The sequence below is a fragment of the Streptomyces sp. CNH287 genome, assembly GCF_000424825.1.
This window is the reverse complement of the sequence record NZ_AUKQ01000005.1, coordinates 109,270-164,848: the sequence shown is the minus strand read 5'-3', so window position 1 is coordinate 164,848 and position 55,579 is coordinate 109,270. Positions and strand designations below refer to the sequence as shown.

55 protein-coding genes and 2 pseudogenes (2 of these 57 running past the window's edge) are annotated in these 55,579 nt (G+C 72.5%); 15 read left to right on the top strand and 42 right to left on the bottom strand.

All coding sequences use genetic code 11. The features are described from left to right. Positions 1-68, top strand: the end of a protein-coding gene (locus H299_RS0107100) for a WYL domain-containing protein (RefSeq protein WP_027747851.1). It extends 970 nt beyond the left edge of the window; 68 of the gene's 1,038 nt are visible here — the last part of the coding sequence; its start codon lies beyond the left edge, outside the window; its stop codon occupies positions 66-68. A gap of 8 nt (positions 69-76) precedes the next feature. On the opposite strand, the gene H299_RS0107095 is transcribed toward H299_RS0107100, so the two are convergent. Beyond that, complete coding sequence (locus H299_RS0107095) at positions 77-1,090, bottom strand: helix-turn-helix domain-containing protein (protein ID WP_027747850.1); 1,014 nt, start codon at positions 1,088-1,090, stop codon at positions 77-79. Positions 1,091-1,141: 51 nt separating this feature from the next. Between H299_RS0107095 and H299_RS0107090 the strand changes: the two genes are divergently transcribed. Continuing rightward, positions 1,142-1,591 (top strand): cupin domain-containing protein, encoded by a 450-nt coding sequence (locus H299_RS0107090; RefSeq protein ID WP_027747849.1) that lies wholly within the window; start codon positions 1,142-1,144, stop codon positions 1,589-1,591. A 101-nt stretch (positions 1,592-1,692) separates the two neighbouring features. Here H299_RS0107090 and H299_RS0107085 read toward each other — a convergent pair whose 3' ends face one another. The 13 genes from H299_RS0107085 to H299_RS32610 form a co-directional block, all read right to left on the bottom strand. Next, a complete protein-coding gene (locus H299_RS0107085; RefSeq protein WP_051262200.1) occupies positions 1,693-2,430 on the bottom strand; it encodes an OmpA family protein in 738 nt (245 codons plus the stop codon). A gap of 9 nt (positions 2,431-2,439) precedes the next feature. Next, positions 2,440-3,042: a hypothetical protein gene (locus H299_RS0107080; protein ID WP_027747847.1), complete on the bottom strand. Its 603-nt coding sequence runs from the start codon at positions 3,040-3,042 to the stop codon at positions 2,440-2,442. 32 nt (positions 3,043-3,074) lie between these two features. Beyond that, positions 3,075-3,608 carry a hypothetical protein gene (locus H299_RS0107075; protein ID WP_027747846.1) on the bottom strand — a complete coding sequence of 178 codons (534 nt, stop codon included), beginning with the start codon at positions 3,606-3,608 and terminating at the stop codon, positions 3,075-3,077. Positions 3,609-3,658: 50 nt separating this feature from the next. Next, complete coding sequence (locus tag H299_RS0107070; RefSeq protein ID WP_027747845.1) at positions 3,659-3,859, bottom strand: hypothetical protein; 201 nt, start codon at positions 3,857-3,859, stop codon at positions 3,659-3,661. 162 nt (positions 3,860-4,021) lie between these two features. After that, a complete protein-coding gene (locus H299_RS32625; RefSeq protein WP_078512528.1) occupies positions 4,022-4,867 on the bottom strand; it encodes a response regulator transcription factor in 846 nt (281 codons plus the stop codon). Positions 4,868-4,937: 70 nt separating this feature from the next. Further along, the gene (locus tag H299_RS32620; protein WP_051262199.1) at positions 4,938-6,485 is read right to left on the bottom strand and encodes a sensor histidine kinase; all 1,548 of its coding nucleotides are present in this window, start codon (positions 6,483-6,485) and stop codon (positions 4,938-4,940) included. A 10-nt stretch (positions 6,486-6,495) separates the two neighbouring features. Then, positions 6,496-7,386, bottom strand: a complete 891-nt coding sequence (locus tag H299_RS0107055; RefSeq protein ID WP_027747844.1) for a type II secretion system F family protein — start codon at positions 7,384-7,386, stop codon at positions 6,496-6,498. 11 nt (positions 7,387-7,397) lie between these two features. Further along, positions 7,398-8,342: a type II secretion system F family protein gene (locus H299_RS0107050; protein WP_027747843.1), complete on the bottom strand. Its 945-nt coding sequence runs from the start codon at positions 8,340-8,342 to the stop codon at positions 7,398-7,400. A gap of 75 nt (positions 8,343-8,417) precedes the next feature. Then, the gene (locus H299_RS32615) at positions 8,418-9,797 is read right to left on the bottom strand and encodes a TadA family conjugal transfer-associated ATPase (RefSeq protein WP_037758096.1); all 1,380 of its coding nucleotides are present in this window, start codon (positions 9,795-9,797) and stop codon (positions 8,418-8,420) included. 53 nt (positions 9,798-9,850) lie between these two features. Next, positions 9,851-10,252 carry a TadE family protein gene (locus tag H299_RS0107040; RefSeq protein ID WP_027747842.1) on the bottom strand — a complete coding sequence of 134 codons (402 nt, stop codon included), beginning with the start codon at positions 10,250-10,252 and terminating at the stop codon, positions 9,851-9,853. Positions 10,253-10,254: 2 nt separating this feature from the next. Beyond that, positions 10,255-12,288, bottom strand: coding sequence for a division plane positioning ATPase MipZ (locus tag H299_RS0107035; RefSeq protein WP_078512527.1), 2,034 nt, complete (start codon positions 12,286-12,288; stop codon positions 10,255-10,257). A gap of 8 nt (positions 12,289-12,296) precedes the next feature. Beyond that, positions 12,297-13,019, bottom strand: a complete 723-nt coding sequence (cpaB, locus tag H299_RS0107030) for a Flp pilus assembly protein CpaB (RefSeq protein ID WP_027747840.1) — start codon at positions 13,017-13,019, stop codon at positions 12,297-12,299. Then, on the bottom strand, positions 13,016-14,218 hold the full coding sequence (locus tag H299_RS32610) for a hypothetical protein (protein WP_199782403.1): 1,203 nt from the start codon (positions 14,216-14,218) through the stop codon (positions 13,016-13,018). The genes cpaB and H299_RS32610 overlap by 4 nt, the downstream gene beginning before the upstream one ends. A 511-nt stretch (positions 14,219-14,729) precedes the next feature. Between H299_RS32610 and H299_RS0107020 the strand changes: the two genes are divergently transcribed. After that, positions 14,730-16,520, top strand: a complete 1,791-nt coding sequence (locus H299_RS0107020; protein WP_027747839.1) for a glycoside hydrolase family 18 protein — start codon at positions 14,730-14,732, stop codon at positions 16,518-16,520. A 186-nt stretch (positions 16,521-16,706) separates the two neighbouring features. On the opposite strand, the gene H299_RS0107015 is transcribed toward H299_RS0107020, so the two are convergent. The 6 genes from H299_RS0107015 to H299_RS0106990 all read right to left on the bottom strand — a co-directional run bounded on the left by H299_RS0107015 (position 16,707) and on the right by H299_RS0106990 (position 23,173). Beyond that, a complete protein-coding gene (locus H299_RS0107015; RefSeq protein ID WP_027747838.1) occupies positions 16,707-18,062 on the bottom strand; it encodes an Nramp family divalent metal transporter in 1,356 nt (451 codons plus the stop codon). Between the two features lie 147 nt (positions 18,063-18,209). Beyond that, the gene (locus H299_RS0107010; protein ID WP_027747837.1) at positions 18,210-19,079 is read right to left on the bottom strand and encodes a S1 family peptidase; all 870 of its coding nucleotides are present in this window, start codon (positions 19,077-19,079) and stop codon (positions 18,210-18,212) included. A 99-nt stretch (positions 19,080-19,178) separates the two neighbouring features. Then, positions 19,179-20,648, bottom strand: coding sequence for a GntT/GntP/DsdX family permease (locus tag H299_RS0107005; RefSeq protein ID WP_027747836.1), 1,470 nt, complete (start codon positions 20,646-20,648; stop codon positions 19,179-19,181). Positions 20,649-20,828: 180 nt separating this feature from the next. Further along, positions 20,829-21,239: a RidA family protein gene (locus H299_RS0107000; RefSeq protein ID WP_027747835.1), complete on the bottom strand. Its 411-nt coding sequence runs from the start codon at positions 21,237-21,239 to the stop codon at positions 20,829-20,831. 117 nt (positions 21,240-21,356) lie between these two features. Further along, complete coding sequence (locus tag H299_RS0106995) at positions 21,357-22,103, bottom strand: IclR family transcriptional regulator (RefSeq protein WP_027747834.1); 747 nt, start codon at positions 22,101-22,103, stop codon at positions 21,357-21,359. Next, positions 22,100-23,173, bottom strand: coding sequence for a sugar kinase (locus H299_RS0106990; RefSeq protein WP_486587205.1), 1,074 nt, complete (start codon positions 23,171-23,173; stop codon positions 22,100-22,102). The genes H299_RS0106995 and H299_RS0106990 overlap by 4 nt, the downstream gene beginning before the upstream one ends. A 184-nt stretch (positions 23,174-23,357) precedes the next feature. Between H299_RS0106990 and H299_RS0106985 the strand changes: the two genes are divergently transcribed. Both H299_RS0106985 and H299_RS0106980 read left to right on the top strand, forming a co-directional pair. Next, a complete protein-coding gene (locus H299_RS0106985) occupies positions 23,358-24,665 on the top strand; it encodes an alanine racemase (protein WP_027747832.1) in 1,308 nt (435 codons plus the stop codon). 91 nt (positions 24,666-24,756) lie between these two features. Further along, positions 24,757-26,382, top strand: coding sequence for a D-aminoacylase (locus tag H299_RS0106980; RefSeq protein ID WP_027747831.1), 1,626 nt, complete (start codon positions 24,757-24,759; stop codon positions 26,380-26,382). Here H299_RS0106980 and H299_RS37425 read toward each other — a convergent pair whose 3' ends face one another. Both H299_RS37425 and trhA read right to left on the bottom strand, forming a co-directional pair. Next, positions 26,383-26,922 carry a Uma2 family endonuclease gene (locus H299_RS37425; protein ID WP_051262198.1) on the bottom strand — a complete coding sequence of 180 codons (540 nt, stop codon included), beginning with the start codon at positions 26,920-26,922 and terminating at the stop codon, positions 26,383-26,385. Between the two features lie 29 nt (positions 26,923-26,951). Beyond that, complete coding sequence (gene trhA / locus H299_RS0106970) at positions 26,952-27,665, bottom strand: PAQR family membrane homeostasis protein TrhA (protein WP_027747829.1); 714 nt, start codon at positions 27,663-27,665, stop codon at positions 26,952-26,954. 314 nt (positions 27,666-27,979) lie between these two features. On the opposite strand from trhA, the gene H299_RS0106965 reads away from it, so the two are divergent. After that, the gene (locus tag H299_RS0106965) at positions 27,980-29,812 is read left to right on the top strand and encodes a phosphoenolpyruvate carboxykinase (GTP) (RefSeq protein WP_027747828.1); all 1,833 of its coding nucleotides are present in this window, start codon (positions 27,980-27,982) and stop codon (positions 29,810-29,812) included. A 111-nt stretch (positions 29,813-29,923) separates the two neighbouring features. Here H299_RS0106965 and H299_RS0106960 read toward each other — a convergent pair whose 3' ends face one another. Both H299_RS0106960 and H299_RS0106955 read right to left on the bottom strand, forming a co-directional pair. Further along, positions 29,924-30,334, bottom strand: a complete 411-nt coding sequence (locus tag H299_RS0106960) for an SCO4983 family protein (RefSeq protein ID WP_027747827.1) — start codon at positions 30,332-30,334, stop codon at positions 29,924-29,926. A 117-nt stretch (positions 30,335-30,451) separates the two neighbouring features. Further along, positions 30,452-31,663, bottom strand: a complete 1,212-nt coding sequence (locus H299_RS0106955; protein WP_027747826.1) for a pyridoxal phosphate-dependent aminotransferase — start codon at positions 31,661-31,663, stop codon at positions 30,452-30,454. 148 nt (positions 31,664-31,811) lie between these two features. Here H299_RS0106955 and H299_RS0106950 point away from each other — a divergent pair, with 148 nt between their 5' ends. Further along, positions 31,812-32,459 carry an acyl-CoA-like ligand-binding transcription factor gene (locus tag H299_RS0106950; protein ID WP_027747825.1) on the top strand — a complete coding sequence of 216 codons (648 nt, stop codon included), beginning with the start codon at positions 31,812-31,814 and terminating at the stop codon, positions 32,457-32,459. An 82-nt stretch (positions 32,460-32,541) separates the two neighbouring features. Here the strand turns inward: H299_RS0106950 and H299_RS0106945 are convergent, their stop codons facing one another. The 3 genes and pseudogenes from H299_RS0106945 to H299_RS40275 all read right to left on the bottom strand — a co-directional run. Further along, positions 32,542-34,674, bottom strand: a complete 2,133-nt coding sequence (locus H299_RS0106945; protein WP_027747824.1) for a thioredoxin domain-containing protein — start codon at positions 34,672-34,674, stop codon at positions 32,542-32,544. A 62-nt stretch (positions 34,675-34,736) separates the two neighbouring features. After that, the gene (locus tag H299_RS38100) at positions 34,737-34,970 is read right to left on the bottom strand and encodes a type I-E CRISPR-associated protein Cas6/Cse3/CasE (RefSeq protein WP_078512524.1); all 234 of its coding nucleotides are present in this window, start codon (positions 34,968-34,970) and stop codon (positions 34,737-34,739) included. After that, positions 34,927-35,040: pseudogene (locus tag H299_RS40275) on the bottom strand (HD domain-containing protein); the annotation flags it as partial. The pseudogene H299_RS40275 and the gene H299_RS38100, both read right to left, overlap by 44 nt. A gap of 239 nt (positions 35,041-35,279) precedes the next feature. Here H299_RS40275 and H299_RS0106940 point away from each other — a divergent pair. Next, complete coding sequence (locus H299_RS0106940; RefSeq protein ID WP_027747823.1) at positions 35,280-35,552, top strand: hypothetical protein; 273 nt, start codon at positions 35,280-35,282, stop codon at positions 35,550-35,552. After that, positions 35,549-35,956, top strand: a complete 408-nt coding sequence (locus tag H299_RS0106935) for a PIN domain-containing protein (RefSeq protein WP_027747822.1) — start codon at positions 35,549-35,551, stop codon at positions 35,954-35,956. Before H299_RS0106940 ends, H299_RS0106935 begins: the two co-directional genes overlap by 4 nt. 33 nt (positions 35,957-35,989) lie before the next feature. Here the strand turns inward: H299_RS0106935 and H299_RS40270 are convergent. The 3 genes and pseudogenes from H299_RS40270 to H299_RS0106925 all read right to left on the bottom strand — a co-directional run. After that, a pseudogene (locus tag H299_RS40270) lies at positions 35,990-36,130 on the bottom strand (DUF255 domain-containing protein); the annotation flags it as partial. Positions 36,131-36,338: 208 nt separating this feature from the next. Then, the gene (locus tag H299_RS0106930; RefSeq protein WP_051262196.1) at positions 36,339-37,889 is read right to left on the bottom strand and encodes a hypothetical protein; all 1,551 of its coding nucleotides are present in this window, start codon (positions 37,887-37,889) and stop codon (positions 36,339-36,341) included. After that, positions 37,886-38,518 carry an ATP-binding cassette domain-containing protein gene (locus tag H299_RS0106925; protein WP_037758092.1) on the bottom strand — a complete coding sequence of 211 codons (633 nt, stop codon included), beginning with the start codon at positions 38,516-38,518 and terminating at the stop codon, positions 37,886-37,888. The genes H299_RS0106930 and H299_RS0106925 overlap by 4 nt, the downstream gene beginning before the upstream one ends. 330 nt (positions 38,519-38,848) lie before the next feature. On the opposite strand from H299_RS0106925, the gene H299_RS0106920 reads away from it, so the two are divergent. Both H299_RS0106920 and H299_RS0106915 read left to right on the top strand, forming a co-directional pair. Next, positions 38,849-39,454, top strand: a complete 606-nt coding sequence (locus H299_RS0106920) for a hypothetical protein (RefSeq protein ID WP_027747819.1) — start codon at positions 38,849-38,851, stop codon at positions 39,452-39,454. Between the two features lie 91 nt (positions 39,455-39,545). After that, entirely contained in the window at positions 39,546-40,187 is a 642-nt protein-coding gene (locus tag H299_RS0106915; protein ID WP_027747818.1) for a hypothetical protein, read from the top strand. Between the two features lie 112 nt (positions 40,188-40,299). Here the strand turns inward: H299_RS0106915 and H299_RS0106910 are convergent, their stop codons facing one another. The 8 genes from H299_RS0106910 to H299_RS38970 all read right to left on the bottom strand — a co-directional run bounded on the left by H299_RS0106910 (position 40,300) and on the right by H299_RS38970 (position 49,137). Then, positions 40,300-40,947, bottom strand: coding sequence for a DUF5825 family protein (locus H299_RS0106910; protein ID WP_027747817.1), 648 nt, complete (start codon positions 40,945-40,947; stop codon positions 40,300-40,302). A gap of 100 nt (positions 40,948-41,047) precedes the next feature. Beyond that, a complete protein-coding gene (locus H299_RS0106905; RefSeq protein WP_027747816.1) occupies positions 41,048-43,045 on the bottom strand; it encodes a RiPP maturation radical SAM C-methyltransferase in 1,998 nt (665 codons plus the stop codon). Positions 43,046-43,160: 115 nt separating this feature from the next. Beyond that, positions 43,161-43,286, bottom strand: a complete 126-nt coding sequence (locus tag H299_RS40265) for a hypothetical protein (RefSeq protein ID WP_486587175.1) — start codon at positions 43,284-43,286, stop codon at positions 43,161-43,163. Then, positions 43,283-45,226: an alpha/beta fold hydrolase gene (locus H299_RS0106895; protein WP_027747815.1), complete on the bottom strand. Its 1,944-nt coding sequence runs from the start codon at positions 45,224-45,226 to the stop codon at positions 43,283-43,285. The genes H299_RS40265 and H299_RS0106895 overlap by 4 nt, the downstream gene beginning before the upstream one ends. Continuing rightward, a complete protein-coding gene (locus H299_RS0106890) occupies positions 45,223-46,461 on the bottom strand; it encodes an MFS transporter (protein WP_051262195.1) in 1,239 nt (412 codons plus the stop codon). The genes H299_RS0106895 and H299_RS0106890 overlap by 4 nt, the downstream gene beginning before the upstream one ends. Positions 46,462-47,189: 728 nt before the next feature. After that, on the bottom strand, positions 47,190-47,507 hold the full coding sequence (locus tag H299_RS0106880) for a helix-turn-helix domain-containing protein (protein WP_027747813.1): 318 nt from the start codon (positions 47,505-47,507) through the stop codon (positions 47,190-47,192). Continuing rightward, positions 47,504-47,869 carry a type II toxin-antitoxin system RelE/ParE family toxin gene (locus tag H299_RS0106875; RefSeq protein WP_027747812.1) on the bottom strand — a complete coding sequence of 122 codons (366 nt, stop codon included), beginning with the start codon at positions 47,867-47,869 and terminating at the stop codon, positions 47,504-47,506. Before H299_RS0106875 ends, H299_RS0106880 begins: the two co-directional genes overlap by 4 nt. Positions 47,870-47,886: 17 nt before the next feature. Next, complete coding sequence (locus H299_RS38970) at positions 47,887-49,137, bottom strand: hypothetical protein (protein ID WP_027747811.1); 1,251 nt, start codon at positions 49,135-49,137, stop codon at positions 47,887-47,889. Positions 49,138-49,304: 167 nt separating this feature from the next. Here H299_RS38970 and H299_RS0106865 point away from each other — a divergent pair, with 167 nt between their 5' ends. Further along, positions 49,305-50,447, top strand: a complete 1,143-nt coding sequence (locus H299_RS0106865) for a cystathionine gamma-synthase (RefSeq protein ID WP_027747810.1) — start codon at positions 49,305-49,307, stop codon at positions 50,445-50,447. A 58-nt stretch (positions 50,448-50,505) separates the two neighbouring features. Here the strand turns inward: H299_RS0106865 and H299_RS40260 are convergent, their stop codons facing one another. From H299_RS40260 to H299_RS0106850, 3 genes are read right to left on the bottom strand one after another with little or no spacing between them, the layout of a single operon-like run. Beyond that, positions 50,506-50,757, bottom strand: coding sequence for a hypothetical protein (locus tag H299_RS40260; RefSeq protein ID WP_027747809.1), 252 nt, complete (start codon positions 50,755-50,757; stop codon positions 50,506-50,508). Beyond that, entirely contained in the window at positions 50,754-51,272 is a 519-nt protein-coding gene (locus H299_RS0106855) for a sigma factor-like helix-turn-helix DNA-binding protein (RefSeq protein ID WP_027747808.1), read from the bottom strand. The genes H299_RS40260 and H299_RS0106855 overlap by 4 nt, the downstream gene beginning before the upstream one ends. A gap of 46 nt (positions 51,273-51,318) precedes the next feature. Continuing rightward, positions 51,319-51,855, bottom strand: a complete 537-nt coding sequence (locus H299_RS0106850; protein WP_027747807.1) for a MarR family transcriptional regulator — start codon at positions 51,853-51,855, stop codon at positions 51,319-51,321. 171 nt (positions 51,856-52,026) lie between these two features. On the opposite strand from H299_RS0106850, the gene ilvA reads away from it, so the two are divergent. The 3 genes from ilvA to H299_RS0106835 all read left to right on the top strand — a co-directional run bounded on the left by ilvA (position 52,027) and on the right by H299_RS0106835 (position 55,443). Further along, positions 52,027-53,265, top strand: a complete 1,239-nt coding sequence (ilvA, locus tag H299_RS0106845) for a threonine ammonia-lyase (protein WP_027747806.1) — start codon at positions 52,027-52,029, stop codon at positions 53,263-53,265. Between the two features lie 292 nt (positions 53,266-53,557). Next, the gene (locus H299_RS0106840; protein WP_027747805.1) at positions 53,558-54,577 is read left to right on the top strand and encodes a daunorubicin resistance protein DrrA family ABC transporter ATP-binding protein; all 1,020 of its coding nucleotides are present in this window, start codon (positions 53,558-53,560) and stop codon (positions 54,575-54,577) included. Continuing rightward, entirely contained in the window at positions 54,574-55,443 is an 870-nt protein-coding gene (locus tag H299_RS0106835; RefSeq protein ID WP_027747804.1) for an ABC transporter permease, read from the top strand. Before H299_RS0106840 ends, H299_RS0106835 begins: the two co-directional genes overlap by 4 nt. Positions 55,444-55,519: 76 nt before the next feature. On the opposite strand, the gene H299_RS0106830 is transcribed toward H299_RS0106835, so the two are convergent. Next, a protein-coding gene (locus tag H299_RS0106830) for a protein kinase domain-containing protein (RefSeq protein ID WP_027747803.1) crosses the window boundary here: on the bottom strand, positions 55,520-55,579 show its final stretch. Its footprint extends 2,499 nt past the window's final position; only the last 60 of its 2,559 coding nucleotides appear in the window; its start codon lies beyond the right edge, outside the window; it ends in the stop codon at positions 55,520-55,522.

The following is a 55,579-nucleotide window of genomic DNA, read 5'->3' as shown; positions in this document are numbered from 1 at the left end:
ACGCGGGACGTCAGATCACCGCGTTGTACGCAACGCGCCCACCCTCGCCACCTCACCCGTCGTCCTGACCCCGCCCTCAGACGGACTGACGCCCGGGCCCGAACTGGCGGCGGTAGGCAGACGGCGTCAGCCCCGTGCGTCGCCGCAGCTGTGCGCGCAGGTTGGACGCGGAGCCGAGGCCGCTCAGCCGGGCAACCACCTCCAGCCGCCGCTCACCGCGTTCGATCAGCCGACGGGCCAGCGCCACCCGCTCGTTGGTGAGCCAGGCCAGCGGAGTGGTACCCAGTTCCGCCTGGAAGCGACGGTGCAGGGTGGAAGGGCTGACCGCCAGCCGCGCCGCCAGGTCCTCGACCGTCAGCGGCCCGTCCAGCCGCTCCCGGGCCCAGGCGGCGAGCGGGGCGAGCGAGGTGTCCGGCACGGCGGGCAGCGGGCGCGCCACGAACTGACGCTGTCCGCCCTCACGGTGCCCGGCGAACACGAGGCGTCGGCTCACCAGGTTCGCCACGTGAACACCGTGGTCGCGACCGATCAGGTGAAGCCCGAGATCCAGCGCCGCGGCGCTGCCCGCCGCCGTGAGCACCACCGGCGCGCGGTGGCCGTCCCCGCCCAGGCCCCCGTCCCCGGTGTCCTCCACGAACAGCACGTCCGGTTCCAGCCGCACGGCGGGGTACAGGTCCTCGAACAGCTCCGCCCATCGCCAGTGTGTGGTGGCCCGGCGGCCGTCGAGCACACCGGCGGCGGCCAGCGTGAAGGCCCCGGTGCAGAAGCTGACCAGCCGTGCACCACGGGCTGCCGCCGCCCGGATCGTGCGCAGCACTGCGGGCGACGGCGGCACCTCCGGGTCCGGGCGGTTCGGCACGATCACCGTGTCAGCGGTGTCCACAGTGTCGAGCCCGGCCAGCCCGGTCATGGCGAAGAAGCCCTCGTGCATCCGTACGGACGACACAGCGGCGCACAGCGTGAAGGTGTACCACTCACGGTCCAGCTCAGGGCGTCGCAGACCGAAAAGCTCAGTGGCGACACCCAGTTCGAACGGGTTGGAGCCCTCATCCACGATGAGGGCCACGCGGTGCGAGAATCCAGGCGGCATATGCGATTCCTAGCACTCGTGTGACGGGAGCACCAGCGCGACGATGCACGGGTGAACAGTGACCCGATCGACCTCGCCAGCGCACTCGACCGCTTCGACCAGCTGTGGAGCCCCCGCATCGTCGCCGGGGTGAACGACTACGACGTCCGCATCGCCAAAGTCGCCGGAGAGCACGTCTGGCACAGCCACGCCGATACCGACGAGTTCTTCCTCGTCCTCGACGGCGAACTGCGCATCGCCCTGCGCGACGCCGGGAACAGCACCGGAAACAGCGCCGGGACCGACACCGGGACCGGCACCAAGGGCACCGCCGAACGGACCGTGGTGCTCCCCCGGGGGTCGATCTACGTCGTGCCGCGCGGAGTCGAGCACAAACCGTCCTCGGCCGACGGCGCGGCGATCCTGATGTTCGAGCCCACGGGCACCTCCACCGTCGGCGACCTGCGCGGCGACGTGCCCGCCCACGTGGACGCCGGCACGGGACACGTACTGGAACACTGACCGGCGCCCCTTGAGGCGCCCCGCAGCGTCACCGCCGCGCCACGGGTGCGCGCCTCGCCCGCGGAGACGATGGCCCGGAGCGAGCGTCAGGCGCAGCGCGGCTACTCGCCGCGCGGGAAGGACACCTCGACGCGGCGGTTCTTCTTGCGGCCTTCCTCCGTGCCGTTGTCGGCGATGGGGTAGTCCTCGCTGTAGCCGCGCACCTGGAAGGTGACGCCGGGGTCCAGCTTCGAGGACAGCTCCTTCTGCACCGCCGTGGCGCGCTTCTTGGACAGCTCCTTGCCATGCTCGTAGGAGCCGAGGTCGTCGGTGAAGCCGAAGACGTTCACCTCGGTGGCCGACTGCTTGTCCGCCTCGGTGGCGATCTCCGCGATGCGGTCCTTGGCCGTGCCGTTCAGCTTCGAGCTGTCCCGCGGGAAGAGGACCTCGGCCTGAAGGGTGAACTTCGTCTTCTTGTTGCTGTCCTCCCGGCGTTCCTCACCGCCCATGTCCTCGGTGACGAACTTGATGTCCAGCACCTTCGACGGCGCCAGGTCGGCCCCGTCCGCGAGTTTCAGCCCGGACGCCTCGGCGTCCACCTCGGTCGGCGGCTTGGAGTCCCCGATGCTGTCGGGCGCCTCGCTGTACTCGGGCTTCGGCCCACCCTCACCGGGGAGGGAGGGGGCGCCTGTCGGGATGGTCGTCGGGTCGCCGTCGCCGGGGAGGGAGGGCCCCGGAGGGGGCGAGGGAAGCGGCGAGGGGTCAGCGTGGGCGGCGGTGGCGGCGAGCCCGGTCAGGACTACGGCGGACGTCGTCGTACACGCGGCGAACCGCAGGGCGCGCGTTCTTTTCCGGATCATGGAGGGCGCTCACCCTTCGGAGATGGTGATACTGGCGGGGGGCATGTCGGCGATCTGGAAGTCGACCTTGTTGTTCCCTTCGGGCGGGGCCGGAAACTGAGTGAACCAGGTAACCGTCTTGCCTGCCTGGACACCACCCCGGAACACGGTGCAGAGACAGCGGCCATCGGTATCACGGAGAATGAAGTACCGCTTCCGCCCTTCCTTGTCGATCAAGTTCGCCCCCGCCATGGAAGCCGAGTTCTTCGCCCTCAACTCCGATTCCTCGCCGGACCAGCCGAACTTCATCCAGAGTTTTCCACTCCCGTTCTCGACCTTGCCAGAGATGGTGACGAACCCGCCCTCGTCCCTGGTGGCGGACGTGATGGTCAGGGTGATGTTCTCGCCCCCCTTCACCTCCGCGAGCACCTGGCCGTCCTTCGATTCGCCGGAGCCCCCGCCCTCGTCGTCGTTCTTGCCGCCGTCCTGCTCCGACTGGCCCGAGGAGGACTCACTCTTCGGCTCGTCGTCGTCGCTGCCTCCGCTACAGCCGACCGCCGCGAGGGCCAAGCCCGTCGTGATCGCCACAGCGGTCACCGCCCTACGGGCCTTCATGGTGCGCCGAATGCTCATGACTTGCGCTTCCTTCACTCGTCTCTCGCTCATCAGTCGACCAGCACCACGGAAAAGAGGTCGGCTGGCTCCAGGTCGATCTCGTCATCGGGGTCGATCTCGAACTCTTCGCCGTCACAGTCGATTTCGATCTTCTTCGCATCAGCGTCGGAGTCGACATCGCAGAGCGGCTGGACGACTGCCGTCGCTGTCGCCGTCGCACGGCGGTTCTCCGCACCGGGAATGATAGAACTGCCGGTGTCGAACCGGGTCTTAATGCGGACGGAGTAGCCAGGGTCGGAATCCCGGACAACGGCACCGCAGTCCAGCACATCGGAATCGTTCTTTCCGGCGAATTCCGCCGCCGCACCGCAGCCGTCTCCGTTCAGGGGGGCCGTGAGGTCGAGCCAGTCCTGCCAACCGTCCTTGTCCCCCGCAGATGCCATGAAGCCGTCGAAGAACGCGTCCCGGTCATCCCGAGCAGCCGCGAGGGCCGCCGCGTCTGCTGCGGACTGTCCCCCGTTCCGGACCGTAGCGGCCTGTGCGACGGCGAAGAACGCCAAGGCGAGAAAGAGAAGACCCGACATCACCACGCCGTACAGGATGACGGTCTGCCCGCTGTCACCTCGGGCGTGCCTCAGCCACCGATGACGGCGTCGACCCACCCCGAGATGGCCCCGGAGATCCTCCCGTCCAACCCCAGCCCGCGAATCGCCAGGATGATGCCCGCTACCAGGATCACGATGCCCGCGTACTCGATGGAGGACGCGCCTCGGTCGGATGCGCGGGCGCGCAGGCGGGTGATGGTCGTGGTGGTCCAGTTGCGGATGGGCTTCATCTCGGGCTCCTCTGGTGTCGGCCGACCCTGTATCCGCCGACGTGCTCGTCCACATGCCAGTGGCACACTCCGGAACGTACTGTCCCACGCACTCTCCGCGCATGGGCCCGTGGGCCCAAACCCTGGACCAACGGCCCTCGTGGCAGCAGCGTTTCAGGTCGTTCACCGCGCACCGCCGGGGCCGCCGGGGCGGGAGGTGCCCAGCCAGTGTGCGATGGCCTCGCTGCGGGTGGTCACGCGCAGCTTGGTGAAGATGCGGTTGATGTGGTTCTTCACGGTCTTCTCGCTGATGAAGCACGTGGCGGCGATCTGGGTGTTGTTCATGCCGGATGCGATCAACTCCATGATCTCCTCCTCGCGTTCGCTCAGCACCCGCGCCCCGCGGTGTGCGTGGCGGGCGCCCGTCGCCCACCGTCGCGGCTCAACTCCTGACTTTTTCATGCCCGTTGGAGGCAGCCCAGAGTTTCGGTGCTCCTGCGACGCTTTCGATACCGGGCGTGCTGCGCCGGAGCCTGTGGCGGGGGTGAGGGCGAGGAGGGCGGCGGAGGCGGTGGCGCTGAAGGGAGTGCGGCCCTCGGTGAGGTCCCTTACGGAGGCCACCAGCTGGTCGGCGGTGAACTCGCCGTGCACGAGGTAGCCGCGCGCCCCGAGCCGTAACGACTCGTGGACGATGGCGCTCTCCCCGCTGTACGTCAGCATCATCACCGGTGCCAGCCGGGCCAGGTGCGGGAGCGCGGAGATGCCGTCCATGCCGGGCATCCGCACGTCCAGCAGGACGGCGTCCGGCCGGGTCCGCCGGGCGGCCTCGCACGCCTGCCTGCCGTCCGCGGCCTCGGCCACCACCTGGATGTCCGTACGGCTCGCCAGCAGGGCGTGCACCCCGGCCCTCACCACCGGGTTGTCGTCGGCGACCAGGACCCGGACGGCGGCCAGCGGCGCGCGGCTGCTCGGGGTGGTCTCCACCGAGTGCAGGTCGGCGGAGTGGGCCGAGGTGTGCTGGGACGGCATGGGCGGGGTCTCCTCTCGGTACGCGGACGGGCGGGCGCCGGGGCGGGCGGGTACGGGCAGGGCGGCGGGGTCAGTCGGGCGGCGGATGTGGCAGCCGGGGAGGCGGCAGCGGCGGGGGTGCACCGCTGTACGGGGCATCCCCCGGTGGCGAGCGGGTAATCGCCGTCGGGGGGAGTTCGAGCCGTACCTCGGTACCCACGGCCGTGTCCCCCCGTCCGATGCGGAGGCGGGCGCCGATCTGGGCGGCCCGCTCCGCCATGCCGAGCAGCCCGAAGTGGCCCGCCCTGCTGAGGTCTCCGAGCACGGTGTGCGGAGGCAGGCCACGGCCGTCGTCCTGGACGCTCAGCAGGTAGCCGGTGCCGGTCGGGCCCGCCGAGACGGTGAGGCGGGTGGCGTGGGCGTGCCGGTGGGCGTTCTCCAGGGCCTCGGCGGCGATGGTCAGCGCCTGTCGCGCCGTCTGGCGGGATACGGCGGCGCGCGGCCCGTCGGCGGCGCGCCCTGCCGCGCCCGGTTCGCGCAGGGCGCGCAGCGGCCGGAACTCCGCCGGGAGGCCGGTGCGTTCGCCGAACTCCGCCGCGTACCGGGCGACTTCGGCGGTGAGAGCGGCCAGAGGCACGAGGCCGTGGGGCTGCCCCGGGCCCCCCGGGCCCCCCAGTCCGTCGAGGCCGTCGAGGCCACGCAGGCGGGCCGGAGCCCTCTCAGTCACGTCCCCCACCGGTGCCCCCGCGCCCCGCAGCCCCGTCAGCAGTTCGCGCGACTCGGCCGCCGCCCGCCGCGCCGAGCGCGCGACGAGTTCGGCCTGCCGCCGCAGCGACCCCGCTTCCGCGTCGGTGCCCTCAACGGAGGCGGACGCGGCCAGGCCGTCGGCGGCCAGCGCCAGGCCGTACAGGGTCTTGGCCACCGAGTCGTGCATCTCCCGGGCCAGCCGGGCGCGTTCGGACTCGACGGCCTCGCCGACCGCTATCCGGGCCCGTGCCTGGGTGAGCGCCTCGCTGGCGGTGCCGAAGTGGAACATCAGGTTGCGCAGGGTCACGCCCACCACGCCCACGGCCACGCAGAATCCGGCGAGCAGCAACGTGGTGGCCGGTGAGCCCAGCCGTTCGCTCCACGCGCTGTAGGCGGCGGCGAGGACGAGCAGCTGGAGCCCGGTGAACAGGCCCGCGCCGCGCCAGCCGTACAGCAGGCCCGCGAGCATCGGCGTGCTCACGACCGCGTATCCGACGGGTGAGTTGGGGGTGGCGGTCAGCAGCGGCAGGGCGAGCAGGAGGACGTCCAGGGCCAGCAGCGCGGGGTGCCGCAGCAGCAGGGGGCCGAAGCGCTCCCAGTCCCGCAGCAGGGCGTACGAGACGAGCACGGTGACGAGGATGGCCGTGCCGACCAGCCAGCCCGCCGGGCCGTCGGCGGCGCGGGCGAGGGCGAACGGCGTGCCTAACGCGATCATGGCGAGGCGGAAGCCGATGACCTGGCGGCAGAGCGCCTGGAGGGCGCTGCGCTGGACCTGGATGCTGGGCGCGGGGGCGTCGTCCGCGATCAGCCCGGGGGGCGCGTCGGGCCAGGACGGCGGCGCGGCGGACGGCCCGGCGGGCGATTCGGCGGACGCCCCGCTCCGGAGGCTCATGTGCGGAGCCTCATCCGTCGAGGATCGAGCCGAAGTCCGTGTCCGAGCCCAGTATGAAGGTCGCGACGATCAGGATCAGCGTGCCCGGAAGCAGGAAGGCGATGGTGGCGATGGTGGCCTTGGGCACCGTCTTGGCAGCCTTGCGGCGTGCGTTCTGCGCGTCGGTACGGCGCATGTCGGTGGCGATCTGCACCAGCGTGTCGGCGATCGGCGCGCCCAGTTCCTCGCCCTGCTGGAGCGCGGTGACGAACTGGTCCACCTGGTCGGAGGCGTTGCGCTTGCGCAGCTGGGTGAACGCCTCGCGGCGGCTGACGCCCATGTCCATCTGGCGCAGGGTGATGCGCAGTTCGTCGGCCCACGGGCCCTCGTACCGTTCGGCGACGCGGTCGAGCGCCTGGCGGAAGCTGAGTCCGGCGGAGACGACGACGGCCAGTACGTCGAGGAAGTCGGGCAGGGTCCGTTCGATGACGCGCTTGCGGTCCTTGATGGCCTGGGCGAGGGAGAGGTCGGCGGCGATCCAGCCGAAGGCGAGGGTGAGCCCCGCGAACAGCAGGCTGTCGGCGGCCAGTCCGACCAGTGCCATCAGCGCGCCGAAGATGCCGTAGACGGCGCGGCGTGCGGCGTAGCGGTCCAGGGTGAGGCCGCCCGGGTTGCCCGCCTGGTCGATCTTGCGGCGCTTCTTGTCGATCAGCTTGGGCCCCATGAGCCGCAGGACGGCCGGGGCGAACCGCATGCCGAGCCGGTCGACGGCCTGGTCCCTGGCCGTGGCGCGGCTCGCGCCGACCTCCAGGGCGAGCGCGAGGTCGCGCGGCAGTTCCGCCTCGTGGCGGTAGAGGCGGACGCCGGTGATCAGGCCGAGCGCCGAGACGGCGGCGAGGAGGCCGAGGAGGAGCGGAACCATCGTGTGTCTCCTCAGACTTCGATCTTGCCCAGGCGGCGGATGACGGCGAAGCCGAGGGCGAAGAGGCCCACCGCCAGCAGCATCGCGATCTGCCCGAGCGGGGAGCCGGTGACCTTGTCGAGCGCGCCCGGTGACATGGAGTTCATCATCAGCATCGCGCCGAGGCCCAGTACGGGGATGGTGTACGCGGTGGCGTTGACCTCGGCCAGCATCGTACGGACCTCGCGGCGGGTCTCCTTGCGCTCCTCCAGGGTGGTGGTGAGGTTGCGCAGGGAGCTGACGATCGTGCCGCCCGCCCGGTTGGAGAGGACCAGCGTGGTGACCAGGACGACCAGTTCGCGCGAGGGGAGGCGTTCGGCCAGCTCGTTGAGCGCGTCCTCGATGGAGCGGCCGACGGCCAGCTGGTTGGTGACCACCGTCAGTTCGTCCCCGGCGGGCGCCTCCAGCTCCTCGGCGGCGATGCCCAGAGCGGTGCGCAGGGCGAGGCCCGCCGAAGTGGCGTTGGCCAGGATGCGGGACAGCTCGGGCAGTTGGTTGATGAACGCCTCGATGCGTTTCTGGCGCTGCCAGTTGAGGAAGGCGTTTCCGGCGACCAGGCTGGTGATCGCGGCGATGGGGCCGAAGAAGGGCGCGAGCAGCGAGGCCGCGACGAACCACAGCCCGGCGCACGCGGCGGTGACGTAGACGAAGAACTCGCCGGGGGTCAGGTCCAGTCCGGTCGCCGCCAGCTTCCGCTGGATGCGGCGGCCCAGTCCGGTGCCGCGCAGCCGCCGGTCCACGGCGGCGAAGTTGCGGCGCCGCCCGTCGGGCAGGGCGATCTCACCGGTGGTGCTGGAGAGCCGGTCCAGCAGCTCCTGGCGCTGTGCGCGGCCGGAGGCGAACGTGTGCACGCCCGCGACGGCCAGCACGCCGGCGAGGAGCGTGGCGCCGAGCGTGATCTGGGCGAGTCTGTCCATGAGGGTCGGTCCTCGGTTCGGTGGGCGCGGGGAGGGGCTCAGGGCTGCGGGGCCTTGGCGCTGCGGGGCTCGGGGCTACGGGGCGGTGCGGGCGGTGAACTGCGCGTCCCCTCTCGCCACCCCGAACGCGGGCGGCACCGGCTCACCGGCCATCGCCAGCCGCGCGCCCGTACGCCGGGGCAGCGGCAGGTGGACGAAGGCCCCGTGCACCCGCCCGTCCGAGGACATCGGCCGGGCGTCGAAGCGGCACACCGGCGCCAGTGAGAACGACTCGCGGCCGTGCGAAGCCAGCAGCGAGATCTCCACGATCCGCCGGGAGCCGTCGGCGAGCCGGGCGAGCTGGACGAGGACGTCGACGGCGGAGTTGATCTGGTCCTGGAGCGCGGCGAAGGGCACCTCGACCTCCGACATGGACGCCAGCGTCTGGAGCCGCATCAGCGCGTCCTCCGCGCTGTTGGCGTGCACGGTGGCGAGGGAGCCGTCGTGGCCGGTGGACATGGCCTGGAGCATGTCGAGGGTCTCGCCGCCGCGCACCTCGCCGACGATGATCCGGTCCGGCCGCATCCGCAGCGAGTTGCGTACGAGGTCGCGTACGGTGATCCGCCCCTTGCCCTCGACGTTCGGCGGGCGGGTCTCCAGGCGGATGACGTGACGCTGCTGGAGCTGGAGTTCGGCGGCGTCCTCGACGGTGATGATGCGCTCCCGCTCCGGGATGAGCCCGGAGAGGGCGTTGAGCAGGGTGGTCTTGCCGGAGCCGGTGCCGCCGGAGACGATCAGGTTGAACCGGGCGCGGATGAAGGACGACAGGAGCAGCAGCATCTGGTCGTCCAGGGTGCGCAGCCCGATCAGCTCGTCCAGCTTGTAGGCGCGGGGAAAGCGGCGGATGGTGAGGGTCGCGCCGGTCAGCGAGAGCGGCGGGATGATGACGTTGACGCGCTCGCCGGAGGGGAGGCGGGCGTCCACCATCGGGTTGGACTCGTCCACCCGGCGGTTCACGGTCGAGACGATGCGCTCGATCGTCTGCATCAGCTGCTCGTGCGAGGCGAACCGGACGGGCACCTGCTCCACGCGCCCCGCCCGCTCCACGAACACCTGGTCGGGCCCGTTCACCATGATCTCGGTGATGGAGGGGTCCTCGAGCAGCGGTTCCAGCACGCCGAGGCCGAGCGCCTCGTCCACGACGCGGCGGATCAGCAGCTCGCGGTCGTGCGTCGCCAGCACCGGGCCCTCGCGGCTGATGATGTGCCCGAGCACCCGCTCCAGCCGGGCGCGGCGCTCGGCGGGCGCGAGGGCCGACATCTCGGCGAGGTCGATCTCCTCCAGCAGCTTGGTGCGGTACGCGGGCACCAGGTGGCCGGTGGTGTCGGGGGCGAGGCCCCCGGCGTGGGTGCCGCCGGCGGCCCCGTTGCCTCGGGGGTCACCGTCGGGGGTGGTCATGCGGGAGCGCAGACTCACGGGTCGGTCCCTTCCGGGTCGGGGGCGGGCAGCTGGTCGGGTCGGGGTCGGGGCTAGTCGCTGGGCATGGTGACGGTGCGGGTGGCGGAGCCGAAGCCGCCGATGCCGGGGATGATCGACGGTATCGAGACCGAGGTGGTCACGGTCACCTCCTCGTCGGAACGGGCGCAGCTGAACGAGGAGCGGTTCGCCGTCCAGCCGCTCATCGCCGCCTGCCCGGCACCGGCGCACTGCCCGGCCAGCTCCTCGTGGCTGGCCGTACGGGCCGCCGCGCGGGCGCCCGTACCTGCCTGCTGTACGGCGTAGCCCGCCACGCCGAGCTGGATCGCGCCGAGCGCCACGATCAGCAGCAGCGGCAGCATCCCGGCGAACTCGATGCTGGACGCCCCCCGCTGGAGGTCGCGGCGCAGCGCGCGGCGCCGGAGTGCCTGGCACGTACGCCGTACGGGACGCATGGTCACCCACCTTCCGATTCCAGCGCCGCACCGGCGCTGCCGTGCACCGTGAACGGGAGGTTGGCGGCGCCCGGGAAGAGGACAGGGGTGGCGAGGTCCACGTCCGCCTTCCACACGTGCCCCGAGACGTAGCAGTTGATGCTGGCCTCCGCTCCCCAGGCGGACGGGAGGTGCTCGCGCGCGGCCGACTCGCAGGCGCCGGCCGGGTCGCCGTACGCGGCGGCGGAGGCGGCGGCCCGGGCGCCCTCGTCGGCGGCGTTGCCCGCGAGGGTGAAGGTGTAGCCGATCAGGACGCACTGCCACAGCAGGGCCAGCACCACCGCGACGATCGGCACCATGCCCGCGAACTCGACGGTCAGCGCGCCCCGTTCGTCCCGCAGGTTGCGCCGGGGCGGGTCACCGGGGCCGTCGCGCCCGGCCGGGGCAGGACCTGGGGCAGGCGTGCCGGGGACAGCCGCTAAGGCACCGGTGCTGTCGCGCCCGGGCCCCCGCGCACCGAGGACGGCGGTCTCGCCGCCCCTACCCGCGGCACGCCGCCGCCGTGTGCGGGCCGTACGGGCGAAGGGGGCGGGCAGCGCGGGCAGGTGTACGGACCCCCGGTCGTCCCACTGGCGGTCGCCGCCCGTGGCGGGGCTGCCCGGTGGCAGTGCGGGGGGCCGGGTGCCGCCGCCGACCGCCCCCTTGGCGCCGTTCGGCTGCCGGCCCGAGCCGGAGGGCTTGGCCTGCCGGGCGGTCCTGCCCGGCTTCGACGGCTTGGACGCCTTCGCGGACTTGCCCGTCCGGGAGTGCTTGGACCCCTTCCCCTGCCTGCCCCCCTTGGGCGCCTCCAGCGGTGCGGCGGCGCCGAGTTCGGCCGCGAGCGACCACAGGGCCTGCTTGACCGTGCTGCGGTGGTCGAGGTCGTGGATGCGGCCGGCGTCCAGCGCGGTGTGGAGTTCCTTGAAGTTGGCCGGGACGGTGGCCTGCGCCACCGGTGTGCCGACGATGCGGGAGATCAGCGCGGGCTGTATCTCGGTGTGCCGCGAGGCCCGGTTGACCGTGGTGACGGTCTCCTCCGCCTTGCGGATCTGGAGCCGCTCCCAGAGCCGGACCATGCGTTTGGCCGCGCGTACGGAGAGCACGTCCGGGGTGGTCAGGAGGACGGCGCGGTCGGCCAGTTCGACGGCGGCGGCGTTCGCGGCGTGCATCTGGGTGCCGCAGTCGATGACGACGACCTCGTAGCGCGCGCGCATGGCGGCGACGATCTGGCGGGCCGCCCGGTCGTCGACCTCCTCGCCGCGCTCGCCCTCGCCGGGGGCGAGCAGCAGCGCGAGCCCCGTCTCATGGGTGTAGACGGCGTCCTCCAGGACGCGCGGCGTCAGGTCACTGATCCCGGCGAGGTCCACGGCCGACCGGCGGAACTGGACGTCCAGGAAGGCGGCGACGTCACCGGACTGGAGGTTCATGTCGATCAGCGCCGCGTGCCGCCCGGAGGCGCGGGCGGCCAGCGCCACCTGGACGGCGGTCAGGGTGCAGCCGACCCCGCCCTTGGCCCCGGTGACCGCCAGCACCATGCCGCCGGGGGTCCCGGGCCCGCCGGGGGCCTCCGGTACGGCGCCGAGGTGGCGCCGTACGCCCGCCGCCCAGCTGGCCGCGGCGCCGATCCGGGCGGCGAGTTCGTCGTACCCCAGCGGAAGGCCGACGACGCCGCGGGCGCCCGCGTCCATGGCGGCGGAGTAGAGCGCGGGCGAGGTGTCGCGGGTGACGAGGATGACGCCCACCGCCGGGAAGCGGAGCGCGACGTCCCGGATCAGTTCGAGCGCGGGCACCGGCCCGATCAGCTCGTGGACCAGGACCGCCTCGGGCAGGTCGGCGACGGAGCCCGCGGCGGCATGCGCGAGGGTGTCGAGCAGCTGCGTCGAGTCCGCCGCGGGCGGCAGCGGCTCGCACTCCGGCAGCTGGCCGAGCAGCGTGACCAGTGCGCGGGCCGCGTCCTGGTCGCTGACGGCGGGCAGGACGCGGGTGATTCCGGGCTGCGGGGGCGGTAGGGGCTGCATCGGGTGCCTCACTTGTCCCGGGCGAGGGTGTAGGTGCGCTCGTCCTCCGGTACCGCCTCGCTGCCGGGGGCGACGAGCGCGAGCCGTACGTGCTCGGCGAAGGACTCGGCGTACGCGACGCGCTGGGCGTCGGCGGTGGAGAGGGCGAAGGTGATGGGCACGCCCTCGCGTTCGCGCTCGCGGGTGCGCGCGTCGTCGTCGCCGCCCTCCTTGAACGGGGTCAGCTCGCCGACGTCGATGACCTTCGCGTTGTTGACGATCAGCTTGGACTGCGAGGGCTCGGCCTTCTCGCCCGAACGGTCGCCCTCGAAGGTGGCGTAGATGTTGACCTTGTTGCCCGGGTTGATCTTTCCCGCGACACCCGTGGCCGAGTCGATCATGATGGCGATCTCCTGCTGGCCCGGCTCCAGGGCGGGGCGCTCGGCCATCATGTCGCGTTGCAGCAGCGAGCCCTTGCGCAGCGGGTTGACCGCGATCTTGCCGCGCAGCGCGCCGAGGTCGGTGACGGCCGTGTCGGGGAGCCAGCGCTCGGGCATGGAGACCTTCTTGAACTGCCCGGCGTCCAGCGGCTCGTAGGCCGGTATGTCGCCCTTCAGCTCGTACGCCGTCGTCTCGGGGCCGACCTTGGACTCCACGTCCCGGACCACCACGACGACGCCCGTGAGGGCCCCCAGGGCGCACAGGGCGGAGATCACGATCAGGATGACGCCGCGGCGCTGGCGTGAGTTCATGGACAAGAGTCCCCTTGGTGGACGGCGACTGCGGTGCTCGGCGGGTGCTGCGGGTACGTCGGGTGCTGCGGCTGGTGGACGGGCGGGGGCTGCTGCTGCGGCAGCGGCTGAGACCGTACGGCCCGGGGCGGGGCCGCGGCGGACGGGGGCGCGGACGGCGGCTGCGACTCGGCGGACGGGACGGGCGGCTCGGCGGACGGGACGGGCGGCTCGGCGGACGGCCGCGGCATCGACGCCGGTACGGGCGCGACCGGGGGCGCCGCCATCGGCGCGGCCCGCTGCCCGGACCGGCGCGACGCGCCGCGCGCAGGCCCGGCCCGCCCGGCGCGCGGTCCCGGCACACCGGCCGGCACGGAGGCGGAGCAGAACGCGCAGCGGTCGCCGATGAGTTCGAGCCCGCACCAGTGGCACTCGTCCCGCCGCACCGACGCGACCAGCTGGTAGAGGACGGACAGGTCGGGGATCGCGGCGGCGAACTCCGTCAGCTTGGCCGTGCCCCACCAGCGGGCCGAGTCCTCCGGAAGGTACGCCTCCTGCACCTCGGAGGCCCCCCACTGCGGGGCGAGGGTCTGGGTGACCCAGTCGGCGCCGACGGCGCCCGGGGCGACGGTGAGGCGGGTGCCGTACTCGGGCGCGGGCAGCCCCCCGCCGCTCGTACCGCCACCGCCACCGCCACCGCCGGCGCCACCGCTGCCGAGCCGGATCAGCCGGGGCACTGGGGCGGCCAGCACCGCGAACTGCGCGCCCGGCATCCAGGACTTGGCGTGCGCGGTGAGCGAGACCGGCACCCGGTCCAGCTTGGTGACCGAGTTGAGCACCGCCCCCGCGTGGATGTAGTGCGCCAGCAGCCGGGCCGCCGCCGCCAGGACGCCGGGGCTGAAGTCGCACAGGGAGAGCTGCCGAAGCTGTCGCACCAGCACGCCCGTGGCCAGCGGCGGCAGACCGGTGGGCAGCAGCGCGATGCGGTCGCTCTCCAGCAGGGCGCGCAGCGTGTGCAGCCGGTGCAGGAAGGGGGTCGGGAGCGGCTCGGGGTAGAGCGCGACGAGGTGGCCGTGCTGCTCCAGCAGAGTCTGGACCTCGTCGAGCGCGGCGTCCAGGGGCTGTTCGCCGGGGGGCTTGAGGAGGTGCGCGCGGGGCGTGTGGCGGTCGGGGGGCGACAGCATGTGCCCATGGCTGGTGACCGCTAGGGCGGTAGTCACGTCCCGCTCCCCCCGTCCTCAACGGTGTGTGGACACAGCCTTCGCCGGCGCCGGAGCCCGCGGGCTCCGCACCCCGCCCGACTGCTCCGCATCCGCTTCAACTGCTGTGTCCCAGTGTGCTGGTGGTCGGCCGCCGCGTCCCGGATTCCGCTGGTCCGGGGAACTGACTGCGACATAACACCTTATCGGCGCGGCTCCTGACAGAGAACCAGTTCCCACACAGCGGCTCCGGACACCACCCGCGCCGGATCTGCCGCCCGCGCCTGTGCCCTACCCCGCTGCCACCTGCGGTCAAGCACGGGCAGGAGGCGGGAGTCGGACGAGAACGCGCGCGAAGTCTTGACACAGCTATTGGTCTGGACCAGTCTTCCGGCTCAGTACCACGGTGGCCACCGTGTCGGAAACACCCGCAAGAACCGCATGCGCCCTCAACACCGCATACCCCGCACCGCACCGCACCGCACACCGCAGAGCGTTTCCTCCCCCAACCCCCCGACGCCGGAGGCAGCCAGTGGAACGCAGCACACGTACGAGACGGAAACGGACGACCGGCCCCACGAGAGGCCGCGCCCACGGCGCCCGGCTCGGCGGGGTGGTGCTGGCCACGGTGGCCGCGCTGCTCACCGCCGGGCTCAGCAGCGCCTCGGCCGGCGCCGCCGAGAGCGGCGACCGGGCCGCCGCCAGGAGCGGCACCAGTGCCACCGCCCAGACCAGCGCCGCGGCGGCGAACCTCGTGAAGAACCCCGGCTTCGAGGCCGGGCTCAGCAGCTGGACCTGTTCGGGCGGCAACGGCACCGCGGACACCACCACCGTGCACAGCGGCACGAGCGCGCTGAAGTCGGCCCCCGCCGGGCAGGACAACGGCCGGTGCGCCCAGGTGGTCTCCGTACTGCCCAACTCCGACTACGAGCTGTCGTCCTGGGTGAAGGGCAGCTACGTCTACCTGGGCGCCAGCGGCACCGGCACCACGGACGCCACGGCGTGGACCGGCTCCGCCCCCGACTGGAAGCAGCTCAAGACCACCTTCTCCACCGGCCCCAACACCACCTCCGTGACGGTCTACACGCACGGCTGGTACGGCCAGCCCGCCTACTTCGCGGACGACGTGAACCTGGCCGGACCGGGCAGCGGCCCGGGCGAGCCCCAGATCCCGGCCAAGCCTGCGGGCCTGGCGGTCGGCACGGTCACCGCCAACTCCGTCGAGCTGTCCTGGACGGCGGTCGCCGACGCGGAGGCGTACAACGTCTACCAGAACGGCCAGAAGGTGCAGTCCGCTCCGGGCGCGAGCGCGCGCCTGACCGGGCTCACCCCCTCCACCTCGTACGACTACCAGGTGACTGCCGTCAACGGCGCCGGTGAGTCGCCGAAGTCGGCGACCGTGAACGCGCGTACCTCGGCGGACAACGGCGGCGGCGGCAACAAGGTGCCCAAGCACGCGGTCACCGGCTACGTGCAGAACTTCAACAACGGCGCCAAGACGCAGCGGATCAGCGAAGTGCAGAACGCCTACGACATCATCGCCGTGGCGTTCGCGGACTCGACGGCCAGCCCCGGCGAGATCGTCTTCAACCTGGACCCGGCGCTCGCTCCCTCGGAGGCCGATTTCAAGGCGGACATCGCCGCGAAGCAGGCGGCGGGCAAGTCGGTGATCATCTCGGTCGGCGGTGAGCTGGGCAACGTCTCGGTGGCCGACGACGCCTCCGCGACGCGGTTCGCCAACAGCACCTACGCGCTGATGCAGAAGTACGGGTTCGACGGCGTCGACATCGACCTCGAGCACGGCATCAACTCCGTTTACATGAGCAAGGCACTGCGGCAGCTGTCGGCCAAGGCCGGGTCCGACCTGGTGATCACCATGGCGCCGCAGACGCTGGACATGCAGTCCACGGGCACCCAGTACTTCCAGCTCGCGCTGAACATCAAGGACATCCTGACCGTCGTCAACACGCAGTACTACAACAGTGGTGCGATGCTCGGCTGCGACCAGAAGGTCTACAGCCAGGGCACGGTCGACTTCCTGACCGGCCTGGCCTGCATCCAGCTCCAGGGCGGCCTGGACGCCTCCCAGGTGGGCCTGGGCACCCCGGCCTCACCGCGCGGCGCCGGCGGCGGCTACGTCAGCCCGTCGGTCGTCAACGCGGCGCTCGACTGCCTGGCCAAGGGTACGAACTGCGGGCAGTTCACCCCCGCGAAGACCTACCCGGCACTGCGCGGCGCGATGACCTGGTCGACGAACTGGGACGCGCTGAACGGCAACGCCTGGTCCAACGCGGTCGGACCGCACGTGCACGGCCTGCCGTAACCGCACACCGATCCGGGTGACGGGCTCCGGCCCCCGCCCGGCACGAGCCGGTGCCCACGGGCCGGACGGGCTGCACCCCCGTCCGGCCGGTGGCACCCGCCGGGCCCGTCCCAGGTCCGGCGCCCCGGCCCCGCCTCCTGCTGGACGCCTCCTGCTGGACGGGGCCGGGGCTCAGCTCTGTCCGCGTCACCACGGCAGGTCGCGCACCTGCTCGACGCACAGCACCAGGAACAGCACCCCCGAGGCCGCCAGCACCGAGTTGCTCAGCAGGCCGCTGCGCCAAGGACCGGGTGTGCGGGAGGTGTTGAGCAGCCACAGCAGGGTGACGGCGAGGAAGGGCATGAAGAACGCGCCGAGCACCCCGTAGGCGATGACCAGCCCGAACGGCTGGTCGAGCCAGAGCAGCGCCATCGGCGGGAAGGTCAGCCACAGGACGTAGCCCCGGAAGGGCAGCGAACGCTCCTGGCCGCCGCGCGCGACGGCGCGCACCCCCTCGCCGCCCGCAGCCGCGCGCCCGCTCCGGATGCGGGCCACGAAGTCCGCGAAGAGCAGGCTCACGCCGTGCCACACGCCGACCAGCGAGGAGAACGAGGCGGCGAAGAAGCCGACGAGGAAGAGCTTGGCGGTGAAGCCGCCGAAGCGGTCCTCCAGGACGTCTCCGAGGTCGAGCAGCCCCCGGTCCCCCTCGGTGAGCGAGATGCGGCTCGCGTGCAGCAGCTCCGCGCCCACGATCAGCATCGCCACCACGAAGATCCCGGTCGTCACGTACGCGACCCGGTTGTCGAAGCGCATCATGCGCATCCAGCCGGGGCCCGTCCACCCCTTGGCGTTGATCCAGTAGCCGTACGCGGCCATGGTGATCGTGCCACCGACGCCGCCGACCAGGCCGAGGGTGTAGATGAGCGAGCCGTCCGGGAGGACCGGGAGCAGTCCGGCGAAGGAGTCGCCGAGCTGGGGCGAGACCCGGATCGCGACGAAGACGACGACCACGAACATCACGCCGACGAAGGCCATCATGACCTTCTCGACGACCGCGTACCGGTTGAACCACACGAAGGCCAGCCCGAGCAGCCCGGTGGCGATCGCCCAGTACTTGAGGTCGGGGCCGCCGGGGAAGAGGGCCTGGAGGGGCAGCGCGCTGGAGGTCATGGCGGCGGCGCCGTAGACGAACCCCCAGACGGTGACGTACACGGCGAAGTAGCCGGTGGTCCAGGAGCCGAGGCTGCGCCAGCCGTCCAGCAGGGTGCGGCCGGTGGCCAGGTGCCAGCGGCCCACCGCCTCGGCCAGCGCGATCTTGACGACGCAGCCCAGCACGGCCGCCCACAGCAGCGTGTAGCCGAACTTGCTGCCCGCCAGCAGGGTGGAGACGAGGTCGCCCGCGCCCACGCCGGTCGCCGCGACGACCATGCCCGGTCCCAGGTGGCGCCAGCTCGGCTTCGGGCCGGTCCCCGCCTGCCCGGTGTCCGCCGAGCCGGTGTCCGCCTGCCCGGAGGCGCCGCCTTCGGCGCCCGCAGGGGTGCTGTGCTCGGGCTCTGCCGCCATGTCCGGCCTCCGCGCTCGTCGCCACAGGATGCCCGGCGTATGAAACAGGCGGGCGGCGGCGTGCACAAGGGGGCCTGCGGAGACGGGGCGTGCCCGGACCCCGTGGTCCGGGTACGCCCCGCCCCGCTCAGGAAGCGCCGACCACCGTCACGGCTTGGGCAGTTGACACCCGGGCAGGTTCAGGTCGACCTTGTTGCCGGTGCCTATGCAGTCCGTGAGGAGATACGTCTGCTGGGCGTACCCGATGCCCGGATGGACGGTGACGTTGCCGCTCTCGTCCACCTCGCAGGGGTTGTTGAGGGTGCAGCGCTGGCCGCTCTCGTTCATGGTGTTGTTCACCCCGACGACCTGGCCGGTGGCGTCGTCCACCAGCGGCGACCCGGAGGTGCCGCCGATGATGCGGCACGGGGAGGTGTAGCGGATGGAGTCCTCCATGGTCCATCCGGCCTCCTTCAGCTGGTGCGCGAAGCCGTCGATCTGGCAGCTGTAGGTCCGCTTCCAGTAGCCGGAGACGACGGTGACGTCGGTGCCCGCCGTGGGGTGCTCGGGCGCGATGTCGAGCGGCTGGATGCCGTACTGGGACTCGATCTCCTGGTAGGTGGTGTTCAGTTCGTACACGGACATGTCCGTCTTGGTCATCGTCCCGTACGCCACCTTGGTGGCCCGCAGGGTGCCGAGGTCGTTCGCCTGGGCGCCGAGCAGGGTGAAGGTGCGGCTGGAGGGCTGGTCGGTGATGACCGTGCCCGGCCCGGGCATGCCGCTCTCCAGGCAGTGTCCGTTGGAGAGCACCAGGGCGGGATCGGTGGGCTCGGACTGGGGTACGCGGACGACGGAGCCCGAACAGTTACTCAGTGCCACCGTCCCCGCGAAGTCCGGGGCCGCCTGCGACTGCTGCGCGGTGTCCGCGCCTTTCCCCGCCTGGGGGCTTGTGGCCGCGGCGGGGGTCGCGGCGATGCCCGTGAGGGCGGCGGCTCCGAAGAGCGCCGCCGACAGGGCACCGACGAGAGGTCTTTTCATGGGGGGAGTTCCTCTCTGAACCGAAGGTCCTTTCGGTTTGACGCACCGCATTGTTCGGTTCGGAGAGCGGCCTGGCAAGAGGGCGTGGCGGGCCTGCGGCTACACGGCCAGGCTGACCAGCGCGGCGACCGCGAAGCCCGCGACGGAGAGCACCGATTCCAGCACCGTCCACGACTTGAGGGTGTCGCGCTCGGAGATCCCGAAGTACTTGGCCACGATCCAGAAGCCGCCGTCGTTGACGTGCGAGGCGAAGATCGAGCCCGCCGAGATCGCCATGATGACCAGCGCGGTGGACGCCTGCGAGTAGTCGCCCTCCAGGAGCAGCGGGGCGACGATGCCCGCCGTCGTCACGATCGCGACGGTGGCCGAACCCTGCGCGACCCGCAGGACCAGCGAGATCAGGTAGGCGAGCACGATGACCGGCAGGCCCATGTCGTTGAACGTGTCGGCCAGCGCCTCCGCGATGCCGCTGCCCTTGAGGACGGCGCCGAACACGCCGCCCGCGCCGACCACGAGCAGGATGTTGCCGACGGGCTTGAGGGAGGCGGTGCAGACCGTCTCCAGCGAGTTGCGGGACCAGCCGCGCCGGATGCCCAGCACGTAGAAGGCCACGAACAAGGTGATCGTCAGCGCGACGAAGGGGTGGCCCAGGAACTCCACCACCGAGCGGAAGGTGGAGGGGTCCAGTGCGATGGAGGAGAAGGTCGCGGCGAGGATCAGCACCAGCGGCGTACCGATGATGGCGAGGACGGTGCCCACCGCCACCGGCTCCTCGGTCGGCTTGACGCCCGAGGCGCGCTGCTCGTCGGCGATGGCCTTCTTGGACTCCTCGACCGCCTCGACCATGTCCTGCGGCACCGCGACGAAGATGCGCTCGCCGATCCACGCCGAGTACGCCCACGCGGCCAGCACGGCGGGGATGCCGCAGACCACGCCCATCAGGATGACCCAGCCCAGGTCCACGTCCAGCAGTCCGGCGGCGGCCACCGGGCCGGGGTGCGGCGGCAGGAAGGCGTGCGTCATCGACAGGCCCGCCAGCAGCGGCATGGCGTAGAGGAGGACGGACTTGCCGGAGCGCTTGGCCGCCGCGTACACGATCGGCGCCAGCACGAAGATGCCGACGTCGAAGAAGACGGGGATGCCGAAGATGAGTCCGGTCAGACCCATCGCCAGCGGTGCGCGCTTCTCGCCGAACATGCCCAGCAGCCGGACGGAGAGGGCCTCGGCGCCGCCGGAGACCTCCAGGATCGCGCCGAGCATGGTGCCCAGTCCGATGATGATCGCGACATGGCCCAGGATGCCGCCCATCCCGGACTCGATGAGCGAGACGGCCTCGGACTTCTGGACGGTGCCGAAGAGTTCGGTGACCGAGAGGCCCGCGCCGAGGCCGACGGCTATGGAGACCGCGAGCAGCGCGACGAAGGGCTGAAGGCGGACCTTGATGATGAGGTAGAGGAGCAGCGCGATACCGAGCGCGGCGACGGTCAGCAGGCCGCCGGTGCCGTCGATCAGCATCAGCAGGCCACCGGTGTGGGGTTGTTCGTCGGGGGGCGTGGCGGCTGTCAGCATGCGAAAAACTCCGTTGTTTCCGTGCGTTGCCGTGTGGGTCGGGGGGTGCGCCGGAGGTGCGTGGAGGTGCGTGCGGGAGGGGGGCGTGCCGGGAGTGTGCGGGCAGCACGGAGCACGGCACGGCGCCCCGGGGCGAGGCGGGCGTCGTGCCGGGCGGGTGCGGCGGAGGTCGGGCCGGGGTCAGCCGAGGACGGCGAGCGCGTCGATCTCGATGAGCAGGCCGGCGGGCAGTCCGACGTAGACCGTCGTGCGCGCCGCCGGGGGCGCCTGGAGCCCCTGCTCCTCGAAGTAGGCGTTGTAGATCTCGTTCATCTCGGCGAAGTGCGCGGTGTCGGTGAGGTAGACGCGCAGCATCAGCACGTCGTCCCAGCTCGCGCCGCCCTCCTGGAGGATCGCCGCGACGTTGGCGAAGGTCTGGAGGGTCTGCTCGCGCAGGGTCGGCCCGGCGACGGTGGGCGCCTGGCCCTCGACGGCAGGCAGGAAGCCGACCTGTCCGGCGACCTGGAGGACGTTGCCCTTGCGGACGCCGTGCGAGAACTTCGCGGGGGGCGTGGTGTGGGTGCTCGGGGTGAGGGCGGTCTTCTCGGTCATCTCGTGGTCCCTGGTCTCTCTCGTGCGGGTGCGGGTGCGGATCGGTCGGTCAGGTCGGTCAGGTCGGGTCGGGGCGGTCAGATCGGGGGCGGGTGCCGCGCCGCGGGGCGGCCCGGGTCACTTGGGCTTTCCGGCGTACTCGGCGCTGATGGCCTCGGCCGTACGGCGCACGAGCGGCAGCAGGGTGAGGAGTTCGTCGGCGGTGACCACCACGTTGGGCGCGGACACCGACATCGCGGCGATGACCCGTCCGTTGGCGCCCCGGATGGGCGCGCCGATGCAGTTGATGGACTCCTCGTGTCCACCGAGGTCGGTGGCCCAGCCCTGCTCGCGCACCTTCGCCAGCTCGACGAGGAACGCCGCGGCGTTCGGGGTCGAGCGCGCGGTGTACATGGGGAAGTCGAGGCCCTCGGCGACCGCGCGCCGCTGCGCCTCCGGGAGGTCGGCCAGCAGCAGCTTGGCGACGGCGGCGACGGTGATCGCGACGGGCTTGCCGATGCGGGAGTACATCCGCACCGGGTAGCGGCTCTCGACCTTGTCGATGTAGAGGACCTCGTTCTCCTCGTACACGGCGAGGTGCACGGTGTGGCCGGTCTTCTCGTTGATCCGGACCAGATACGGGTGGGCGATCTCCCGGATGTCGAGGTTCTCGATCGCCTCCTGTGCGAGCGCGAAGAGGCGGGCCCCCAGCCGGTAGCGCTGGTCCTGCTGCCGGTAGACGATGCCGTGCTCGTGGAGCGTACGCAGCAGGCGCAGCGCTGTGGACTTGTGGACGCCGAGCCGCTGGGAGACCTGCTCCAGGTTGGCGGGTCCCTCCGCCAGGAGGGGCAGGATGTTCAGTGCTCGATCGACGGTCTGACTCATGGGGCGGTTGCCTTCTCTGTGGTCCAGCCGGGGCCGAGTCGCAGTGTGCCCCACTCCTCGGACCCGAGAGCGGCAAGGCGGTCCGCGTGCGCGCGGGCGGGAGGTTCCGCCAGGTCACCGGGTGCGGTGAGGGCCGCCGCGGCCAGCAGGTGGCCGTGCCGCAGGCGCTGGCGCAGCGGCAGTGCGCGCAGGCTCGCCGAGAGGAACCCGGCGGCGAAGGCGTCTCCGGCTCCGACGTGCGCCACCACCTCGACCCGCAGGCCGGGCGCGTACGCGGCCTCGTCCGCGGCACCGTCCGCCCCCCGTACGAAGGCGCACGCCCCGGCGGCGCCCTGCTTGACCACCAGGGTGTCCGGTTCCGGGAGCGCGGCCCGGATCGCTTCCGGGCCGCCGGTGACGCCCCAGGCGGCCTCCGCCTCGTCCTCGCCGACGAAGACCAGGTCGCAGCCGCGTGCGAGGTCGAGGAGTACGGCGGGGTCGGCCGGCTCGCGCCACAGTGCGACCCGGTAGTTGACGTCGAAGGAGACCAGCGGACGGGTGCGTTCGGGGTGCCGCGCGGTGAGCGTGCGCACCAGGCCGAGGCAGTCGTCGGAGAGTGCGGGGGTGATGCCGGTGAGGTGCAGGACGCGCCCGGCGAGCACGGCGTCCAGGTCGACGCTGTCGGCGGACATCGCGGAGGCGGCCGAACCGGCCCGGTAGTAGGCCACCTCGGCCACGGATCTGGACGCCTCGGCGGACGCCCCCTCGGCGGACCCTCCCCCGGCGCCGCCGTCCCCGCCGCCGTCGCCGTCGCCCGGCGAAGTCGTCGCCCGTTCCCCGTCGGTGCGGAAGTACACCCCTGTCGGCCGGTGCGGGTCCTGCCGCACAGCCGAGGTGTCCACCCCGGCCGCGGCGATCGTACGGACCAGGTGGTCGCCGAAGCCGTCCGCCCCGACCCGGCTGACCCACCGCGTGGGGTGCCCGGCGCGCGCGAGGGTGCAGGCGACATTGGACTCGGCGCCGCCGATGGCCCGTTCGAAGGACGGCACGTCGGCGAGGCGCCCCGGTCGGGAGGGGAGGAACGTGACCATGGACTCGCCCAGGCAGACGACGTCGATGTGCGGGGTACTGGTCACGATCTGAGTCGCTCCTCAACCTGGGGGTGTACCGGCGAGCTTTCCATTGACCGGGCGTTCGCCGGGATGCTAGACAGCAGTAAGCGTTATGCGCAATGACTGTTGCACCATGCGCAACAAGAACTTTTCTGGAGCCGCCATGCCGCCCACCGCAGACCTCGCCCCGGCCGGGCTCGCCGCCCTCGCGGCCCTCGCCGACGAAGTGGTCGACCACCGCTTCAAGGGCCTGCCCCCGGACGCCGCCGGACGTACGGTCGGCGCGCTGGCGGCCGAGCGCCGCGACCTGTTCACCGGCGGCTTCACCACCCCCGTGCTGGCGCTCTCCGCCGACGCGCTGGAGCACAACCTCCGCCTGCTGGAGACCTACACCGAGCGGCACGGGCTCCGCTTCGCCCCGCACGGCAAGACCTCCATGGCCCCGCAGCTCTTCGCCCGCCAGCTGGCACACGGCGCCTGGGGCGTCACCGTGGCCGTACCGCACCAGGCGCGCGTGTGCCGGGCGTTCGGGGTGCGGCGGATCTTCCTCGCCAACGAACTGGTCGACGCCGCCGCGCTGCGCTGGCTCGCCGCCGAACTCTCCGCCGACGAGGACTTCACCTTCCTGTGCTACGTCGACTCGGTGCCCGGCGTCCAGCTGATGGACGAGGTGCTGCGCGCGGCGGGCGCGTCCCGCCGGGTGGATGTGGTCGTCGAACTGGCGGCGGGCGAGGGCGCGCGCACCGGGGCCCGTACGGAGGCGGACTGCGCGGCGGTCGCCGACGCGGTGGCGGCCACCGGCACGCTGCGGCTGGTCGGCGTCGCGGGCTACGAGGGCGAGGTGCCGGACGCCGACAGCGAGCGGGTCGCCGCCTGGCTGCACCGGCTCGCCGCGCTGACCGCCGCCTTCGACGCGGCGGGCCGCTTCGGCGCGGACGTCGCGGAGATCGTGCTGAGCGCGGGCGGCAGCGCCTGGTTCGACGTGGTCGCGGAGGTCTTCGCCCAGGTGCCCGAGCTGTCCCGGCCGGTGCTGAAGCTGCTGCGCTCGGGCGCGTACGTCTCGCACGACGACGGGCACTACAAGAAGCTCACCCCCTTCAACCGGGTGCCCCAGGAGGGCGCGCTGCGGCCCGCGTTCACGCTGTGGGCCCAGGTCGTCTCCCGCCCCGATCCGGCCCAGGCGTTCCTGAACGCGGGCAAGCGGGACGCCGCGTACGACCTGCACCTGCCGCAGGCGCAGCGCGTGCGTCCCGCCCGCGGCGGCGCCGAGCGGGACGCGGCGGGCATCACCCTGACCGCCCTCTCCGACCAGCACTCCTGGGTGCGCACCGAGCCCGGCGCCCAGCTGGAGGTCGGCGACTGGGTGGGGCTGGGCATGTCGCACCCGTGCACGATCTTCGACAAGTGGCAGCTGATCCCGCTGGCGGAGGCGGACGGCACGGTCACCGACTACGTCCGCACGTTCTTCTGAGCCACGGCACCGGCCCGTCCCGGCAGCCCGCACCCTCCCCTCCCACCCGTCGGCGGCCCCGCACCGGCAGCCCGGAAAGGCAGCGCACACCATGGACAGCGTGATCCGCGGCGCCCGCGTCATCGACGGCTCGGGCGCACCCGCCCAGCGCGCCGACGTCGGCCTCACCGACGGCCGTATCACCGAGATACACCGGGAGGACGGCGGCACCGGGCCGCGGCTCACCGCCCCGCACACGCTCGACGCCGACGGGCTCGCCCTCGCCCCCGGCTTCATCGACATGCACGCCCACAGCGACCTCGCGCTGCTCCGCGACCCCGACCACTCGGCCAAGGCCGCCCAGGGCGTCACCCTGGAGGTCATCGGGCAGGACGGGCTCTCCTACGCCCCGGTCGACGACCGCACCCTGGCCGAGGTGCGCCGCGCCATCACCGGCTGGAACGGCGCGGGCGACGACATCGACTTCGACTGGCGCACCGTCGGCGGCTACCTCGACCGGCTCGACCGGCAGGGCACCGCCGTCAACGCCGCCTACCTCATCCCGCAGGGCACCGTACGGGCCCTCGCCGTCGGCTGGGACGACCGCCCCGCGACCGATGCCGAGCTGGACCGGATGCGGCAGCTGGTCGCCCAGGGCATGGCCGAGGGCGCCGTCGGCATGTCCTCCGGGCTCACCTACACCCCCGGCATGTACGCGCCGACGGCCGAGCTGACCGAGCTGTGCCGGGTCGTCGCGGCGCACGGCGGCTACTACTGCCCGCACCACCGCTCCTACGGGGCGGGCGCGCTGGAGGCGTACGAGGAGATGGTCGGCCTCACCCGCGAGGCGGGCTGCGCGCTGCACCTGGCCCACGCCACCATGAACTTCGGCGTCAACAAGGGCCGCGCGCCCGAACTGCTGGCCCTGCTGGACCAGGCCCTCGCTGAGGGCGCCGACATCTCCCTGGACACCTACCCCTACACCCCCGGCTGCACCACGCTGGTCGCGATGCTGCCCAGCTGGGCGAGCGAGGGCGGCCCCGAGGCGATCCTGGAGCGGCTGGCGGACCCGGCGGCCCGCGGACGCATCCGGCACGCGCTGGAGGTCGAGGGCTCGGACGGCTGCCACGGCGTGCCCATCGAGTGGGACACCATCGAGATCTCCGGCGTCTCCGACCCGGCGCTGCGCGAGTATGTGGGGCACACGGTGGCGGCCTCGGCGCAGGCGCGCGGCGAGGAGCCGTTCGTCACCGCGCACCGGCTGCTGACCGGGGACCGGCTGGGCACCACGATCCTCCAGCACGTCGGCCACGAGGAGAACGTCCGCGCGATCATGCGGCACCCGGTGCACACCGGCGGCAGCGACGGCATCCTCCAGGGCGACAAGCCGCACCCCCGCGCGTACGGCACGTTCCCGCAGTACCTGGGCCGGTACGTGCGGGAGCTGGGTGTGCTGTCCCTGGAGGAGTGCGTGGCCCACCTCACCTCCCGCCCGGCCGCCCGGCTGCGGCTGGCCGACCGGGGCCTGGTGCGCGAGGGCTACCGCGCGGACCTGGTCCTCTTCGACCCGGACACGGTGGCGGCGGGCTCCACCTTCGAGACACCGCGCACCCTGGCGACGGGCATCCCGCACGTGCTGATCGACGGAAAGCCGGTCATCCGCGACGGGCACCGCACGGACGTACTGGCCGGCCGCTCCGTCCGCGGCACCGGCGCCGGCGGCGGGCCGCGCGTCTGATCAAGGTCGCCGGTAAGGGTGCCAGCCCGCCGTCCGCACCGGGAAGCCGAGCGGCTCGGGCAGCGGGATCTCCTGCCCGAAGACCCCCTTGCCGGTTTCCACGTACTGGCTGCCGTCCAGTTCCAGCACGTGCCAGGTGGCGTCGTTCGGGTCGATGACCAGGTAGACCGGGATACCGGCGGCGGCGTAGCGCAGTCGTTTGTCCTCCCAGTCGCGCTTGATCGCGGTCCGGGTGGTGGAGACCGTCTCCACCACGGCGAGCACGATCCCGGCGGGCCAGTCGGCGTCGGCGTCATCGCCGGGGACGTCCTCGGAGCGGATGATGACGGCGTCGGCACGCGGCCGGTAGTCGTCGGCGAGGAACAGCCCGCGTTCGTACCACGTCTCGAACGGCGGCGGCGTGTGCCGCACCAGGCTTCGGACGGGGAGGTCATGCAGGTGGCCGGGATTGGCCTGCGCGACCAGCTCACCGTCCAGCAGTTCGACCTTCAGCCCGTCCGGCACGTCCATCTCGTGCCACGCCTTGATGAGCGCGTTCATTCTGGTCACGGCAGCCTCCCGAGGTCGCGTCAGTTCTGACCGTACGCCACCAGGGAGATGCCCACGTAGTGCACGACGAAGGCGGCCAGTGTGAAGGAGTGGAACACCTCGTGAAAGCCGAACCAGCGCGGTGACGGGTTCGGGCGCTTGATGCCGTAGACGACGCCGCCCGCGCTGTACAGCACGCCGCCGACGACCACGCAGACGAGCACCGCGATGCCGCCGTTGCGCAGGAAGTCGGGCAGGAAGAAGACCGCGGCCCAGCCCATCGCGATGTAGCACGGGGTGTAGAGCCAGCGCGGGGCGCCGACCCAGAAGACCCGGAAGGCGATCCCCAGCAGGGCGGCGGCCCAGATGCCCCACAGCAGCAGGTCACCGCGGCCGTCCGGCAGCAGCAGGATGGTCAGCGGGGTGTAGGTGCCCGCGATGATCAGGAAGATGTTCGCGTGGTCGAGCCGCCGCAGCACGGCCATGGCCCGCGGGCTCCAGTCGCCGCGGTGGTAGAGCGCGCTGACGCCGAAGAGCAGGCAGGCGGTCAGCGTGTAGACGGCGCAGGCGATCCGGCCGCTGGTGCTGCCCGCCAGTGCGGTCAGGAAGACCCCGGAGACCAGCACGGCCGGGAACATGCCCGCGTGCAGCCAGCCCCGCAGTCTCGGCTTGACCGGGGGCACGGCCACCCGGGACGGCGCCTCCGCCGCGGGCACGCCCGCGGGGCCGTCGGATTCGGACACGGCAGCAGTCATGCCTCTCAGGCTACCCAGGCCACCCCGCCGCTCGGCCGTCCGGCACCACGGACTACGTCACTCCCCCGACGCCGTGGCGTCACGTGTCCGACGACCCCAGAACCCCCGTACGTGGCGATGCTCACCCGAGCGCCCCTCTGGACACAGGAGAATCAGCGCGCAATGATCAGATGAGCGAACACGGCACCGGATGAGCGTAGCCACGATTGCATCCGGGTCGTTGCCCCCAAGGGGCGAGCTGAGAGACACGGCAGCAGCGGATATATGTGCCTGTATCCGTACAACCCACACCCTCAAACCTGTCTGGAGCGATCGTGGCGCGCAGCATTGCGGCTCCCACCACCCCACCGACCCGTCACCAGGAGCTGATCGCCTGGGTCGACGAGATCGCCGCCCTCACCGAGCCGGACCGGATCGTCTGGTGTGACGGTTCGGAGGCGGAGTACGAGCGCCTGAGCGAGCAGCTCGTCGAGAAGGGCACCTTCACGAAACTCGACCCCATCAAACGCCCGAACTCCTACTACGCCGCCTCGGACCCGACCGACGTGGCGCGGGTCGAGGACCGTACGTTCATCTGCTCCGAGAAGGAGGAGGACGCGGGCCCGACCAACCACTGGAAGGCCCCCGCCGAGATGCGCGAGGTCTTCCAGGGCAAGAACGGCGTCTTCCGGGGCGCGATGCGCGGCCGGACGATGTACGTGGTGCCGTTCTGCATGGGCCCCCTCGGCTCGCCGCTGTCCGCGCTGGGCGTGGAGATCACCGACTCCGCCTACGTCGCCGTCTCCATGCGCACCATGACCCGGATGGGCCAGCCCGTCCTGGAGGAGCTGGGCAGCGACGGCTTCTTCGTCAAGGCCGTGCACAGCGTCGGCGCCCCGCTCGCGCCCGGCGAGCGCGACGTGCCGTGGCCGTGCAACAGCACGAAGTACATCTCGCACTTCCCCGAGGCGCGCGAGATCTGGTCGTACGGATCGGGCTACGGCGGCAACGCGCTGCTCGGCAAGAAGTGCTACGCCCTGCGGATCGCCTCCGTCATGGCGCGGGACGAGGGCTGGCTCGCCGAGCACATGCTGATCCTCAAGCTGACGCCGCCGCGCGGGGGCACGGAGGCCATCAAGTACATTGCCGCCGCGTTCCCGAGCGCCTGCGGCAAGACGAACCTGGCCATGCTGGAGCCGACCGTGCCGGGCTGGACGGTCGAGACCATCGGCGACGACATCGCGTGGATGCGCTTCGGCGAGGACGGCCGGCTGTACGCCATCAACCCGGAGGCCGGGTTCTTCGGCGTCGCGCCGGGCACCGGCGAGCACACCAACGCCAACGCGATGAAGACCCTCTGGGGCAACTCCGTCTTCACCAACGTCGCGCTCACCGACGACGGCGACGTGTGGTGGGAGGGCATGACGGAGGAGACCCCGAAGCGCCTCACGGACTGGAAGGGCAACGAGTGGACGCCCGAGTCCGGCGTGCCCGCCGCACACCCCAACGCCCGTTTCACCACCCCGGCCGGGCAGTGCCCGATCATCGCGCCGGAGTGGGAGGACCCGCGGGGCGTGCCGATCTCGGCCATCCTCTTCGGCGGCCGGCGCGCGACCGCCGTGCCGCTGGTGACCGAGTCCTTCTCCTGGCAGCACGGCGTCTTCCTGGGCGCGAACGTCGCCAGCGAAAAGACGGCCGCCGCCGAGGGCAAGGTGGGCGAGCTGCGCCGCGACCCGTTCGCGATGCTGCCGTTCTGCGGCTACAACATGGGCGACTACTTCGCCCACTGGGTGAAGGTGGGCGCGGACGCCGACCCGGCGAAGCTGCCCAAGATCTACTACGTCAACTGGTTCAAGAAGGACGCGGACGGCCGCTTCGTGTGGCCGGGCTTCGGCGAGAACAGCCGGGTGCTCAAGTGGGTCGTGCAGCGGCTGAACGGCGAGGCGTACGGCGTCGAGACGCCGATCGGCGTGCTGCCCACCAAGGAGTCGCTGGACACGGAGGGGCTGAAGATCTCCGAGAGCGACCTGGACTTCCTGCTCGCCGTCGACAAGGACGTCTGGCGTGACGAGGCGTCCCTGGTGCCCGAGCACCTGAACACCTTCGGTGAGCACACGCCGCCGGAGCTGTGGGAGGAGTACCGCGCCCTGGTCGAGCGACTGGGCTGACCCGGGCCGGCACAGCACGGGTAGGCGCACCCGGCCCCGCCGCCTCCGCCCTCCGCTCCGGGGGCGGAGGCGGCGGGGGCCGTACGGGGTGGGTGCGCGGTGGTCGGGTGATCAGGCGGATTCGGTGATGCCGAGCGCCGACGCGTGGACCTCCAGCCGCTCGGCGGCCAGCTCCGCGGCGGCGCTGTCCTCCCGTGCGGTGGCGATCACCAGCGCCATGCCGGCGAGCGTGTGCGCCCGCTGGTGGAGCCCGGTGACGTGCGACGCGCTGGCGTCGCGCGCGGACGGCACCGCACGCTGCGGTGCGCGTCCGCCGCCCAGCCGCTTGGACTGGGCGGCGAGCAGCTGAGCCGCCTCGTCGAGCGCGGGCGCCGGAGTGAGCGCGCGCAGCTCGTCCGTGACCGTCAGCAGGGCGGTGAGATGGCCGGCGAGCCGGATGTCCAGTTCTTCGTCACGGGAGCGGCGCGGCACATCCGTCTCAGCCATGGTGTGGACCGACTGCGTGCGGATCGATTCGTACATGGATGGCCTCCTGGCACGTTACAGGAAACCATCCTAGCTTAGACATTGTCTAAAGTTGATCGGTTACCACTGCTTTGCCGTCGCTGCACCGCACGAATCTTCCCGGCCGGACCTCGCCTACGACTGGCTGTAGCCGTCCAGGAAGGTGCCGATCCGGGTGACCGCGTCGGCCAGCTCCTGCACCGCGGGCAGCGTCACGATCCGGAAGTGGTCGGGCTCGGGCCAGTTGAAGCCGGTGCCGTGCACGACCATGATCTGCTCCGCCCGCAGCAGGTCGAGGACCAGCTGCCGGTCGTCCTTGACCTTGAAGACCTTCGGATCGAGCCGGGGGAAGAGGTACAGCGCCCCCTTGGGCTTGACGCAGGTGACGCCGGGGATCTGCGTGAGCAGCTCGTACGCCGTGTCGCGCTGCTCCAGGATGCGGCCGCCGGGCAGCACCAGGTCGTCGATGGACTGGCGGCCGCCCAGCGCGGTGGCCACCGCGTGCTGCGCGGGCATGTTCGCGCACAGGCGCATGTTGGCGAGGATGGTCAGGCCCTCGATGTAGCTCTGCGCGTGCGACTTGGGGCCGCACACCGCCAGCCAGCCGCTGCGGTAACCGGCCACCCGGTAGTTCTTCGAGAGGCCGTTGAAGGTGAGGGTGAGCAGGTCGGGGGCGATGGCGGCGGTGGGCGTGTGGGTCGCGCCGTCGTAGAGGATGCGGTCGTAGATCTCGTCGGAGCAGACGATCAGCTGGTGCCTGCGGGCGATGTCCGTCAGGCCGCGCAGCATCTCCTCGTCGTAGACCGCACCCGTCGGGTTGTTCGGGTTGATGACGACGAGCGCCTTCGTACGGTCGGTGATCTTCCGCTCGAGATCCGCCAGGTCCGGCATCCAGTCGGACTGCTCGTCGCAGCGGTAGTGCACCGCGACGCCGCCCGCGAGGGAGACGGAGGCCGTCCACAGCGGGTAGTCGGGTGCGGGGACGAGGACCTCGTCCCCGTCGTCCAGCAGCGCCTGCATCGACATCTGGATCAGCTCGGAGGCGCCGTTGCCCAGGTAGACGTCCTCCACGGACAGCTCGATGCCCTTGGTCTGGTAGTGCTGCATCACCGCGCGGCGGGCGGCGGGCAGCCCCTTGGCGTCGCCGTAGCCGTGCGCGTCGCCGACGTTGCGGAGCATGTCCTCGAGGATCTCGGGCGGGCACTCGAAGCCGAAGGCCGCCGGATTGCCGGTGTTCAGCTTGAGTACGCGGTGACCCGCCGCCTCCAGCCGCATGGCCTCCTCGAGCACCGGGCCACGGATCTCGTAGCAGACATTGGCGAGCTTCGTCGACTGGATCACCTGCATGCGGCAACTGTACGGGCGGCGCATTCCGGGCGCCTGGTGTTTTCGGTCACGGTGAGCCACCCGGGGTGAATGCGGGAATCGCACGCCCGTCCGTGTGCGCAGGCATGGGCGCAGTCCCCGTGGACAGGGATACGGGACAATGAAAGCCATGACCTCCACGCGCTCCCACCCCGTGACAGTCCCCCGGCCAGGGCTGCGTGAGCGGAAGAAGATCCAGACCCGCGAGGCCATCCGGGAGGCCGCGTACCGCCTCTTCGCCGAGCAGGGCTACGACGCCACACCGGTGGGCCAGATCGCCGAAGTCGCGGAGGTCTCCCCCAGCACGGTCTTCCGCTACTTCCCCACCAAGGAGGACATCGTCCTCACGGACGAGTACGACCCGGAGTTCGCGGACGAGTTGCGCAACCGGCCGCGCGACGAGCCGCCCGTCACCGCGCTGCGGCACGCGCTGCGCACCGTGATGGCGCGGATGTACGAGCTGGAGGGCGGCGTGGCCATCCAGCGGCTCCACCTCATCTGCGACGTCCCCGCCATCCGCGCCCGCATGAACGAGCACGGCGCGGTCACCGGCAGGCTGCTCACGGAGGTGCTCTCGGAGCGCACGGGGCGCCCGGTGGGGGACCTGGAGCTGCGGGTGGTGACGGGCGCGGCCATGGGCGCGCTGACCGAGGCGTTCCTCCACTGGGTGGAGAACGGCACGGGCGAGGACGGCACGGGCGGGGACGGCACCGCGCTGGACATGGACGCGCTGGTGGACGGCGCGCTGCGGGTGCTGGAGCGCGGCCTGACGCTGTGAGGCGCGCGGGCGCCGGGGGGCACGGGGGCCGCGGCGGGAGAGCCGCGTCCGGGGGTCGTGGCACCGCCCCGGTACGCCCGGGTCAGGCCAGGTCTCGTCCGCCGCCCGCCGCCGCCCCCGCCGCGCCGCCGCCCAGTGCCCGGCGCAGCGTCTCCGGGTCCCCCGTCGGCGCGGCGCACGTGAACCGTCGGCAGACGTAGGCCGCCGGGCGGCCGTCCAGCAGCGGGCGCTCCCGCAGGAGCGGCACGGCCGCTGCCTCCTCAGCCGCCTCCGCGGCCCCCGGGTCGCCGGTGGCCACCACCGCGCCGGGCGCCGTCGCCAGCAGCGCCGTACGGTGCAGCTCGCGGGTCACCGGATCGTCGTACGGGCCGACCACCGCGACCTCGCGCGGCCCGTCGAGCGCCGCCTCCGCCGCCGCCAAGCCCCAGCCGATGAAGCGCGGCGCACGGGGCGCAAGCGCGTCCACGATGCCCAGCCCCCGCTCGGCCGCCTCCCGGTGCCGGGCGCTGCCGGTGTACGCGGCGTAGCCGAGCAGCGCGGCGACGGCGGCGGTCCAGCCGGAGGGGGTGGCGCCGTCGGTCGGGTCCTGAGGCCGCCGGATGAGCTTCTCGGCGTCGTCCGCGGTGTCGAAGAAGGCGCCGTCGGCGGCGGTGAAGTGGCGCAGCACCGAATCCAGCAGGGTGCCGGACAGCTCCAGCCAGCTGCTCTCGCCGGTCACCGCGCACAGCGCGAGCAGGCCCTCGGCGACGTCCGCGTAGTCCTCCAGCACTCCGGCTCCGGTGCCCGCGCGCCCGTCCCGGGAGGTGCGCACCAGGCGTCCGCGGTCGTCGGTGTGCACGGTGAGCAGCAGGTCGGCGGCGCTCTCGGCGGCCTCGACCAGGTCGGGGCGGCCGAAGTAGGCGCCGGTCTCGGCGAGCGCGGCGACGGCGAGGCCGTTCCAGGCGGCGACGACCTTCTCGTCCCGCGCGGGGCGGGGGCGCCGTGCACGGGCCGCCAGCAGCCGCTCCCGCACGGACGCGGCCCGCTCGCGCCCGGCCTCGCCCTCGTGCTCGGTCAGGTCGGGGGCCACGGGGAGCTGGAGCACCGAGGCGCCCTCCTCGAACGTGCCCTCCCGGGTCACCCCGAAGTACCGCGCGGCGAAGGCCCCGTCCGCCTCCCCCAGCACCTCGGTGAGCTGCTCCGGCGTCCAGACGTAGTACGCGCCCTCCCGGTGCCCGCCCCCGCTGTCCACACCGGCCGCGCTGCCCGGCACCTCGCTGTCCGCGTCCAGCGCGGAGGCGAACCCGCCCTGCTCGGTGCGCAGTTCGCGGACCATGAAGTCGGCGGTGCCCAGGGCGACCCGGCGCGCCAGCGGGGAGCCGGTGGCCCGCCACAGGTGCGCGTACACCCGGCACAGCAGCGCGTTGTCGTAGAGCATCTTCTCGAAGTGCGGGACGACCCAGCCCGCGTCGACCGAGTAGCGCGCGAAGCCGCCGCCCAACTGGTCGTAGATGCCGCCGCGCGCCATCGCCTCACAGCTCGCCTCGACCATCTGGAGCGCGCCGGCCGAGCCGGTGCGCGCGTGGTGGCGCAGCAGGAACTCCAGCACCATGGACGGCGGGAACTTCGGCGCCCCGCCGAACCCGCCGTTGGCCGCGTCGAATTCGCGGGTCAGCCCGAGCAGCGCCTCGGCCAGCACCTGCTCGTCCGGCGGCTGCGGCCGGTCGTAGGCGAGGCCGCGCCCCGCGAGGTCGCGCACGATCCGCCCGGCCGCCTCGGCCACCTCGCCCCGCCGATCGCGCCACGCGACGCGTACGGCGTCCAGCACCTGGGGGAATGCGGGCATGCCGTGCCGGGGCTCGGGCGGGAAGTAGGTACCGAAGTAGAACGGCTCGGCGTCGGGGGTCAGGAAGACGGTCATCGGCCAGCCCCCCTGCCCGGTCGCCGCCTGCACCGCCTCCATGTACACAGCATCCACATCGGGCCGCTCCTCGCGGTCCACCTTCACGGCCACGAAGTGCTCGTTGAGAAAGGCCGCGATCTCCTCACTCTCGAACGACTCGTGCGCCATCACATGACACCAGTGGCACGCCGAGTAGCCGACCGACAGCAGCACGGGCACGTCACGCCGTTTCGCTTCCTCGAACGCCTCGGGCTCCCACGGCCACCAGTCGACGGGGTTGTCCGCGTGCTGGAGCAGATAAGGCGAGGTCACACCCACGAGTCGATTCGGCATGTCCCCAACCTATGCCCCCGCCCGCCTCGACCCACCTGCCAGTCGGGAACGGCGTACCGCGGTCAGGCGGGGGTGCGTCCGGGTACGGCGGGCTCGCCGTCGGGTTGCCGGACCGGCAGGACGTTCAACAGTCCGCAGCCGTAGGACTTGCCCCTTCCGATCCCCTCCGACATGGCTCGCCGCGGGGCGGGCACGTCGTGGATCTCCGCCTCCCCGTCGAACTGTGCAAGGTGGAGTTGGAGGCCGCAGGCATAGATCGAACAACTGGAACGCCACTTCGGCAGTGTCCAACGCATGACAGATGAGGGGGTGCGGCCGGGAACCGTTGCCCAGCTTCCCCCAGATCGGACGGATGTCGACAGGCACGCGGAATTCACCGTTCGAGAGGGCCACGGCGCCCACGCAACCAAATGCCGGACATCGGCGGGCGGGAATTCCGCTCCTCAGCCCCTACGAACCGCCGCTCCATCTACCCCACGTGCCGGCCTCGCGACGGGCCGAGAGGGCTCCCCCGCCATGTCGACCTCAGAGCACGCGGAGCACCGCAAGCTCCCGCTCCCCCACAAACCCTCTCCCTATAATAGACAATGTATTACACTAGAGCCATGAAGCCGACCCGAGCCGGGACCACCGAGAACATCTCCGTGTCCATGCCCGCCGAGCTGGTCAGTGAGCTCCGCTCCCGAACCGGCCGCCGCGGGCTGTCCAGCTACATCACCGAGGCTGTCAAGCACCAGCTCGCCATGGACGGGCTCGCCGAGATCGTCGCGGCTCATGAAGAGGAGCACGGCGCGCTCACGGAGCAGGAGATCGAAGCCGCTCGTCGCGAGCTGTTCGGAGACGTGAACGCCGAGGATGTCCAGCGGGGCGCTGCGTGAAGGATCAGCCGGTTCGCTCGCTGGTGCTCGACTGCGAGGCGCTCTCCCTGCTCCTGCGCAACGACCGCGGTATGGCGGCTCGCATCGAGGCATCCCGGCAGGCTGGGGTTCCCGTCCTCGTGTCCGCGCTGACCATCGTTGAAGCCGTACATGGGAAGACCGATCTCGCGCGCTTGAAGTGGGTGCTCTCCCGGCTGCGGGTAGAACCGGTCAGCCAGGAGGACTCCCTGACCGCGGTGGCGTTGCTTCAGGACGCGGGCGGGCTGCATGGGCACCAGTACGCGATCGACGCCCTCGTCGCCGCGCTCGCGCTCCGCGCCCCGTCCCCCGTGATCGTCCTGACCTCCGACCGGGACGACTGGTCGAAGCTCTGCGGGAAGCACGTGCTCATCAGAGAGGTATAAGCACCGCCGACTACTGGGTCTGTGCATTCACTGGCACCAGTGGCACGCCGAGTAGCCGACCGACAGCACCACGGGCACGTCTCGCCGTTCTGCTTCCTCGAACGCCCCAGGCTCCCACGGCCACCAGCCGACACCAGCCAGCCGGTCACGTTCCCCGGTGTGACCGTGGCGCAGAGGCGGCGGTGGCGTCCGCGGCCGCGAGTCCGTACGTCTGGCCGTGCGCCCGATGTTCACGCAGTGGGCCATCCGGTCCGCTGGTTGACGTGCAGATTCAGCGCTTGCCGTGAGTGGGGCTGTACGGCAAGAACGGCGGGGCCACCGGTGCTCGCGGTCGGTGGGCGATGTCGGGTGTCGGTGCTGGTCGCGAAGTCGCGGGGAGTGTTCAGGCGCGGCCGAGGCGGGTGAGGAGTCCCCGATGGGCCCACCCGGTCCTGCGCAGGCCCGCCCAGACCGACCAGGCGGCCATGCCCAGCGCGGCCAGGGCCCCACCGGTCGCGGTCGGCATCTCGTTCATCACGAGGATGCCGACCAGTACGACGACGAGGCCGTCGAACTGCCAGACGAAGACCCGGAGTCCGGAGAGGTCGCCCAGGGGCGTGATGATGGGGAGCAGCAGTTCGGTCGGCAGGTTCATCTTCATCTCGCGCAGGAACCTGGCCCCGAGGACGAGCACCACCGACGCCGCGCCGAGCAGCGGTACCTCGGCCGTCGTGCCGTCCTGGAGCGGCCACCGTGTCAGGGCCGTGACGGCGCCCGCCGCCCCGGCCGCGGCGGTCACCGCGACGACCGGCCAGGCCAGGGTGCGGGCGAGCATCCCGCCCCAGTGCTCGCCGAACAGCGGGGCCAGCGTCAGCTCGTCGCGCAGGCCGCGCCAGGTCTCGCCGACCCAGCCCGAGCCCCAGTACACGGCCGCCGCACCGGCCGCCCAGGAGAACGTCGCGAGGCGGGCGTCCGGCTCCGCGAGGCCGAGCGTCAGGAGGGAGCCGCCGGCCAGCAGGAACACCACGGAGGCGAGCGCACGGCCCCGGGTGCGCAGGGCACGGACCGCCCCCTGCGCGAGGTGTCCGCGCAGGCGGCCGTCGGGACGTACCAGGGCCGAGGTGTGCCCGCGCGGGTCGGGGCGGTACAGGTCGAGCGCGTCGTGGAGCGTGCCGGTCCAGGCGAAGGTCTGGGCCTGGGCGGCACGTGCCGACTCACGGGCGAGCCGGGCGAGGTCGACCGTGCGGACGGACCGGAAGGCGGCTCTGCCGAGCAGCGCCGCCGAGACGACCAGGACACCGGCGGCGAGCCACAGGCCGCCCCCGCCGAGGAGCCCGCCTCCGCCGAGCAGCGCGACGACGCCGGCTGCGGCGGCCACGCCGCCCGAGAGCAGGAGGTTGTCGCGCACCGTCCGGACCTGACCCCACAGCCACGCCCCCGGGACGACGGCGCCGATGCCCGCCGAGACGGCCACGCCCTGCGCCGCGAGCACGGCTTCCGAGTGGTCGAAGACGTCGGTCAGCAAGAACGCCGCCGTGCACACCGCGAGCAGCGTGCCGAGTCCCGCGTACGTGAGGCGGCGGCGGGCGATCGTAGCGAGGTAGTGCGAAGGGGACAGGTCCGTGGACATGAACACGTGCAGCAGGAACGGCTTGAGGACCAGCGGCCCCCAGAACCGGCCGGCCAGCTGCGCGCCCCAGACCACCGCCGCCGCGACCAGGCACGCCGCGGGCGTCGCCGCCTCGGAGGAGTCCAGGGAGACCAGCGCCCGCGAGGTCCTGGCCAGATAGACGACCGGCACCACGTAGACGAGGCCGAGGAGGGCGGCGACGTAGATCAGGTACGCCCGGTCGTGGACCGTGGCGCGGTCGCCGCGGCGGGCGTACCGCTGGCGTACGGCGTGGACGCGGGCCCTGGGGTCGGCCGCCACCTCTCTGGTGCGCTCCGTCGTCATCCCAACTCCACGACGCCGTCGCAGGCGTCCACGACGGCGGACTCGTGGGTGGCGACGAGGAACGCGGTGCCCTCCTCCGCACGCTCGGCGAGCAGCTCGGCGACGAGGGCGACGCGGTCGGTGTCGAGATGCCGCTCGGGCTCGTCGAGCAGGACGACGTCGGCGGGGCGGACCAGAGTCAGCGCGAGGCTGAAGAGTTGCAGCTGGCCGGAGGAGAGCTGCGAGGGGAACCGCTCGCCCAGGTCGAAGAGGCCGAGGCGCCCGATGACCTCCTCGGCGCGCTCGGCGGTCGCCGCCGTGTTGCCGTACCAGGAGGCGGCGACCAGCGTCACCTGCTCGCGCAGCGTCATGTCCCGTGCGACGGGCACCGGTTCGACGAGCGAGGCCACGATCCGCCGGTGCCGGGGCCTGGCCAGATCGACGGTCTCGCCCTGCACGCGGACGGCGCCGTCCGTCAGCCGCCGACCGCCCAGGAAGGCGCGCAGGAGGGTCGTCTTGCCGGAGCCGTTGCTGCCGGTGAGACACCAGAACTCGCCCGGCATCACCTCGAACGTCGTCGGCGCGAGCAGCGTGGTCTCGTTCAGGACGACCGTGGCGCCCTCCGCCTCGATCGCGGGCACTGTGTTCACTGCCGCTCCAGAACTCCCAGCATCTCCCGGGAGCGCGCGTCGTACGGCTCTCCCGCGTACGGTCCGTCGACGGCCGCCACCTTCAGGCCCGCGGCACGCGGCCCGCGGTCCGTGCCCTCAGCCGAAGCTCTGTGAGCGTAACCCAGGCGGTTTGCTCGTGGAACGCCGCCAGGTCCGGGACGGTGCACCCGGCCCCCCCCGGGGGGAGAGCATCGGGCGCGGGAGGGCGTAGGCCTCGATCACCGCCTTCCGCGACCACACCCTTGTCCCCGAAGATGAGGACGACGTGCTCTTCGACGGATGGCCCGACAGCGCGAAGGTTGGTGGGCGATGAGGAACAGGCACTCCGGCAAGCGGTCCCGGACGGCCGAGGGTCACCTCGCCGTCGGCGTCATCGATGACGCGGTCGAGGATGCTCCCGGCGAGGTGCAGGCGCAGGACCTGCTGCTCATCAAGGCCGAGGTTCCGGGGCAGGGGACTCTGCGCCGGAGGGTCTCCTGCCCGCTGTCGACGCCCGGAAGCGGTCGCCTCCTGATCGGACAGGCCCTCGTCTTCCGCCACGACGGGGTCGATTCCGACGACGTGGACGACATCTTCGTCACCCGGTGGCCCCCCAGAGTCAGGGAAGCTCTGGAACCCTTTCGGCCGGTGGGCCCCGGAGCCCTGCGCGCACGAGCCTGGAAATTCCTGGCCAGGTCCAGCGCGGTGGCCACGGTCGGCGGAATCCTGCTGACCATGGTGATGCTCGTCGGCGTCGTCTTCACCGGCGGGGAGCTGTTCGCCGGTCTTCCCTCATGGTTCCGGCCCGGCGTCGCGCTGGCGGGAAGCGCGGGTGCCGCGGTGCTGGGGGCGTTCGCGTTCGCTGTCTGTGAAGCGCGGGTGGGGAAAGCTGCGTCCCGCCCGCAGGCCGGCCTCTCCACGGCCGGCCGGGGGTGATCGGCGTGCATGAAGGTGAGGGGCAGCCGGACGGCCTGGACGGCGTCTTGTCCGACAGGTTCCCCGGCAGAGGCGCAGACGGGCGAGTCGCATGACACGGCAGGAGAAGAAAGAGCCGCTCATCGAGCGGGTCGCGGAGAGGCTGCTGATCGGCACCGGACCCGAAGCGCCGTTCCTGCTGCGGCACGGCTGGGCCATCCCGGCGCTGGTCTTCGGCGGCTGCGGCCTCTTCGCCGTCCTTGTGCTGTGGCTGTCCTGGGCGGGATGGGGAGATGTGCTGATCTGGGTATGGGCCGGGATCATGGCGCTCACCGTGGTGCTGCTGACCCGGCTGTTCGTGCAGCTGTCGAGAACGACGCGAGGCCCGCTCCCGGCGCTCGACCGGACCGCGCGCACCGCGAGGGTGGTCGTCAACACCGAGGACGGCGAAGGGCATACGATCCTGCTCCGGTACCGGGGCGTCGACGGCGCACGGCACACGGCTCAGCTGGCCGACCTCCCGGACCACACCTGGCTGGAGGCGTTCGCGCCGGGCAGCACGTGGCAGGTCTACGCCTTCCAGGACGAGGGCCTCGCCGAAAGCGTCGTGTTCCTCACCGAAGCACACGAGGAGGTGTGGCGCGCCGGCTACATACTCGACGGCGTGCGCCTCGGCGGCGAACACGGACCTCTCAAGCCCGGCCCGGGATCGCCGTTCCTGCGCGAGGACTCGAAGTGGGGCTTCGCGTCCTGAGCCTGCGGGACGAGGAGTCGGTCGGGGGCGAGCAGTCGGTCGGGGACAAGCACCGGCACGGCGAACCGGGCGTCCGAACCGCTCCGCGTCCCCCGCGCCCGCGGCCTCAGCCTCAGATGGCCATCGCCTCCTGTATCCACCGCCGCACCCGGTACGGGAGCCACCACGACATCGGGCCGACGTCGCCCACCAGCCGCTCGGACCGGAAGTCGTCGAGGATCGCCGCCGGTATCGCGGAGGCGGGCGCTCCTTCGGTGAGCAGGCCGATGGCCTCCTGGTAGTCGGGTTCGTCCACGGTGAAGCGGTACAGCTCGCCCCACCGCCGGTCCCGGATCTGGACGAAGCCCGGCCCCTGCCGCCAGAGGCACTTGCACAGGTAGTGCTCCCCGCGCCAGGTACGCAGGGCGTCCTCCGCCTCGGGCGGCCCGGAGAGGGCCAGCGGCGGCTGGAGGTGGTTGAGCGGGCGCCACGCGTCGGCGTCGGGCTCCGTGCGCAGCTCCCACTCGACGTACACGGCGTGCGCCGTCAGCTCCCGTACCAGGCACAGCGTGCGCACCGTACGGGCGGCGGCGTCGGGGTCCTCGTTGGCGGCGGCGCGCAGGTCGGTGGTGCCGGGCAGGCGGACGCGGCGGGCGCCGTTCCGCCACAGGCGGGCGGCGGTTTCGGCGGCCGGGCCACTCGCCGCCAGTTCGCCGAGTGACATGCCGGGCAGGCCGGCGGCCTCGAGTTCGTAGTCGCGCCAGGCGGTGACGGTCTCCATCGTGCTCCTCGGTGCCGGTGGGACGGGGGAACGGGGGAACGGGGGACGGGTGCGCGGCGGTGCGGTGCGGCGTGCGGTGCGCGGTGTGCGGTGTGCGGTGTCAGGAGACGGGGAGGGCGGGCCGGTTGCGGGACTCCTCCGGGGCCGCCGGGCCGGGCTCCGGCTGTTCGTCCGGCTCCGCTGCGGCCGCCACGCGGCGCATGAACTCCAGGCGCAGCAGGTCCTCGTTGACGGCCGCCGGTGCGACGTGCACGTACTGGTCGGCGTCCGTGAACACCACGCCCCACTCCAGCCAGCGTGCCAGCAGCGCCCGGACCGCCGCCTCGTCCACGGCGGGCTCCTCCCCTCCCGCGTCGCCGCTCCCGCCGGTCTCCCCCGCGAACTGCTCGGTGAGCTTCCGGGTCAGGGCGGCAGGATGGTGCGGCTGGTCCAGCAGCCGGAAGGCGGCCAGCTCCAGCGGACGGGTCAGCTCCCGGGTGCGCCAGTTGAACGCGCGGCGGCGGCTGACCAGCACGATCCGGTCGCCCAGGTCGGTCTGGGTGAGCCGGCTGGACGCGTACCCCTCGCGCCAGGCCTTGATGCCCTGGTTGAGCCGTTTCGCCGTCTGCTCCCCGATGCCGCGCTCGGGCGCCTCGAACACGTAGGCCAGGTCGTAGAGTTCGGATTCCGGCAGGTCGTAGGTGAAGCGGTAGTGGATGTCCGGGCGGAGCGTCTCGTATCCCAGTTCGGGGCGGTTGAAGTAGGGGCTGAAGCGCTCGATGGCAATGCGGGCCGAGAGGTCCACGGGCGGCATGAGGTGTTCCAAGGCCGGGAGTTGGGCGATCACCGGGTCGTAGTCCTCGTCGCGTTCGTCCGGGAAGCCGTGCAGGTAGTTCCAGGAGACGGCCAGGCCGGTCTCGGCGCCGTCGCGCAGCATCCGGACGTTCTGGCAGCCGCTCACTCCCTTGTCCATCAGGTCCAGCACGCGGCTGTTGAGGCTCTCGATGCCCGGCTGGACGTAGATCATTCCCGCGTCGGCGAGAGCCTGGAGCTGGGAGCGGCGCATGTTGGCCTTGATCTCGATGTGCAGGCGCAGGTCGTAGCCGCTGTCCACGATGCGCGGCAGCACCGTCCGTACGTAGCCCATGTCGAGGATGTTGTCGACGACGTACATGTCCAGCACCTGGTGTTTGCGCGCGAGTTCCATGATCTCGTCGTAGAACCGTTCCGGGGCTTTGCTGCGGAACTCCATGAAGGTGCCGTTGAGGCCGCAGAAGGTGCAGTGGTGCTTCTCCCCCCACCAGCAGCCCCGGGCGCCCTCCACGACGAGCTTGGGTTCCACCCAGTGCCGTGCCGCGGAGGCGGCGAGCCGCTCGAAGTAGCCCGAGTAGTCGGGGGAGGTGATGGCGGCGGGCGGCAGGGGTGAGGTGGCCATCGGGTTGGCCACCGAGGCGCCCTCGGCGTCCCGCCAGCACAGCCCCGGTATCGCACGGGGGCGGCCCGAGCCCTCCAGGACGTCGAGCAGCCGCGGGAAGGCGGCCTCGCCCTCGCCGCGCACCACGTAGTCGACGAACGGGAAGTTGCGGTGCGCCGCGTGCCCCTGCTCCGCGTCGCAGTTGGCGCCGCCCATCACGGTGGTGATGTGCGGGGCGAGCCGCTTGACGTACTTGGCCGCCGCCAGGGCGGCGGTGTTCTGCTGGAACGTCGAGCAGAACCCCACCACGTCGGGCTCCCACGCCACGATCTCGCGAGCGGTCCGCTCCACGAACTCCGGTGCTAAGCCGTGGAGTTCGTGGCTCATGCGCATCCGCGCGGCGGAGAGCTTGCCGCGCATCGCGGCGGTGAACTCCTCGCTGCGCCACTCCGGGTCGTCGTAGAGCGCCGAGGAGAAGACCCAGTCGCCGCAGCCCAGGAAGTAGGACGAGAGGGAGTAGTAGACGTAGTCGTCCTTGCCGAACTCGGTGCGCTCGGTGATCCAGTCCGTGTACTCGAGGTTGGCGTGGTAGACCTCGGCGGTCGTGCCCGGCCGGTTCTCGGTGGCGCTGCGCTTGAGGATGCCCAGCGCGAGGGAGGGTACGTCGATCGGGGACCAGGGCATGTTGACCAGCAGCACACGCATGGGCGGACTCCTCGGGGCGGTCGCTCTCGGACGGGACGGAGCAGGACGGCGGGCACGGCGGGTGGCGGGCGGCGATCCCGGCCCGGTGTTCCAGGCACCGGGCCGGGATACCGGATCAGATCTCCTCGGTCTCCTCCGCGTTGCGGATCGGAACCGTGATGGTGATCATGACGCTGGGACTCCGGTTCTCCTCGTCGTCGTGGAGCGGGTTGTTGTGGATCACGTCCTTCTGCATGGTCATGGCCTCCCTTCGAGGTGTCGACGGCCGGTGGCAGGGGCGCTTGGGCCGCCGGCCTGACGGGCCCCGCTCCGGTCGGAGCGGGGAGCTGTAGGGGCCGTCCGGCGCGTCGCCGCGCCCAGATGGCCGTGCAGGAACTCCAGGGCGCGGCGCAGGGTGGCCACGTGGTCGGAGCCCCGGTAGCCGTCGTGGCCGGACTCCAGCCACTGGGACTCGTGCGGTACGCCGGCCGCCCGCAGCGCCGCCAGGTAGTCGGCGACCTGCTGGGGCGGGCACTTGCTGTCCCGGGTGGCGGCGACGACCAGCACGGGGGCGGTGACGCGGGCCGCGTAGGTCACCGGCGAGCTGCGCGCGTAGCGCTGCGGTACGTCCGCCGGGGTGCCGCCGAACAGCCGCTCGTCCAGGGCGCGCAGGGCGGGCAGACCGGTGCGGTGTGCCGCGGCGAAGTCGGCGATCGGCTTGACGGCGACTCCGGCCTGCCACAGCTCCGGCCGCACCCCGAGCGCCAGCAGCGCCAGCGCCCCGCCCCACGACGTGCCCCACAGGCCGACGGCCTCCTCGCGCGCCAGGCCGCGCCGCAGCAGGTCGGCGCGTACCGCCGCCAGGTCGTCGACCTGCGTGAGACCGACACCGCCGCCGAAGGCGGCGCGCCAGCGGGGTCCGTAGCCGGTGGAGCCGCGGTAGTTGACGCGGGCGACGCCGAGGCCGGAGGCCACCAGGGAGTGGACGACGCCGTCGTAGGCGTCCCGGTCGTGGTCCGCGGGGCCGCCGTGCAGCAGGAACACCAGGGGCGCGGGGCGTGCGCCGGTGCGCTCCGGGAGGCTGAGCAGCGTGTGCACCGGGCCGTCGGGCCCCGGCGTCCACAGCTCGCTGTGCACACCCGGTACGCGCTCAGGCAGCGCGCCGAGCACCGGCGGGCGCGTACGGGCCGTGCTGTCCGCCGCCATGGTGCACAGCCGGGGCGGGGTGGCGCTGTCCGTCCACACGTAGTGGACCTCGCCGCCGGTGCGCGGGGCGGCATCGGGGATGCTGCCGGGCGGGGTGGTCAGGGTGGTGAGCGTGCGCCGGTCCAGGTCGGCGGTGTGCAGCAGGCTGCGTCCGTGCCGGTCCTGGCGGATCAGCACCCGGCGGGCGTCCGGGTACCAGAGGGCGTCGATCTCGGTGTCGAAGGCGCACCAGCCGTGCTCGCGGAGTCCGTGCCGGGTGTCCCAGGTGGCGAGCCGGTAGCGGTCGCCGTGCTCGGTGACCAGCAGGAGTTCGGCCGGACCGGAGTGGGCGGCGGCGGGGGCGAAGCCCCGTACCCAGACGCGGGCCGAGCCGGGGGCGGCGGGGGTGCCGGGGGCTCCGGCGGCCGGACGCGGCAGGTCCGCGCCGCCGAACTCCGCCACGGTGCGGCCGTCCGGCGTCAGCACCGTCACCGCGCGGTCGGCGTAGGGCGGCCCGCCGACGGCGAGCAGGCCGCCGTCCGGGGAGAGTCCGGCCAGCCGCCGCGGCCCCGGCGCACGGTGGACCGTACGCGCCGGGCCGCCGCGGCGTCCGAGCCAGACGGTCAGCCCGTCCGGGCCGCCCACCCCGGCGGCGACCTGCCCGGCGGCGTTCATCGCCAGCCCGCGCGGGGTGCCGGCCGGGGCTGGCGGCAGTCCGGCAGTGTCCGGACCGCCGTCGAAGTCCTGCACCCGCCATACGCCGCGGCCGGCCAGGTCCTCGTCGAACCACCACACCGCACCGTCCCGGTCCAGGGTGCCGTGCAGCGTGCCGTGCGGCCGGTCGGTCACCTGGCGCGTACGTCCGGTCCCGGCGTCATGGGCGAACACCTCGCAGCGCCCGCCCGCGTCGGCGGTCAGCACCATGCGGTGCGGGTCGGTGGGACAGACCTCCGGGATGACGGGGCGGTAGACGCGGTAGCCGAGCTCGGTCTCCGCTCCCGTACCACTGGACGTCATGCGGACTCCTTCCCCAGCACCGCGGGTGCCCGAGTCGTGGACCACAGGGCGAGCACGGTCAGCGCCCCCGCGCAGCACAGCGCCGTACCACCGGTGCCCGCGGCCCCGGCGAGCCCTCCCGCCGCGACGGGCCCCGCGGCGGCGGCGAGTCCGGTGGCGGTGGCGAGCACCGTGCCGGTGCGGGACTGGAGTTCCTGCGGTGTCACCTCGATCGCCCGGGACTGGAGGACGATGGCCGCCGCGGGCAGCAGCAGCGAGATGGCCCCGAACAGCAGCGCGTACGCCCACACCCGGGTGGTCAGCGCGAGGCCGAGCGTGGGCGCCACCATCAGCCAGGACACCGCGACCACCAGGCGCGCCCCGGGCAGCGCGCCCGCCAGGCGGGGCGCGAGCAGCGCACCGGCCAGCCCGGCGGCCCCGGCCACCGCGAGCACGGCCCCGACCGGCCCGCCGCCCGCGCCCGCGTCCTGGAGGGTGAAGATCGTGCCGTACGAGAGGGCCGCCAGCAGGAGGCTCATCACCGCCGACCAGAGCACCACGAAGCGCAGGAACGGCTCCCGGCGGGCGAAGGCGGCCCCGGCGCCCAGTTCCCGGAGGAAGCCGCGGCCGGCGTCGGCGAGCCCGACGGCGGGGGCGGGCGGCCGTACGGGCTCCGGTGCGCCGTCGCGGCGCGGGCGGAGGTCCGAGCGCATCGACGCCACGCAGAGCGCGGAGATCAGGTACGAGAGGGCGTCCGCCAGGAAGGGCAGCCAGCGGCCGAGTTGGAAGAGCGCTCCGCCCAGGGCCGGGCCCACCACGAGTCCGGCCTGCTCACCGGCTTGGAGGCGGGAGACGGCCCAGGGGTAGCGGCCGGCCGGGACGAGGACGGCCACCGTGCCCGCCGAGGCGGCCTCATGGCAGGAGGTCGCGACGCGCTCCACGATCACCGCGGCGAAGAGCTGCCACAGGGACGGCTCGCCGAGCAGCGTACCCACCGCGACCGAGGCCATGGCACCGGCGGAGACCAGGGCGGCGTACACCATCACTCTTCGGCGGGCCCCGCGGTCGGCCAGGACGGCGGCGAACGGGGCGACGAGGATGCCGCAGCCGGCCGACACCCCGGCCACCACGCCGACGGCGGCGGGCGAGGTGCCCAGGGCGAGCAGCAGCAGCGGGAGGGCCAGCCCGGAGGTCTGGGTGCCCAGGGCGTCCGTGGTCCTGGCCCACCAGAAGCGGCGGAAGTCCCCGTCCGCCACGGTGCTCGGAGGCGTCGCCCGCCTGCGGAGGCGGGCGCGTACCGGGCTCAACAGGCCGCAGGGGTGCGCCGGAGTGCGGAGGGCGGTGCGGAGGGTATGGGCGTGCGGGGTAAGCAGCCTCTGCCGTGGTGCACCATGGGTCGTTCCCCCAGTTCACGAATCGGGATCCTGTGAAGGTTTCGTGACTCCTCTGTGCGCACCCTGAGAAATATCAGCCACTCCCAACTCCGCGCAATACGCAGGACGCAGCAACCTCCACCGCCCCGGCACCGCGCACCCGCGGCCCACCGCGCGACCTGAGCCGGTGTCAGCACGCAGTGGGTCCACCTGGCCGAGGCCGCCCCGTACCGCCTCGGCGACCGACTCCTGGACCGGTGCGGCGATCCGCACGTGCAACCATGCCCGGCGCCGCGGCTGAGGCCCGCCACGCACGCCGTCGACGCCTCCACCGGCATTCGACACCGGGAAGCCTCACTCCCCGTCAGGGGGTGCATTCGACTCCGACCACCTCCGAGAGCACCGCCTACGTCGCGAGCGCGAACGGCACACCGCAGGCCGCCGACACCGCCACGGGGCGCCGGTCCTGGCGGTACAAGTCGGATATCTCGACTGCCGTCAGGCCGGTGGTCGACAACGGCACGCGCTGCTTCGGCACCCCGGGCGACGCACGGGACGACCTGCACGCCGCGACCGTCCGGCTGCCGGGCCGGGCTCCACCCGTCTCCCCGTCAGGCGATGGCCGCGATGTCGCCGTCGTCGAAGTAGATCGCCTGGTGCAGCCGCCCGCCCAGCGCGGCGGCGAAGCGGGCGAGCACGTCCTGACCGGAGACGTGGCCCCGTTCGATCTGCGACACCCGTCCCTTGGTGACCCCCATCCGGTCGGCCACCGCCTGCTGCGTGAGCCCTCTCGCCTTCCGCAGCTCCGCGAGCCGACGCCCGGTCATCTCCGCGAGCAGCTCTTCCTTCCCCGCCCGCACGGCCTCCTCACCACCGGCACGGGCGACATGCCCGGCACGGATGTCCTGCCATCGCGTGTACCCGCTCACGTTCCTCCTCCTTCGCCTCGGGTCCGTTCCTTGAGGTAGATCTTGTAGCGTTGCTCGGCCAGGGGAATCGACACCCGATACCACTCGTTCCACTGCTTCGACTTGTCGCCCGCGACCAGCAGAATGCTGGAGCGCCACGGGTCGAAGGCGAACAGAATCCGTACGCTACCGGGGCGTAACTCCTTCAGGTTCGCCATGGACGAGCCGTGCAGGGTGTCCACGAGCGGACGCCCCAGCCCGGGACCTCCCTCCGCCAGTGCGTCCAGCGCCTGCACCACTCGGGCGTGCGCCTCACCGTCGAGGCCGCCGATCCAGTCACGCACCTCTTCGACGAGGAAGATCTCCCACTCAACTCTCCACACATCAAGTATAGCGAAAGCTATGCCTTCGGCGAGGACTCCCAGCCCGCGATCGCGAGGGCGCGGTAGGCCGCGTAGGCCGCGGCCGGGTCCTGCTCGCTCGCCCACGGCTGCGCGCCGACGTAGCCGTCGACCACGCGCAGGGCGTCCATCGCCTCGCCGTAGCGCTCGGCGCGCACCAGGAAGCACACGAGCAGGTGCAGGACGTGGGGGCGCACCGGGTCGTCCTCGTCGGCGTGGTCCACGGCGAACTCCGCGGCCTCGATGGCCGTCTCGATCTCCGCGCTCTGGTAGAGCCCGCGCACCACGTTCACCTCCGGCAGGTGGTCGAGCACCGCGAACAGCGGCAGCGCGGCGAGCAGCGTGCCCTCGGGCGCGTGCGCGGCGGCCGTACGGGCGAAGGCGTCCGCTTCGGCCTTGGAGCCGTGCCCCTTCTGCGACCAGTACGGCAGCGCCGCCAGGTGAGCGCCCATGTGGTGCGGGGCGCGGCGGCTGACCTCGGACCACAGGGCCTCGAAGTCGGCCTTGCGGTAGCCGAGGGCGCGGGCGATGTGCAGTTCGGTGAGGTGCGGGGTGGGGTCGGACGGGGCCAGCGCGGCGGCGTCGCGGCAGACGGTGCGGGCCTCCTCCAGCACGATGCGCCGCTCGTCCGAGTCCGGTTCGGAGAGCGCCTGCCAGACCAGGAATTGTGCGTAGACCTGGGCGGCGCCCGGGTCGTCGGGCCGCGCTGCGCGCCAGGCGCGCAGCCAGCGCGCGTCCCCGGCGGCGGACTCCAGGCCCGGCGCCCCCTTGCTGAACGAGATTCCCTCAGCCACGGCCTGGCCCCCGGCAACGGCACCGGCCCCGGCACCGGCGGGGTCGGTGTGGTCTGCGGCGAACCGCTTCCGCTTGCGCCCCTGCTCGCGCTCCGCCTCCCGCTCGCGCTCCCGCCGCCGTCCGGCCGCCAGTTCCAGCGCCGCCGCGCCCGCCACCGACTGGACGCGCTGCCAGCGCAGCTCCCACTCGTCCGAGGTCAGCGCGAGCAGGCGGGCGACCGGCTCCCAGTCGCCGGAGCGCTGCGTCTCCTCCAGGGCGTCGACGAGTTGCTGGTCGGGGCCCGGCAGGCGTACGTCGAGCTGGTCGGCCGGCACGAAGCCGTATCCGGCCGCCGGCGAGACCGCCCTGGCGAGGCCGCCCTCGCCCTCGCGGCGCAGCCTGCGGCGGCGCAGCGCCGGGGCCACCAGGACGCCGAAGACGGCGGTGAGGGCGATCAGCAGGAGCAGGGCTTCCATGACTACGGTCTCCGGTCGCTGTGGGCTGACTACTTTCGGGTACTGCGCCCCGCCCTGCGGCCACGGTGGGCCACCCGCAGGCTACCGTGCGCCACGGTGGACGAAACGGGACGGGCGGTACGCTCGGCCGCCTCCGTCACCACGGTACGGCCCATTACGGTGGCGGCATGAACGATCAGAGTTTCGAGACCCTCGCCATCCACGCCGGGCAGGCGGCCGACGCCGCCACGGGGGCGGTCGTACCGCCGATCTACCAGGTCTCCACCTACAAGCAGGACGGCGTCGGCGGGCTGCGCGGCGGCTACGAGTACAGCCGCTCGGCGAACCCGACGCGCACCGCGCTGGAGGAGAACCTCGCCGCGCTGGAGGGCGGCCGGCGCGGGCTCGCCTTCGCGTCCGGGCTGGCGGCCGAGGACTGCCTGCTGCGCACCCTGCTGCGTCCGGGCGACCACGTGGTGATCCCCAACGACGCCTACGGCGGCACGTTCCGGCTCTTCGCCCGGGTCGTGGAGCAGTGGGGCGTGGAGTGGTCGGTCGCGGACACCTCCGACCCGGCGTCGGTGCGCGCCGCGCTGCGCGACCGTACGAAGGCGATCTGGGTGGAGACCCCGTCCAACCCGCTGATGGGGATCAGCGACATCGCGGCCCTCGCGGACGTGGCCCGTACGGCCGGGGTGCGGCTGGTCGTCGACAACACCTTCGCCAGCCCCTACCTCCAGCAGCCGCTGGCGCTGGGCGCGGACGTGGTGGTGCACTCCACGACCAAGTACATGGGCGGCCACTCGGACGTCGTGGGCGGCGCGCTGGTGACCTCCGACGCCGAGCTGGGCGAGCAACTGGCCTTCCACCAGAACGCGATGGGCGCGATCGCCGGGCCGTTCGACTGCTGGCTGGTGCTGCGCGGCATCAAGACGCTCGCCGTGCGCATGGACCGGCACAGCGCCAACGCCACCCGCGTCACCGAACTGCTCACCGGGCACCCCTCGGTCACCCGCGTCCACTACCCGGGCCTGCCCGAGCACCCCGGCCACGAGACGGCGGCCAAGCAGATGCGGGCCTTCGGCGGGATGGTGTCCTTCCAGGTGGCCGGCGGCGAGGAGGCGGCGATCCGGGTGTGCGACCGGGCGCGGCTGTTCACGCTGGGCGAGTCGCTGGGCGGCGTCGAGTCGCTGATCGAGCACCCGGGCCGGATGACGCACGCCTCGGTGGCCGGGTCGGCCCTGGAGGTGCCCGCCGACCTGGTGCGGCTGTCCGTCGGGATCGAGGCGGTGGACGATCTGCTCGCCGACCTGACGGCCGCGCTGGGCTGACCGGGCTCGGCCGCGCGCAGCGGCAGTACGGGCCGGGCACGCCAGGCGTGACGGCCCGTCACCACCCCTCGAGCGGCGGCGTGGTCTCCGAGGGCGGCACGTGCCACGGTTCCACCGCCAGGGCCCAGGCTGCGAAGGCGACAGCCGCCAGGACGGCGAGCGCCCACAGCGTCGTACGCAGCGCCAGCCGCCACCGCAGCAGGCGCCCGCCCCGCAGCGCCGCGCGGGCGCCGAGGTCGGCGGGCAGGGGCGCGCCGTCCGCCTCCAGCATCCGGCGGACCTCGTCCTGTCTGCGGTCGGGGAAGCTCACCACGCGCCCTCCACCCTGCGGCGCAGGCCCGCCGCACCGGCCGCGCGCTTCGGCGGCGCGGCCTTTGCGTGGGACAGCCGGGACCGCATGGTGGCCGTCGCCCGCAGGCACAGCGCCCGCACCCGCTCCACGGGCAGCCCGAGCGCGGCGGCGATCTGCCCCTCGGCGACGCCCTCGTACAGCCGCAGCACCAGGATCAGCCGCTCCTGCGGCGGCAGTACGCCCAGCAGGCCGCCGCGCGGGCGCCGGTAGCGCCAGGCGGCGTGCGCGAAGCGGTCGGCCAGCTCCTGCCGGGTGTACTCGTACGGGTCTCCGCCGCGCAGCGCGTCCCACCTGGCGTAGGTACGGGAGAGCGCGGCCAGCAGCAGCCGCTCGGCCGCCGGGGCGGCGCCGGGGCACTCGGCGGTGAGCAGTGTGGCGGTGTGCAGCAGCCGCCCGCCCGCGCCCGCGACGAACGCGTCGAATTCCCGGCCACGACGACGGCGGCCCTCCCCAGCTGCCTGCCGCTCTCGCACGGTGCGCGCCTCCCTCCCCCATGGAACGGCAGGCGCACTGGTCAAATCAAGACGCGGGAGTGACCTGACCTGCGTGCTGTACGCCGTGCAGCGCGACGTTGAAGCGCGTGAGCAGCGTGCAGAAGGCCGTCCGGTCCTCCTCGCTCCAGCCGTCGGTGAGCAGTTCCATCAGCTCGCGCCGCGAGGAGCGGACCTGTTCGAGCCGGGAGGCGCCGCGCGGGGAGAGCTGGAGGACCACGGCGCGGCCGTCCTCGGGGTGCGAGGTGCGTTTGACCAGGCCCGAGTCGACCAGGGGGGCGACCTGCCGGGTGACCGTGGAGGAGTCGATGCCCATCCCTGCGGCGAGCGCCTTGACGCCCATCGGGCCTTCCAGGTCCAGTCTGTTGAGCAGCAGGTAGGCCGCGCGGTCCATGGAGTTGCGGGCCTGTCCGACTCCGCCGAGGCGGGTCTGCTCGGCACGCCGCGCGAAGACCGCGACTTGGTGCTGCATGGCTTCCAGGACCGCGCTGCCGGTGAGTTCCCTCTCGGGCGCGGGAGGCTGGTCGGGGTTGAGTTCTGTCGTCATGTCCGGGTGCGTGGGCATGGCCGGGATGCTCGCTTCTTTGGGGAAGTCCAACTACGTACGACCGAAGTGTGGGGACAGGTTACGCGCCCCTGGGGCGCCCGCGTACCGTCCTGCGCGAACCGGCCGTTCCCCTGGGGTGACGCTCCGCGTTCCGCGCGCCTCGGCGGCGCGGGCTGCCAGACTGGCGGCATGGCCGACCGCACTGCCGAGGGCGACACCCCGGCCCTCCCCGTCTCCGTCGACGACATCCGCAACGCTCAGAAGACGCTGTCCGGCGTCTCCCGGACCACCGCACTGGAGGGCAGCAGGCACCTGACCGGTCTCCTGGGCGCCCCGGTGCACTTCAAGTGCGAGAACCTCCAGCGCACCGGCTCGTTCAAGCTGCGCGGCGCGTACGTGCGCATCGCCGCGATGCCCCCGGAGGAACGCGCGCGCGGCGTCGTCGCCGCCAGCGCCGGGAACCACGCGCAGGGCGTCGCCCTGGCCGCCTCCCTGCTCGGCGTGCGCGCCACGGTGTTCATGCCGGTGGGCGCACCGCTGCCGAAGGTCGCCGCGACCCGGGACTACGGCGCCGAGGTGCGGATGCACGGCCAGGTCGTGGACGAGACGCTGGCCGCCGCGCAGACGTACGCGGAGGAGACCGGCGCCGTCTTCATCCACCCCTTCGACCACCCCGACGTGGTGGCCGGGCAGGGCACGGTGGGGCTGGAGATCCTGGAGCAGTGTCCGGAGGTGCGGACGATCGTCGTCGGGATCGGCGGCGGCGGGCTGGCGGCCGGGATCGCGGTCGCCGTCAAGCAACTGCGGCCGGACGTACGGGTGATCGGCGTGCAGGCAGCGGGCGCGGCGGCCTATCCGCCGTCGCTGGCGGCCGGGCGGCCGGTGGCGCTGGACTCGGTCGCCACGATGGCGGACGGCATCAAGGTGGGCCGCCCCGGGGACGTGCCGTTCCGTATCGTCGGCGCACTGGTGGACGAGGTGCGCACGGTCTCCGAGGACGCGCTCTCCAGCGCGCTGCTGCTCTGCCTGGAGCGGGCCAAGATGGTGGTCGAACCGGCAGGCGCGAGCCCGGTGGCGGCGCTGCTGGCCGACCCGGGCCACTTCGAGGGGCCGGTGGTGGCCGTGCTCTCGGGCGGGAACGTCGACCCGCTCGTCCTCCAGCAGACGCTGCGGCACGGGATGGCGGCGGCGGGGCGCTACCTCTCGCTGCGGCTGCTGCTCACCGACCGGCCGGGCGCCCTGGCGGCGCTGCTGGCGGAGCTGTCCGTGGTCGACGCCAACGTCCTGGACGTACGGCACGTGCGGACCGATCCGCGGCTGGGGCTGGAGGAGGCCGAGGTGGAGCTGCATCTGGAGACGAAGGGGCGGGAGCACTGCGCCGAGGTCGCGGAGGCGCTGCGCGCGGCGGGCTTCACGGTACGGGGCTGAGCGGCGGGGGCGGCGGGCGCTGCGGGCACGACGGGGGCTTCCGGGGGCGACGGGCCACGGCGGGCGCGGCAATGCCTGTTCGCGACAGTCGCGACAGTCGCGAACAGGCATTGACGCGATATATCGCGTCGTGCGAGAGTGGGGCCCGCCGGGATCACCGACGGGCGCGCCCGTGGCACATGCCGGACTCTTCCGGCATACGTAAAATTCCAGGCAGCCCGCGTCCGCTCCGCCGAGCCCCACCCCAGCCACCCCAGCCCGCCACCCACTCCACCCGCAGGGGAGCCGCCACATGCCAGGCGCCATCCACGCAGAGGGTCTCGTCAAGACCTTCGGCGACGTCAAAGCGCTGGACGGCGTCGATCTCGATGTCCCGGAAGGCACCGTCCTCGGCCTTCTAGGGCCGAACGGCGCGGGCAAGACCACCGCCGTGCGCGTACTGACCACGCTGCTCAAACCCGACCGGGGCAAGGCCGTCGTGGCCGGGATCGACGTCCTCCGGCATCCGAACGAGGTGCGCCGCTCGATCGGGCTGTCCGGCCAGTTCGCCGCCGTCGACGAATACCTGACGGGCCGGGAGAACCTCCGGATGGTCGGCCAGCTCTACCAGCTCTCCGGCCGCGACGCGAAGGCGCGCGCCGATGCGCTGCTGGAGCGCTTCCACCTCGCCGACGCGGCCGACCGCACGGCCAAGACCTACTCCGGCGGCATGCGCCGCCGGCTCGACCTGGCCGCCGCGCTGGTCGTCAGCCCGCCGGTGATGTTCATGGACGAGCCGACGACGGGCCTCGACCCGCGCAACCGGCAGGAGCTGTGGGTCGTCATCGAGGAGCTGGTGGCCGGCGGTACGACACTGCTGCTCACCACCCAGTACCTGGAGGAGGCGGACCGCCTCGCGCACGACATCGCGGTCGTCGACCACGGCAAGGTCATCGCCCGCGGCACCTCCGACCAGCTCAAGGCGCGTACGGGCGGCGAGCGGGTCGAGGTCGTCGTGCACGAGCGCGACCACATCCCGCGCGCGGACGGCGTCCTGCACCGCTTCGGCGAGGGGGACACCATGATCGAGGAGCACACCCGCAGGATCACCGTCCCCGTCTCCGGCGGCGCCCGGCTGCTGGCCGAGGTGATCCGCGAACTGGACGCGCAGGGCGTGGAGATCGACGACATCGGGCTGCGCCGCCCCACCCTCGACGACGTCTTCATCTCCCTGACCGGCCACCTCGCCGAGACCACCGGTCCGGCGCCGGACGAGCAGCGGGGCAAGAAGGGCAAGGGGCGCAGGGCGGAGAAGAAGGAGGCCTCGAAGTGACCGTCACCGACAGCCCGAACGCCGCTCCCCAGCGGCCCGTCCCGCTGGCGAAGGGCGGCTTCGGACAGGCCGTCTCCGACTCGCTGATCATCGCCCGGCGCAACCTGCTTCGCATGCGCCGCATCCCCGAGGTCGTCATCTTCGGCCTCATCCAGCCCATCATGTTCGTGGTGCTGTTCAGCTACGTCTTCGGCGGCTCCATCAACATCCCCGGCGCCGGCCTGGACGCGGGCGCCTACCGCGAGTTCCTGATGGGCGGCATCTTCGCGCAGACCGTCACCTTCGCCACGGCGGGCGCGGGCGCGGGCATCGCGGAGGACATGCACAAGGGGCTCATCGACCGCTTCCGCTCACTGCCCATGTCACGCGGCGCGGTGCTCACCGGCCGTACGATCGCCGACCTGGCGCAGACGGCGCTGACCCTGGTCGTGATGGCCGTCGTCGCCCTGATCGTGGGCTGGCGTGCGCACGAGAACCTCCTCAAGGTGCTGGCCGGTTTCGGCCTGCTGCTCCTGCTGGGGTACGCGTTCACCTGGATCGGCGCGCTGATCGGGCTCACGGTGCGCACGCCGGAGGCGGCGACCTCGGGCGGGCTGATCTGGCTCTTCCCGCTCACGTTCATCTCGAACGCCTTCGTGCCCTCGCAGAACATGCCGACCTTCCTCCAGCACATCGCCGACTGGAACCCGTTCAGCGCGACCGTGCAGGCCGCACGCGAGCTGTTCGGCAACATCCCGCCGAACTACCCGGTGCCGGACGCCTGGCCGATGCAGCACCCGGTGCTGGCGTCACTGATCTGGTCGGTCCTGATCATCGCCTTCTTCCGGACGCTGGCGGTGCGCAAGTACAAGTCGGCCACGGCCTGACCGGATGCTGCCCCTGACGCGCCTGCGGCCCCTGCGCCCCCTGACGCACCGGGACGTGCTCGCGGGTCCGGGTGCGTCAGGGGGCGTAGCCCGAGATGACCGTGCCGTCGGCGTAGGAGAGGAAGACCACGCCGCC

Coding starts and splice junctions, on each gene's coding strand:
- H299_RS0107095 (WP_027747850.1), bottom strand. CDS start 1,090: ATGCCGCCTGGATTCTCGCACCGCGTGGCCCTCATCGTGGATGAGGGC.
- H299_RS0107085 (WP_051262200.1), bottom strand. CDS start 2,430: ATGATCCGGAAAAGAACGCGCGCCCTGCGGTTCGCCGCGTGTACGACG.
- H299_RS0107080 (WP_027747847.1), bottom strand. CDS start 3,042: ATGAGCATTCGGCGCACCATGAAGGCCCGTAGGGCGGTGACCGCTGTG.
- H299_RS0107075 (WP_027747846.1), bottom strand. CDS start 3,608: ATGTCGGGTCTTCTCTTTCTCGCCTTGGCGTTCTTCGCCGTCGCACAG.
- H299_RS0107070 (WP_027747845.1), bottom strand. CDS start 3,859: ATGAAGCCCATCCGCAACTGGACCACCACGACCATCACCCGCCTGCGC.
- H299_RS32625 (WP_078512528.1), bottom strand. CDS start 4,867: ATGCCGTCCCAGCACACCTCGGCCCACTCCGCCGACCTGCACTCGGTG.
- H299_RS32620 (WP_051262199.1), bottom strand. CDS start 6,485: ATGAGCCTCCGGAGCGGGGCGTCCGCCGAATCGCCCGCCGGGCCGTCC.
- H299_RS0107055 (WP_027747844.1), bottom strand. CDS start 7,386: ATGGTTCCGCTCCTCCTCGGCCTCCTCGCCGCCGTCTCGGCGCTCGGC.
- H299_RS0107050 (WP_027747843.1), bottom strand. CDS start 8,342: ATGGACAGACTCGCCCAGATCACGCTCGGCGCCACGCTCCTCGCCGGC.
- H299_RS0107040 (WP_027747842.1), bottom strand. CDS start 10,252: ATGCGTCCCGTACGGCGTACGTGCCAGGCACTCCGGCGCCGCGCGCTG.
- H299_RS0107035 (WP_078512527.1), bottom strand. CDS start 12,288: ATGCAGCCCCTACCGCCCCCGCAGCCCGGAATCACCCGCGTCCTGCCC.
- cpaB (WP_027747840.1), bottom strand. CDS start 13,019: ATGAACTCACGCCAGCGCCGCGGCGTCATCCTGATCGTGATCTCCGCC.
- H299_RS0107015 (WP_027747838.1), bottom strand. CDS start 18,062: ATGGCGGCAGAGCCCGAGCACAGCACCCCTGCGGGCGCCGAAGGCGGC.
- H299_RS0107010 (WP_027747837.1), bottom strand. CDS start 19,079: ATGAAAAGACCTCTCGTCGGTGCCCTGTCGGCGGCGCTCTTCGGAGCC.
- H299_RS0107005 (WP_027747836.1), bottom strand. CDS start 20,648: ATGCTGACAGCCGCCACGCCCCCCGACGAACAACCCCACACCGGTGGC.
- H299_RS0107000 (WP_027747835.1), bottom strand. CDS start 21,239: ATGACCGAGAAGACCGCCCTCACCCCGAGCACCCACACCACGCCCCCC.
- H299_RS0106995 (WP_027747834.1), bottom strand. CDS start 22,103: ATGAGTCAGACCGTCGATCGAGCACTGAACATCCTGCCCCTCCTGGCG.
- H299_RS0106990 (WP_486587205.1), bottom strand. CDS start 23,173: ATGGTCACGTTCCTCCCCTCCCGACCGGGGCGCCTCGCCGACGTGCCG.
- H299_RS0106985 (WP_027747832.1), top strand. CDS start 23,358: ATGCCGCCCACCGCAGACCTCGCCCCGGCCGGGCTCGCCGCCCTCGCG.
- H299_RS0106980 (WP_027747831.1), top strand. CDS start 24,757: ATGGACAGCGTGATCCGCGGCGCCCGCGTCATCGACGGCTCGGGCGCA.
- H299_RS37425 (WP_051262198.1), bottom strand. CDS start 26,922: ATGAACGCGCTCATCAAGGCGTGGCACGAGATGGACGTGCCGGACGGG.
- trhA (WP_027747829.1), bottom strand. CDS start 27,665: ATGACTGCTGCCGTGTCCGAATCCGACGGCCCCGCGGGCGTGCCCGCG.
- H299_RS0106960 (WP_027747827.1), bottom strand. CDS start 30,334: ATGTACGAATCGATCCGCACGCAGTCGGTCCACACCATGGCTGAGACG.
- H299_RS0106955 (WP_027747826.1), bottom strand. CDS start 31,663: ATGCAGGTGATCCAGTCGACGAAGCTCGCCAATGTCTGCTACGAGATC.
- H299_RS0106950 (WP_027747825.1), top strand. CDS start 31,812: ATGACCTCCACGCGCTCCCACCCCGTGACAGTCCCCCGGCCAGGGCTG.
- H299_RS0106945 (WP_027747824.1), bottom strand. CDS start 34,674: ATGCCGAATCGACTCGTGGGTGTGACCTCGCCTTATCTGCTCCAGCAC.
- H299_RS38100 (WP_078512524.1), bottom strand. CDS start 34,970: ATGCGTTGGACACTGCCGAAGTGGCGTTCCAGTTGTTCGATCTATGCC.
- H299_RS0106940 (WP_027747823.1), top strand. CDS start 35,280: ATGAAGCCGACCCGAGCCGGGACCACCGAGAACATCTCCGTGTCCATG.
- H299_RS0106930 (WP_051262196.1), bottom strand. CDS start 37,889: ATGACGACGGAGCGCACCAGAGAGGTGGCGGCCGACCCCAGGGCCCGC.
- H299_RS0106920 (WP_027747819.1), top strand. CDS start 38,849: ATGAGGAACAGGCACTCCGGCAAGCGGTCCCGGACGGCCGAGGGTCAC.
- H299_RS0106915 (WP_027747818.1), top strand. CDS start 39,546: ATGACACGGCAGGAGAAGAAAGAGCCGCTCATCGAGCGGGTCGCGGAG.
- H299_RS0106910 (WP_027747817.1), bottom strand. CDS start 40,947: ATGGAGACCGTCACCGCCTGGCGCGACTACGAACTCGAGGCCGCCGGC.
- H299_RS0106905 (WP_027747816.1), bottom strand. CDS start 43,045: ATGCGTGTGCTGCTGGTCAACATGCCCTGGTCCCCGATCGACGTACCC.
- H299_RS40265 (WP_486587175.1), bottom strand. CDS start 43,286: ATGACCATGCAGAAGGACGTGATCCACAACAACCCGCTCCACGACGAC.
- H299_RS0106895 (WP_027747815.1), bottom strand. CDS start 45,226: ATGACGTCCAGTGGTACGGGAGCGGAGACCGAGCTCGGCTACCGCGTC.
- H299_RS38970 (WP_027747811.1), bottom strand. CDS start 49,137: ATGGAAGCCCTGCTCCTGCTGATCGCCCTCACCGCCGTCTTCGGCGTC.
- H299_RS0106865 (WP_027747810.1), top strand. CDS start 49,305: ATGAACGATCAGAGTTTCGAGACCCTCGCCATCCACGCCGGGCAGGCG.
- H299_RS0106850 (WP_027747807.1), bottom strand. CDS start 51,855: ATGCCCACGCACCCGGACATGACGACAGAACTCAACCCCGACCAGCCT.
- ilvA (WP_027747806.1), top strand. CDS start 52,027: ATGGCCGACCGCACTGCCGAGGGCGACACCCCGGCCCTCCCCGTCTCC.
- H299_RS0106840 (WP_027747805.1), top strand. CDS start 53,558: ATGCCAGGCGCCATCCACGCAGAGGGTCTCGTCAAGACCTTCGGCGAC.